47 protein-coding genes, 3 rRNA genes and 1 riboswitch (2 of these 51 running past the window's edge) are annotated in these 57,671 nt (G+C 32.6%); of the genes, 45 read left to right on the top strand and 5 right to left on the bottom strand.

Going from position 1 to position 57,671, the window contains the following annotated elements; genetic code table 11:
• The 5 genes from ACK2WO_RS01010 to ACK2WO_RS00990 form a co-directional block, all read left to right on the top strand.
• Positions 1–237, top strand: partial view of a helix-turn-helix domain-containing protein gene (locus tag ACK2WO_RS01010; RefSeq protein WP_414698144.1) — the 3' end only. Its footprint begins 348 nt before the window's first position; only the last 237 of its 585 coding nucleotides appear in the window; its start codon lies beyond the left edge, outside the window; it ends in the stop codon at positions 235–237.
• A 77-nt stretch (positions 238–314) separates the two neighbouring features.
• A complete protein-coding gene (locus ACK2WO_RS01005) occupies positions 315–863 on the top strand; it encodes a TetR/AcrR family transcriptional regulator (RefSeq protein ID WP_414698143.1) in 549 nt (182 codons plus the stop codon).
• Positions 864–990: 127 nt separating this feature from the next.
• Positions 991–1,263, top strand: coding sequence for an iron-containing alcohol dehydrogenase (locus ACK2WO_RS01000; protein ID WP_414698142.1), 273 nt, complete (start codon positions 991–993; stop codon positions 1,261–1,263).
• Between the two features lie 623 nt (positions 1,264–1,886).
• Positions 1,887–3,299, top strand: coding sequence for an RNA-guided endonuclease TnpB family protein (locus ACK2WO_RS00995; protein WP_414698141.1), 1,413 nt, complete (start codon positions 1,887–1,889; stop codon positions 3,297–3,299).
• 272 nt (positions 3,300–3,571) lie between these two features.
• Positions 3,572–4,480 carry an iron-containing alcohol dehydrogenase gene (locus ACK2WO_RS00990; RefSeq protein WP_414698140.1) on the top strand — a complete coding sequence of 303 codons (909 nt, stop codon included), beginning with the start codon at positions 3,572–3,574 and terminating at the stop codon, positions 4,478–4,480.
• Between the two features lie 145 nt (positions 4,481–4,625).
• Here ACK2WO_RS00990 and ACK2WO_RS00985 read toward each other — a convergent pair whose 3' ends face one another.
• Together ACK2WO_RS00985 and ACK2WO_RS00980 are read right to left on the bottom strand one after the other, a co-directional pair.
• On the bottom strand, positions 4,626–5,291 hold the full coding sequence (locus ACK2WO_RS00985) for a DUF4318 domain-containing protein (protein WP_414698139.1): 666 nt from the start codon (positions 5,289–5,291) through the stop codon (positions 4,626–4,628).
• A gap of 1 nt (position 5,292) precedes the next feature.
• Entirely contained in the window at positions 5,293–5,742 is a 450-nt protein-coding gene (locus tag ACK2WO_RS00980; protein ID WP_330000004.1) for a LytTR family DNA-binding domain-containing protein, read from the bottom strand.
• Positions 5,743–5,974: 232 nt separating this feature from the next.
• Between ACK2WO_RS00980 and ACK2WO_RS00975 the strand changes: the two genes are divergently transcribed.
• The 18 genes from ACK2WO_RS00975 to ACK2WO_RS00890 all read left to right on the top strand — a co-directional run bounded on the left by ACK2WO_RS00975 (position 5,975) and on the right by ACK2WO_RS00890 (position 25,807).
• Entirely contained in the window at positions 5,975–6,904 is a 930-nt protein-coding gene (locus tag ACK2WO_RS00975) for a CobW family GTP-binding protein (RefSeq protein WP_414698138.1), read from the top strand.
• 225 nt (positions 6,905–7,129) lie between these two features.
• Positions 7,130–8,614: a bifunctional metallophosphatase/5'-nucleotidase gene (locus ACK2WO_RS00970; RefSeq protein ID WP_414698137.1), complete on the top strand. Its 1,485-nt coding sequence runs from the start codon at positions 7,130–7,132 to the stop codon at positions 8,612–8,614.
• A 135-nt stretch (positions 8,615–8,749) separates the two neighbouring features.
• On the top strand, positions 8,750–9,511 hold the full coding sequence (locus tag ACK2WO_RS00965) for a pentapeptide repeat-containing protein (RefSeq protein WP_414698136.1): 762 nt from the start codon (positions 8,750–8,752) through the stop codon (positions 9,509–9,511).
• 99 nt (positions 9,512–9,610) lie between these two features.
• Positions 9,611–9,784 (top strand): hypothetical protein, encoded by a 174-nt coding sequence (locus ACK2WO_RS00960; RefSeq protein WP_178412078.1) that lies wholly within the window; start codon positions 9,611–9,613, stop codon positions 9,782–9,784.
• 522 nt (positions 9,785–10,306) lie between these two features.
• On the top strand, positions 10,307–10,780 hold the full coding sequence (purE, locus tag ACK2WO_RS00955; RefSeq protein WP_006441089.1) for a 5-(carboxyamino)imidazole ribonucleotide mutase: 474 nt from the start codon (positions 10,307–10,309) through the stop codon (positions 10,778–10,780).
• Between the two features lie 137 nt (positions 10,781–10,917).
• Complete coding sequence (purF, locus tag ACK2WO_RS00950; protein WP_414698134.1) at positions 10,918–12,273, top strand: amidophosphoribosyltransferase; 1,356 nt, start codon at positions 10,918–10,920, stop codon at positions 12,271–12,273.
• A 101-nt stretch (positions 12,274–12,374) separates the two neighbouring features.
• Positions 12,375–13,451 (top strand): phosphoribosylformylglycinamidine cyclo-ligase, encoded by a 1,077-nt coding sequence (gene purM / locus ACK2WO_RS00945; protein WP_006441091.1) that lies wholly within the window; start codon positions 12,375–12,377, stop codon positions 13,449–13,451.
• Positions 13,445–14,041 carry a phosphoribosylglycinamide formyltransferase gene (gene purN / locus ACK2WO_RS00940; RefSeq protein ID WP_414698133.1) on the top strand — a complete coding sequence of 199 codons (597 nt, stop codon included), beginning with the start codon at positions 13,445–13,447 and terminating at the stop codon, positions 14,039–14,041. The genes purM and purN overlap by 7 nt, the downstream gene beginning before the upstream one ends.
• Complete coding sequence (purH, locus tag ACK2WO_RS00935; RefSeq protein WP_006441093.1) at positions 14,034–15,569, top strand: bifunctional phosphoribosylaminoimidazolecarboxamide formyltransferase/IMP cyclohydrolase; 1,536 nt, start codon at positions 14,034–14,036, stop codon at positions 15,567–15,569. The genes purN and purH overlap by 8 nt, the downstream gene beginning before the upstream one ends.
• 20 nt (positions 15,570–15,589) lie before the next feature.
• Positions 15,590–16,840 carry a phosphoribosylamine--glycine ligase gene (gene purD, locus ACK2WO_RS00930; RefSeq protein ID WP_414698132.1) on the top strand — a complete coding sequence of 417 codons (1,251 nt, stop codon included), beginning with the start codon at positions 15,590–15,592 and terminating at the stop codon, positions 16,838–16,840.
• A 32-nt stretch (positions 16,841–16,872) separates the two neighbouring features.
• On the top strand, positions 16,873–20,658 hold the full coding sequence (locus ACK2WO_RS00925) for a phosphoribosylformylglycinamidine synthase (protein ID WP_178411649.1): 3,786 nt from the start codon (positions 16,873–16,875) through the stop codon (positions 20,656–20,658).
• A 378-nt stretch (positions 20,659–21,036) separates the two neighbouring features.
• Entirely contained in the window at positions 21,037–21,789 is a 753-nt protein-coding gene (locus ACK2WO_RS00920; RefSeq protein WP_414698131.1) for a hypothetical protein, read from the top strand.
• A gap of 277 nt (positions 21,790–22,066) precedes the next feature.
• Complete coding sequence (locus ACK2WO_RS00915) at positions 22,067–23,200, top strand: iron-containing alcohol dehydrogenase (protein WP_414698130.1); 1,134 nt, start codon at positions 22,067–22,069, stop codon at positions 23,198–23,200.
• A gap of 32 nt (positions 23,201–23,232) precedes the next feature.
• Positions 23,233–24,090, top strand: a complete 858-nt coding sequence (locus ACK2WO_RS00910) for a DUF5685 family protein (RefSeq protein ID WP_414698129.1) — start codon at positions 23,233–23,235, stop codon at positions 24,088–24,090.
• Positions 24,091–24,142: 52 nt separating this feature from the next.
• Positions 24,143–24,580, top strand: a complete 438-nt coding sequence (locus tag ACK2WO_RS00905) for a tetratricopeptide repeat protein (protein WP_178411857.1) — start codon at positions 24,143–24,145, stop codon at positions 24,578–24,580.
• A gap of 36 nt (positions 24,581–24,616) precedes the next feature.
• The gene (locus tag ACK2WO_RS00900; RefSeq protein WP_414698128.1) at positions 24,617–25,126 is read left to right on the top strand and encodes a hypothetical protein; all 510 of its coding nucleotides are present in this window, start codon (positions 24,617–24,619) and stop codon (positions 25,124–25,126) included.
• A 182-nt stretch (positions 25,127–25,308) separates the two neighbouring features.
• A complete protein-coding gene (gene relB / locus ACK2WO_RS00895; protein WP_414698127.1) occupies positions 25,309–25,548 on the top strand; it encodes a type II toxin-antitoxin system RelB family antitoxin in 240 nt (79 codons plus the stop codon).
• Complete coding sequence (locus tag ACK2WO_RS00890; RefSeq protein ID WP_414698126.1) at positions 25,538–25,807, top strand: type II toxin-antitoxin system RelE family toxin; 270 nt, start codon at positions 25,538–25,540, stop codon at positions 25,805–25,807. Before relB ends, ACK2WO_RS00890 begins: the two co-directional genes overlap by 11 nt.
• 75 nt (positions 25,808–25,882) lie before the next feature.
• Here the strand turns inward: ACK2WO_RS00890 and ACK2WO_RS00885 are convergent, their stop codons facing one another.
• The gene (locus ACK2WO_RS00885) at positions 25,883–26,626 is read right to left on the bottom strand and encodes an HAD family hydrolase (protein ID WP_414698125.1); all 744 of its coding nucleotides are present in this window, start codon (positions 26,624–26,626) and stop codon (positions 25,883–25,885) included.
• A 129-nt stretch (positions 26,627–26,755) separates the two neighbouring features.
• On the opposite strand from ACK2WO_RS00885, the gene ACK2WO_RS00880 reads away from it, so the two are divergent.
• The 10 genes from ACK2WO_RS00880 to ACK2WO_RS00835 all read left to right on the top strand — a co-directional run bounded on the left by ACK2WO_RS00880 (position 26,756) and on the right by ACK2WO_RS00835 (position 38,898).
• Entirely contained in the window at positions 26,756–27,853 is a 1,098-nt protein-coding gene (locus tag ACK2WO_RS00880) for a hypothetical protein (protein ID WP_414698124.1), read from the top strand.
• 201 nt (positions 27,854–28,054) lie between these two features.
• Positions 28,055–29,245, top strand: coding sequence for a MalY/PatB family protein (locus ACK2WO_RS00875; protein ID WP_414698123.1), 1,191 nt, complete (start codon positions 28,055–28,057; stop codon positions 29,243–29,245).
• A 435-nt stretch (positions 29,246–29,680) separates the two neighbouring features.
• Positions 29,681–30,517, top strand: coding sequence for a DUF169 domain-containing protein (locus ACK2WO_RS00870; protein ID WP_414698122.1), 837 nt, complete (start codon positions 29,681–29,683; stop codon positions 30,515–30,517).
• The gene (locus ACK2WO_RS00865) at positions 30,510–31,178 is read left to right on the top strand and encodes a DUF169 domain-containing protein (protein ID WP_414698121.1); all 669 of its coding nucleotides are present in this window, start codon (positions 30,510–30,512) and stop codon (positions 31,176–31,178) included. Before ACK2WO_RS00870 ends, ACK2WO_RS00865 begins: the two co-directional genes overlap by 8 nt.
• A 24-nt stretch (positions 31,179–31,202) precedes the next feature.
• Positions 31,203–32,009: a transporter substrate-binding domain-containing protein gene (locus tag ACK2WO_RS00860; protein WP_414698120.1), complete on the top strand. Its 807-nt coding sequence runs from the start codon at positions 31,203–31,205 to the stop codon at positions 32,007–32,009.
• 14 nt (positions 32,010–32,023) lie between these two features.
• Complete coding sequence (locus ACK2WO_RS00855; RefSeq protein WP_414698119.1) at positions 32,024–32,689, top strand: amino acid ABC transporter permease; 666 nt, start codon at positions 32,024–32,026, stop codon at positions 32,687–32,689.
• A gap of 15 nt (positions 32,690–32,704) precedes the next feature.
• Complete coding sequence (locus ACK2WO_RS00850; protein ID WP_414698118.1) at positions 32,705–33,445, top strand: amino acid ABC transporter ATP-binding protein; 741 nt, start codon at positions 32,705–32,707, stop codon at positions 33,443–33,445.
• 218 nt (positions 33,446–33,663) lie between these two features.
• Positions 33,664–34,035, top strand: coding sequence for a metalloregulator ArsR/SmtB family transcription factor (locus tag ACK2WO_RS00845; protein ID WP_178411926.1), 372 nt, complete (start codon positions 33,664–33,666; stop codon positions 34,033–34,035).
• Positions 34,036–34,123: 88 nt separating this feature from the next.
• The gene (locus tag ACK2WO_RS00840; protein WP_414698117.1) at positions 34,124–37,015 is read left to right on the top strand and encodes a heavy metal translocating P-type ATPase; all 2,892 of its coding nucleotides are present in this window, start codon (positions 34,124–34,126) and stop codon (positions 37,013–37,015) included.
• Positions 37,016–37,299: 284 nt separating this feature from the next.
• A riboswitch (glycine riboswitch) is annotated at positions 37,300–37,394 on the top strand.
• A 109-nt stretch (positions 37,395–37,503) separates the two neighbouring features.
• A complete protein-coding gene (locus ACK2WO_RS00835) occupies positions 37,504–38,898 on the top strand; it encodes an alanine/glycine:cation symporter family protein (protein ID WP_414698116.1) in 1,395 nt (464 codons plus the stop codon).
• 219 nt (positions 38,899–39,117) lie between these two features.
• Here ACK2WO_RS00835 and ACK2WO_RS00830 read toward each other — a convergent pair whose 3' ends face one another.
• Both ACK2WO_RS00830 and trhA read right to left on the bottom strand, forming a co-directional pair.
• Complete coding sequence (locus tag ACK2WO_RS00830) at positions 39,118–39,585, bottom strand: DUF1097 family protein (RefSeq protein ID WP_178411923.1); 468 nt, start codon at positions 39,583–39,585, stop codon at positions 39,118–39,120.
• Positions 39,586–39,677: 92 nt separating this feature from the next.
• A complete protein-coding gene (gene trhA, locus ACK2WO_RS00825) occupies positions 39,678–40,328 on the bottom strand; it encodes a PAQR family membrane homeostasis protein TrhA (protein WP_178411922.1) in 651 nt (216 codons plus the stop codon).
• 388 nt (positions 40,329–40,716) lie between these two features.
• Here trhA and ACK2WO_RS00820 point away from each other — a divergent pair, with 388 nt between their 5' ends.
• From ACK2WO_RS00820 to ACK2WO_RS00765, 12 genes are all read left to right on the top strand, one after another.
• Positions 40,717–41,748, top strand: coding sequence for a radical SAM protein (locus ACK2WO_RS00820; RefSeq protein WP_414698115.1), 1,032 nt, complete (start codon positions 40,717–40,719; stop codon positions 41,746–41,748).
• Positions 41,749–41,801: 53 nt separating this feature from the next.
• The gene (locus ACK2WO_RS00815) at positions 41,802–42,767 is read left to right on the top strand and encodes an aliphatic sulfonate ABC transporter substrate-binding protein (protein ID WP_178411445.1); all 966 of its coding nucleotides are present in this window, start codon (positions 41,802–41,804) and stop codon (positions 42,765–42,767) included.
• A 95-nt stretch (positions 42,768–42,862) separates the two neighbouring features.
• Positions 42,863–43,642: an ABC transporter permease gene (locus ACK2WO_RS00810; protein ID WP_414698114.1), complete on the top strand. Its 780-nt coding sequence runs from the start codon at positions 42,863–42,865 to the stop codon at positions 43,640–43,642.
• Between the two features lie 23 nt (positions 43,643–43,665).
• Positions 43,666–44,436 (top strand): ABC transporter ATP-binding protein, encoded by a 771-nt coding sequence (locus ACK2WO_RS00805; RefSeq protein WP_414698113.1) that lies wholly within the window; start codon positions 43,666–43,668, stop codon positions 44,434–44,436.
• A 208-nt stretch (positions 44,437–44,644) separates the two neighbouring features.
• Positions 44,645–46,147: ribosomal RNA gene (locus ACK2WO_RS00800) — 16S ribosomal RNA — on the top strand.
• A 151-nt stretch (positions 46,148–46,298) separates the two neighbouring features.
• A 23S ribosomal RNA gene (locus tag ACK2WO_RS00795) occupies positions 46,299–49,200 on the top strand.
• A gap of 68 nt (positions 49,201–49,268) precedes the next feature.
• Positions 49,269–49,385: ribosomal RNA gene (gene rrf / locus ACK2WO_RS00790) — 5S ribosomal RNA — on the top strand.
• The 16S, 23S and 5S rRNA genes sit together here, the layout of an rRNA operon.
• A 274-nt stretch (positions 49,386–49,659) precedes the next feature.
• A complete protein-coding gene (locus tag ACK2WO_RS00785) occupies positions 49,660–50,955 on the top strand; it encodes a cytochrome c biogenesis protein CcdA (protein WP_414698112.1) in 1,296 nt (431 codons plus the stop codon).
• 221 nt (positions 50,956–51,176) lie between these two features.
• A complete protein-coding gene (gene uvrB, locus ACK2WO_RS00780) occupies positions 51,177–53,159 on the top strand; it encodes an excinuclease ABC subunit UvrB (protein WP_414698111.1) in 1,983 nt (660 codons plus the stop codon).
• Between the two features lie 133 nt (positions 53,160–53,292).
• Entirely contained in the window at positions 53,293–56,133 is a 2,841-nt protein-coding gene (uvrA, locus tag ACK2WO_RS00775) for an excinuclease ABC subunit UvrA (RefSeq protein ID WP_414698110.1), read from the top strand.
• 170 nt (positions 56,134–56,303) lie between these two features.
• Positions 56,304–56,999, top strand: coding sequence for a response regulator transcription factor (locus tag ACK2WO_RS00770; RefSeq protein ID WP_414698109.1), 696 nt, complete (start codon positions 56,304–56,306; stop codon positions 56,997–56,999).
• Positions 56,992–57,671, top strand: the 5' portion of a protein-coding gene (locus ACK2WO_RS00765; protein WP_414698108.1) for a sensor histidine kinase. The gene runs 220 nt beyond the window's last position; 680 of the gene's 900 nt are visible here — the first part of the coding sequence; it begins with the start codon at positions 56,992–56,994; the stop codon falls past the right edge of the window. Before ACK2WO_RS00770 ends, ACK2WO_RS00765 begins: the two co-directional genes overlap by 8 nt.

The following is a 57,671-nucleotide window of genomic DNA, read 5'->3' as shown; positions in this document are numbered from 1 at the left end:
GCTGATGAAGCGGAAAAATTAAATGTAGAACAGATTGAAAATGATTGGTATATTTCTAGTGAACATCCAATGACAAAGGAACACTATATATCATTTATCGCATTTGCAAAAGGAGATAAGATAGAGCTAATCAAACAGTATCCAGAATGGAATCTTCAGACTAGAATTCAGAGAAGAGGTCATGGAAAACTAATGTGGTACTGTACACAACATGGATTCTATTATCAGTATTTATAATCTTTAAATAATTGTTTATAATAGGGATATAAATATCCTATTATAAAATTAAAGATAAAAAGGCAAGGTGGAATCTAGTGAAATATGTGAAAGAAGATCTTTCTGACGGTTTAAAGAGATGTTTAAAAAAGAAAAAAATAAGCGACATAAGTGTGAGCGATATATGTAATGAAACAGGAGTATCGAGACAGACATTCTATCGTCACTTTAGGGATAAAGAAGATTTAATAAATTGGTCAATAGATGTAATACTAGAAAATTCGTTTAAGCATATGGGAAAAGGTCTTAGTTTAAATGATGCATTAAATAGAAAGCTAGATTATATAAAAGAAGAGCGTGTATTATTTAACAAGGCTTTTAAGATGGACAATCAAAATAATATGCGTGAACATGATTTTGAGTTAATATATGCTTTCTATAAGAATATGATTGAATCTAAAAATGGCGAAAAAATAAGCGATGAAATGGACTTTTTATTGAAGATGTACTGCCAAGGTTCTGTGTATATGACAGCGGAATGGGTGTTAGGCGGTTGTAAATCTGAAGTTAGCACAGTTGTAGATAATTTAATAGCTGCTATGCCATATAAATTATCACTGTTATTTGAGGAATTAAATTTAATTTAGTGACAGATTGTTATTTTTGTAACTTCCTTTTGTGTGATTTATATTGTTATAATATAGACAAAGATAAATATGTAAATAAAGATTTACAAAATATAAGTAAATTATAAATAAAAAGGAGATATGAAAAATGGCAAATCGTATAGTATTAAATGAAACTTCTTATCATGGAAAAGGAGCAATAAAAGAAATCGTAACAGAAACAAAAGCAAGAGGATTCAAAAAAGCTTTTGTATGTACTGACCCTGATTTATTAAAATTCAATGTGTCTACAAAGGTTATAGATTTATTAGATGAAGCTAACTTAGCATATGAAGTTTATTCAGATATAAAAGCAAACCCTACAATAGCTAATGTTAAAGCTGGTGTTGAAGCTTATAAAAATAGTGGAGCAACTATATAGTTGTTAAAAATATAGTCAAAAATATACATATATAGACAAATATATTTTTACAAAAAAGCTCCCTACATTCATAAAGAGTGTAGAGAGGCGAGAAATCGCCCAAAACTCCTTTAATTGCTGGAAGTTCCTAAAGCTAGTTAAACTACAACGTAGAATTGAAAAATATTCAAGTGTGAATGTGGCGAAAGCAGAAAAAATTAACTAGATGGCATAAGGTTAAATCCTAAGTGCTTTAATAATGGATAATCAGCATCCAAGATCCGAATAGGATAAGGTTCAACGACTAGGCAACTGCCGTACATCACAAGCTATTGGTGGTGGAAATGGGGGGCATCTAAAAAAATTAGATGGTGATATAGTCTGTGCTTAATGGAAACATTAAGAAGTTCGTGAATAAAATTAAAAATCGTATTTTAATTTATAAATTCTGAGAACTGATTGGAAAGTAGCGATTCCGATTGAACACTCTAAAAATATATACGGATGTATTTTAGATATAACGACCGTATTTTTTATTTATTTAAAAACTAAAAAAATATTTATATCATTTGTATAATATAACTTCGATTTGTACATAATATAATTAGAAAGATAAAATTTGTTATAGAATCGAGGTGAGGTAAATGGGAAAGACAATAATTAAAACTGTGAAACAATATTCCTATAAACTTGATGACTGTGAAATTGAAGAGTTATTAAAAATAGGAAGAGAATACAAAAATGTTAAAAACTATGTATATTCAAGGTATAGTGGAATAAAAAGTCTTTTAATCATTGAAAAACCTCGAAAAATTAGGGATGAATGGGTAAAGACAAAGTTTTATGGACAGTGGGATTTACCAGCTAGATATTGGAAATTAGCACTACAAGATGCAATTGGAAGTATAAAGTCTGGTTGGTCTAATGTAAAAAACAAAATTAGGACTGCTGCTTATAATAATGAACATTTATCTACTGATGACAGATATTATATAAATTATATACTATCAGCAAATAAGCTTTATTATAACGTGTTAAACAACATAAACTTTGATATTCCTAAAAAATTTGAAGGAAAAAGCTTAAATATTAAATATTTGAATAACTTAATAAAAAGATACACAAGAAGATATAAAGGAAAAGTTCCTTATACAAATAAAATAAATTCTTTTTCGATAGATACAGGTTTGTATAGATATTCAAAAAATAACACAAATGAAAATTATATTTATATAACTTCACTGGAAACAGGAAAAAGAATACCAATAAAATTAAGGGATTCAAATAAATACAACAAAACACTTCAAATCAAAATCATAGATAATGTAGTGAAAATACATATTCCATTAAAAGTGGAATCAAAGGAAAATACTAACGAAAATATTATAGGAATAGATAAAGGATATAGATATTTACTTGCAACATCGAATGGAAATCTGTATGGAGAAAAATTGAATTATTATTTAAGTAAAGAAACCGAAAGGTTAAGTGATAAAAACAAAAATAGAAATAGATTTTTTGCACTTAGAAGAAAATACCTTGAAGAAGGTAATACTAAGAAAGCGGAGAATATACTTAAAAATAATTTAGGAAAGAAAAAATACAGAAACAACAAAAATAAACACGATGAAACAGTTAAATCTTACATCAATAAAAATATCAATGAATTTATAAAATCAGAAAAACCTAAGGAAGTTGTAATGGAAAATTTAGATTTTGTAAATTGGGATGACAGATATCCAAAATCTGTAAAAAGAAAATTATCGAGATGGATAAAGGGCTACATAAGAGATAGACTTGAGTACAAATTCAAATTAAGTAGTATTGAATTCACATATATAAATCCAGCGTATACAAGCCAGATTTGTAGCAAATGTGGAAGATTTGGTGTAAGAGATGGAGATTTGTTCACGTGTGATAATTGTGGAGAAATTCATGCAGATATAAATGCAAGTATGAATATTTTAGAGAGAAAGTATGATAAAGAAATAAAGATGTTTACAAGTTATAAGAAAGTTAAGGAAATACTAGAAAGTAGAATTGCTGATACAAAGTAAATAATATTTAATAAAATTTATACTAATTAAGAAAAGAAAATAGGTTAAAAGTATATTTTATTTAATCACAAATATATTTTGTATTTATCCAACAGTTGATAAATAGATGGTATATTTTATCGGTAACGGGGGTTAGATAAAATGCTTTAAATAAATAAAAAATACGGTTGTGGGATAATCGAGATAAAAATTTTTATTGAGATAACTGGCTCAACCAAGACTTAAAACTATCAAAAGATAGAATAAGAGCGAAATATCTAAAATGAGTACATTTGTATATATTTTTAGAACCAGCTGACTACATAATAGCTATAGGTGGAGGAAGTAGTATAGATACTGCCAAAGCTGTAGGTATAATAATAGCAAACCCTGATTTTGAAGATGTTGTATCATTAGAAGGTGTTGCAGGAACTACTAACAAAGCTGTTCCAATATTCGCAGTTCCAACTACTGCAGGTACAGCAGCAGAAGTAACAATAAACTATGTAATAACTGATGAAAACAAAGACCGTAAAATGGTTTGTGTAGATCCTAAAGATATTCCAGTAGTTGCATTTGTAGATCCAGATATGATGTCTAGTATGCCAAAAGGACTTACAGCAGCAACTGGTATGGATGCTTTAACTCATGCAATAGAAGGATATATAACTCCAGGTGCTTGGGAAATGAGTGATATGTTCCACATAAAAGCTATAGAAATAATAGCAAATTCATTAGAATCAGCTTGCAATAATGAAGAAGCTGGTCGTGAAGGTATGGCTTTAGGTCAGTATATAGCAGGTATGGGATTCTCTAATGTTGGTTTAGGAATAGTTCACTCAATGGCTCATCCTTTAGGAGCTTTATACGATACTCCTCATGGTGTAGCTAATGCAATAATACTTCCAACAGTAATGGAATACAATGCAGAATACACAGGAGAAAAATATCGTGATATAGCAAAAGCTATGGGTGTTGAAGGAACTGAAAATATGACTCCTGAAGAATACCGTAAAGCAGCTGTTGATGCAGTTAAAGGTTTAAGTGAAAGAGTTGGAATACCAGCAGATTTAAAAGATATAGTTAAAGAAGAGGACTTAGATTTCTTAAGTGAAAGTGCATTTGCAGATGCTTGCTGTCCAGGAAACCCAAGACCAACATCAGTAGCAGAAATAAAAGAACTATACAAATCATTAATATAATTAATTTGATTATAATATAGAGCTAAATTTCATATAAAATATAGGGGATAAGAGTAGTAGCGAAAAAATGGCTATTAATCTTATCCCTTTACTTTTATTTATCAAGATATAATAAATTATAAAATAATATAATTTTATTAAATTATTATACGGTTTTTATTGATATTGCTGTTATTGGAGTTCCAACTACACTGTAGTATTCTACTATGTTTGCTTCGTATAGGACACCGTCTATTCTTATTAAAGCTGGTAAATCCATAGATATATACTCAACATTTTCAAAATGAGAGCAGTATTTATTTACTTCCTCGAAAAATTCTTCCATTGTTTCAATTCTCTTATCCATTTCAATATACAATGTTTTATTTTTCTTAGCAGAAATTGATGAGTTTAAGCTATTTGATATATTTTTTAGATATATATACTCTAAAAGCCACATAGCTAGAATCGTTAAAACCGCTGAATTTATAAATAGCTTAAATATAAAAGGTATTAAAGCAGATACAACAGATATTATTACGCATAGCATCATAATCCAATAAACTCCAGTTATACCATTTAGTACATGATAAGTGGATCTTAAATCTTGATTTAATTCTCTAAAAAATATAGTTAAAAAGCCCAACACAATAGAAGATATTAAGATAATAGGAGCTAGATTTTGTGAAGCTAGAATGTTTTCATTGTGTGTTAAAAAAACAGACACCATATAAACTGAGAATATAGCAAATCCTAAAAATGAGCCTTGCATTATCGAATTTTTAAAGTATTCTTTGTAATTTTGTTTTATTAAATTTATACTACTTGTCATATTATTTCCCTCCAGTTAAAACTTCTTTTAATTTTTTTACATAATTTCTAGAGATATACACTTCTTGTCCGTTGATTAGCTCAGCTTTCATAAGTCCGCTCGCAGCAGGTTTATATACTGAAACACATCTCAAGTTTAAAATACTAGACTTAGATATTCTTAAAAAATATGTTGGAAGTATTTTTTCAAGCTCGTAAAGTCTTTTACTGCATTTGTAAGAATTATTTTGAGTGTGTAAAATCTGTATATTTGACGAACTTTCGATAAAGATTATCTCAAAGAAAGGAACATAGTGAAGTTTACCGTCTACAGTGCAGGCTATATTTTCTGTTCTAAAATTTTCCTTTTCCAAGTAAGATATAATTTCATCTGAGTGTCGATTAGATTTATGTAAATTTAATATTGCATTTTCTTGTTTTTCTTCTTCAATATGATTTAATGTAACTTTCAATTTATTCACCTCGATGTTAATAGCTATTATCAGATTAAAGATGTATCTTTGAGTCAATAAAGATTATTTATCTTTAAGTTAATGATAAACGAAAGAGTTTTTAACGTCTATAGAAATACGCTTAGAGGTATTAAATGTATATGTAAGAGGAAAATTGTTTTACATATTGACGAATATCGATATAAAATGTATAATTTAAATATCGATAATTATCAATATATGAGGTGAGATTATGAAAACTAAGTTATATTTACTTACAGGATTTTTAGGTTCAGGAAAAACAACTCTTCTTCTTGAAATGCTGAAGAGATTAGATAATAAAAAAATTGGCGTTATACAGAATGAAATTGGAAAGATAAGTATAGACGGCGAAATTTTAAGAAATGACGATATACAAATGGTTGAATTAAATAGAGGCTCTATATTCTGCTCTTGTCTTAAATTAAACTTTGTTCAGGCACTTGCAGATATGGCAGAAAAAGATTTTGAGTATCTATTTGTTGAGAGTTCTGGGATAGGAGATCCGTCTAATTTAGACGAGATACTAAAGGCTGTTACAGTTATAGCTGGAGATAAGTACGAGTTTAAGGGAGCTATTTGTTTAGCGGATGCAATAAACTTTGAAAATCAGTTAGAAGAAGATGAGGCAGTTGAAAGACAGATAAAACATTGTAATATGGCGATAATAACAAAGAGCGATGTTACAGGAGATGAAGGATTTGAAAAAGTACTTAATAAGATAAAAGAGATAAATCCTATCTGTAGAGTAGAAAAAAGCGTAAATGGTGTAATGGACTATTCATTCTTAGATGAGGATTTAGTTCAGTACAAATGGGCAGAGTCTGAGGAATCAACAAACTCTGTAGAAACTAAACCAAAGACACTATTTTTAAACTTTGAAGGTGAAGTAGAGCAGGAAAAATTAACAGCATTTCTTGAAGATATGACAGACGATGTTTATAGAATGAAGGGATTTTTCAATCTTAAAGGAGAAGGTTGGAATCAGGTAGATGTTGTAGGGAAGAAGATAGATTATAAACCTTGCAACGATAAAGGAAATTCGCAGCTTGTGTTTATTTCTAAAAAAGGACCAGCTATAATCAAGAAGATATTCTCTAGTTGGGAAGATAGAGTTGGATTAGAGATGAAATTAAAAAACTAAAAATAGGAATACAAAAATGGCTACTGTGTATATTTATGCAGTAGCCATTTTTTATTAAATATTAAAAATAATATTTACTTATATGTCTTTTTATTTTGGGAGTTGTAAAACTAGTGATAACAGTATTTTTTTATATATTTTTAAAGTATTTATAATATAGATTTAATATTCTCTTATTGTAGTTTTGTTAATATAAAAAGACGGATAAAAATAGGAGAGATAAAAATGGGAAAAAAGAAAGATAAAACAAAGGAAAGATATAAGAATTTAACACTACTACATTCAAATGATTTGCATGGAGATTTTTTGGCTGAAAAGATAAATAAAGATCTTGTCGGTGGAGTTTCGATGCTTTCTGGATATATAAACAAGGTAAGAAATGAAGAGCAGAACGTAATATACGCAATATCAGGTGATATGTTTAGAGGCTCTGTTATAGATAGCGAATATAAAGGGATTTCAACGATAGAGATAATGAATCTACTTGGACCAGATGTGGCTACTATAGGTAACCACGAGGTTGACTACGGAATTGCACATCTTTTATTTATTGAAAAATGTGCGACATTCCCAATTATAAATGCAAATATGTATATTGCAACAAATGGAAATAGATTATTTAAACCATATAAGATAATAAAGATAAACGGAATGAAGATAATGTTTATCGGATTGATAACAGAGATGGTTCTTGCAAGGACAAAGCTGGAAAGTATGATAGGTCCATTTATAGATATAAACGATGCTGTAGATGAAGTTGGAAAGGTTTGTAATGCATATAAGCCAGACGATGTTGATTTAACAGTTCTTTTAACTCATATAGGTTTTGAAGAGGATAGAGTATTAGCATCTAAATTAAAACCTGAATGGGGAATAAATATGATTATCGGAGGTCATACACATACATTTTTAGACGAGCCTGAAGTGGTAAATGGAATTCCGATAGTTCAGGCAGGGATAGGAACTTCTCAGATTGGTAGATTTGATTTAATTATAGATACGAAAAAAAATAAAATAGCTTCCTATAAATGGAATACAATTCCAATAAAGGATGAATACTGTCCGAGGGATAAGGAACTAGAAGAATTAATAATGACATATAAACGAGAAGTAGATAAAAAATATGGAAAAATAATAACTAGATTAAATAGACAACTGACTCATCCTGAAAGAAGAAGAGAAACAGAGGCAGGAAATTTAATGGCAGATATACACAAAGAGGTATCAGGTGTTGACATTATGTTTTTAGGAAGTGGAAGCTTGAGAAAACAGAGATTAGGCCCAGTTGTTACTCTTGGGGATTTGACAGAATTCTATCCTTATGATGATGAGATTTTTGTGGCAAAGGCAAGTGGAAAACTTATCAAAAGATTCGTATCAAAAATGATTAAGCTAGCTTTAGATGATGATATTGTAAGTGAATTTTATCAAGTTTCATACGGAAGTGAGTTTGTTTGGTCAAAATCTGAAAATAAGTTGATAAAAGCAGAACTAGACGGAGAAAAGATAAAGGATGATAAAAAGTATACTATAGGTATTCAAATGTACCATCTTGAAAATCTTGAGAAGAATCTTGGAATTAAGAAGAAAGATTTTGAAAGTGAATTTAGATGTACTGCGACATCAGGGTTCCAGGTTGTAGAAGAGTATTTAGCTAGTCATACGCATTTAGATTCTGTAGTTGAGGGAAGGATAAAAATAAAAGAGTAGATATAGTACAAAGAAGAGTTTAGAATTAATGTTTAATCTCTTCTTTTTTTACTTAGATGGTATAATAAAAGTAAGTAAAAAAGTAAGAAATATTGAATTGTAAAGGCTTTTATTCAAAAGGAGGAAGTTATATATATGAAAAAAATAATAGAAAAAGAACAACTTTTGGATATATTAAAAAATAGAAATGAAAACGAAAGACTAGATTTAAAAAATTGTGCATTTAAAGATATGGATCTTACAGGACTAGATTTAAAAAATGTAGATTTAGATTGGTCTGATTTTGAAAATGTAAAACTTGTGAATGTAGATTTTGAAAACTCAAATCTAAGCAATGTATTTCTTGAACATGCTGATTTATCTAATGCTAGCTTTAAAAACTGCACATTACATGCTACTAATTTAAGATATACAGATTTAACTAATGTAGATTTGAGTGGGGCAAATATTTTTGGAGCTAATTTAGAAGAAGCAAAAATGGATGGGATAAAAACTGATGAAAATACAAAACACTACAAAATGGTGTGTCCAGAAACAGGTGCTTTTTTAGCATGGAAAACTTGTTTTAATACTAGACTAGTCAGGCTTTTAATTCCTGCAGATGCTAGAAGAACAAGCTCTACATTAAATACTTGTAGATGTGATAAAGCAAAAGTACTTGCAGTTACAGACCCAACAGAAACTATTAAATTTGATGAAGCTGTATCTTATGTAGATGGAGACTTTGTCTACAAGGTTGGAGAAATGGCTTATGCTAAAGGGTTTAATCCTGATAGATGGAGAGATTCTACAGGTGGAATACACTTTTTCATGACTAAGGAGGAAGCTTTAGGATACCTTATGAGTATAAGTGGAGAACAAAGTGAATCAGCTACAGATTGGACTGAGAGTAAATAGTATATAAAGCTTAAATTATCTTTAAAAATATTGTAGAATACCTGTTTTCTATGTTAATATATACTTTAATTGACTTCGAAAGGTGGGTATAAAATAAAAATGGGTACTATACTAATACTAAAAAGATTTTTTGCTATATGTATATTATGCTTAGGTGCGAATATACTTGTAGATAAATTTGATAAAGACTTAAAACTTTCAAAGAATGTAAGAAGAGTAATTTTATTTGTACTTTATATTCTTGTAGCAATTATTGTAACGTGGGCATTCTAGTCCTAAATATGTATTATAATTTTTTTATATATAAATAGAATAAAACTATTTAAAAAATTTATATTTAGGTATACAATAATCATTGTGAATTTAAAATAATATAAATTAAAGAATAACTAAGACGACAAAGCGTTGAATGCTGCTTCATTTAAATGACGGTATTTGATGCTTTATTTTTTTGTGCAAAAAACATAAATTAAGAAGGAATTATTGACATGAAAATGGAAATATATAAACGTATACTATACTTAAAATATAGTAATAAAAATCTAAACCCTATAAAAATATAAAAATTTTTGAAAGCTGAGTAAAACACGAATAAAAACTGCAAAAAAATCTAATAAATAACAAAAATACGAACAATATAGCTAAAAACCCTAAAAAAATTTAATATTTTCAAAAAAAAACAAAAAATATATTGATAATATATGGATATTAATATAATATTTATATATAATAGTTCGTATAATAATACGAATTTTTGACTAAAAACAAAAGATTTAAGAAGGAGAGGGGAAAATAATGAAAGTTGCAGTAATTATGGGATCTAAATCAGATTTTCCAAAAGTAGAAGAAGGAATAAAAGTATTAAAAGAATTCGGTGTAGAGGTTGTAGTTAGAGCGTTATCAGCTCATAGAACTCCAGTACAGTTAACAGAATGTTTAGCTGAGCTTGAAGATAACACTGATGTAATAATAGGAGCAGCAGGGAAAGCAGCACATCTTCCAGGTGTTATAGCAGCTCAGACTTTAATTCCAGTAATAGGTCTTCCAATAAAATCATCAACAATGGACGGACTAGATTCATTATTATCTATAGTTCAGATGCCAAAAGGTATACCAGTAGCAACAGTTGCAATAGACGGTGGTCTAAACTCTGCTTTACTAGCTATACAGATGATGTCATTAAAATATCCTCAGTTAAAAGAACAGTTAAAAGCATATAGAGATGAAATGGCTAAAAAAGTTCTTGAAGACGACGAAAGCTTTAGATAATTTTAGTTAAATAGAATTTTAAAATGTTTTGACTCTCTGCCTATTTTATGTAGAGAGTTAAAAACATATTTAAATATAATTAGTGATAGACAATTTAAAAATTTTTAAAATATTATTTTATAAAAAGGAGCGAGTGTATGAGCGGTATATTAGGGGTTTACTCAGACAAACAGGTATCAAAAGAACTGTATTACGGAATATATTCTATGCAGCATAGAGGTCAGGAAAGTTGCGGTATAGCTATATATGACGAAGAAGCAAAAGAAGTTATATACAAAAAAGAAAAAGGTCTTGTAGGAGACGCTTTCAAAGAAGACGAATTAAAAAATTATAAAGGCAACCTTGGTATAGCACATGTTAGATCATCTTCTGTTGGTCACAACCATGTAGCTAATACTCAGCCATTTGTTGGAAGTTGCAGAAATAGAAACCTTGCAATAGTTGACAATGGTAGCCTAGTTAATGCTAATTATTTAAGAGAAACATTAGAAGAAGAAGGATTCATGTTCCAGACTAACTCTGATGCAGAAGTTATACTTCATATATTAGCTAGATACTACAAAGGAGATATAGTAGAAGCTGTTAAAGTTACTATGGACTATATAAAAGGTTCTTATACTTTAGCTATAATATGTGATGATTCTTTAGTTGCAGTTAGAGACCCACACGGATTCAGATCACTTCTATTAGGTAAAAAAGGTAATGAATACCTTATAGCATCTGAAAATAGTGCTATAGAAATACTTGGTGGAGAAGTTATAAGAGATGTTGAGCCAGGTGAAATAATAGTTATAAAAGATGGAGAATTAAAATCTTACAACTATTCAGATACTTACAAACCAGTTAAGAAAAGCTGTATATTTGAACATGTTTATATAGCAAGAAATGATGCAACACTTGATGATTTAAATGCATACGAATTCAGAATAAACTGTGGTGCTTACCTAGCTAAAAATGAAGATGTAAAAGCAGATTGTGTTGTTCCAGTTCCAGACTCAGGATGGGCAAGTGCAATAGGTTACGCTAATGAAAGTGGATTACAGTTAAGTGAAGGACTTGTTAAAAACAGATACGTTGGTAGAACATTTATAAAACCAACTCAGGAAGAAAGAGAAATAGCTGTTAGAATAAAATTAAATCCATTAGTTCCAGCAATAAAAGGTAAATCAATAATATTAGTTGATGACTCTATAGTAAGAGGAACTACTTCAAAACAGTTAATCAAATCTTTAAAAGAAGCAGGAGCTAAAGAAGTTCATTTAAGAATAACTTCACCACCAGTAAAATATCCTTGCTACTACGGAATAGACACTCCTACAAGAGAAAGTCTACTTGCATCAAGCCACAGTGTTGAAGAAATGAGAGAATATATAGGCTGTGACACATTAAAATTCATAAGTATAGAAGGAATGAAAGAAGCAGCTAAAGGAATGAATACATTCTGTACTTCTTGTTTCGATGGAGATTATCCAGTTAGAAAAATAGATAAATAAAGAAAAAGATAGATAAATAATTAATTTACTATAATAATATAGAATTTTGGTTTATAATTTAGTAAGAGGAAAAACAATTAAAATCTAGGAGGAAAGTAGAAATGCTAACATACAAAGCTTCGGGAGTAAATATAGACGAAGGTAACAGAGCTGTAGACCTTATAAAAGGAAAAATAAAAGAAACATATGATGACAATGTAATAGGTGATTTAGGTAACTTCAGTGGACTTTACAGTATAGCTGAATTCTCAGGAATGAAAGATCCAGTTATAATGGGAGCTACTGACGGTGTTGGAACAAAATTAAAAATAGCTCAGATGATGGATATACATCATACTGTAGGTATAGACTTAGTTGCAATGAGTGTTAATGACCTTATATGCCAGGGAGCAAGACCATTATTCTTCCTTGACTATATAGCACTTGGAAAATTAGTTCCAGAACATATAGAAAAAATAGTTGATGGTGTAGCTAACGGATGTAAAATGTCAGGATGTGCATTAATAGGTGGGGAAACTGCTGAAATGCCAGGTATGTACGGAGAAGATGACTACGATTTAGCTGGATTTGCTGTAGGTATAGCAGATAAATCAAAAGTTGTAACTGGTAAAGATGTTAAAGCAGGAGACGTTTTAGTAGGTATAACTTCAAGTGGTATACATTCAAACGGATTCTCATTCATAAGAAAAATATTCTTAGAAGAATTCAAATACGATATGAATCAGTATGTTGAAGAATTAGGAATGACTGTAGGTGAAGCACTTCTAACTCCTACAAAAATATATGTTAAATTAGCATTAGATTTAATAGAAAAACACAATATAAAAGCAATAGCTCATATAACTGGTGGTGGTGTTATAGAAAACATAACTAGAGTTATACCAAAAGGATTAGGATTAAACATAGATACTAAATCTTGGGAAAAACCACCAATATTCAAAATGATAGAAGGATTCAACGCAGTTGAACAGAGAGAATTACATAAGAGCTTCAACATGGGTATCGGTCTTGTTTTAATAGTAAACAAAGAAGATGCTCAGGCTGTTGTTGATTATGTAAATGGTAGACCAAGCGACAACAAAAACTTTGTTGACGAAAAATACGCTGACCTTATGGAAGATAACGCATATATAATAGGTGAAGTTGTTGATACTCATGAAGGAGTAGAATTATGCTAAAGAATATAGCTGTTTTAGTATCTGGAGGAGGAACAAATCTTCAGTCTATAATAGATGCAACAGAAGCAGGAGAGATAAACGGTCAGATAAAAGTAGTAATCTCTAACAAAGAAAATGCATATGGTCTTGAAAGAGCAAGAAAACACAATATAGAAGCAGTATTTGAAAATGATGAAAAGAAAGTAATCGAAATATTAAAAGAAAAAGAAATAGATATAGTTGTTATGGCTGGATATTTAAAAATAATCAGTGCAGATTTTGTAAATGAATTTAAAAATAAAATGATTAATATCCATCCATCACTAATACCTTCTTTCTGTGGTAAAGGATTCTATGGAAAGAAAGTTCATCAGGGAGTTCTTGATTACGGTGCAAAAGTAACTGGAGCTACAGTTCACTTTGTAACAGAGGGAGCTGATGAAGGCCCAATTATAATGCAGGAAGCTGTAAAAGTAGAACAGAATGATGATGCGGATACTCTAGCTGCTAGAGTTCTTAAAGTAGAACATCAGATACTTAAAAAGAGTGTTGCACTTTTATGTGATGACAAAATAAAAGTTGATGGAAGGAGAGTATATATCAATGAGTAAGAGAGCTTTAATAAGCGTAACAGATAAAACAGGAGTAGTTGAATTTGCAAAAGCATTAAACGAACTTGATTTTGAAATAATATCAACAGGTAATACATTTAAAATACTAAAAGAAAATGGTGTAAATGTAATGCAGGTTGAAGATGTTACTAAATTCCCAGAAATATTAGATGGTAGAGTAAAAACTTTAAACCCATTTATACATGGAGGAATACTTTACAGAAGAGATTTAGAATCTCATGTAGAAACAGTTAAAGAACATGGTATACATTCAATAGACCTTGTTTGTGTTAACCTTTATGACTTCGAAGGTACTTTAAAAGCTGGAAAAAGCCATGCAGAAATGATAGAAAACATAGATATCGGTGGACCTTCAATGATAAGATCTGCTGCTAAAAACTACAAGGATGTTATAGTAGTTACAGATATAAAAGACTATGATTTAGTAATAGAAGGATTAAGAAAAGGTGATTTAACAGAAGAAGAAAGAAGAAACTTAGCATACAAAGCCTTCTCAACAACAGGAAGATATGATGCTATGATATCTACTTACTTTGCTGAACAGGTTGGAGAAGATTATCCAGAATTCTTAAATCTTACTTTCCAGAAAGAACAGACTTTAAGATACGGTGAAAACCCTCATCAGAATGGTATATTATACGCTCAGCCAAATGCTAAAAATCCTATATTAAACTATGAACAGTTAAATGGTAAAGAATTATCTTTCAATAACTTAAACGATTTACACGGATGCTTAGAAGTTATGAGAGAGTTCAAAGATAGTGATAAAGTAGCTGCAGTAGCTATAAAACATACTAACCCATGTGGTGTTGCTTTAGGAGATACAGCTTTAGAAGCTTACACTAAATGCTATGAAGCAGATAAAACTTCTATATTCGGTGGAATAGTTGGTATAACTTCTACAGTAGATAAGGCTACAGCTGAAGAATTACACAAAATATTCCTTGAAATAGTTGTTGCTTACGATTTCACTGATGAAGCTTTAGAAGTATTAAGAACTAAGAAAAACCTTAGAGTATTAAAACTTGCTAAAATAGAAGACAGTAAACAGAAATATGAAATGAAATACCTTGATGGAAAACTTCTAATCCAGGATAAAGATACTAAATTAGCTGACAAATATGAAACAGTTACTAAATTAGAACCAACTGAAGAAGAATTAGAAGATATGAAATTCGGTATGAAAATAGTTAAAAATATGAAATCAAATGCAATAGCAGTTGTTAAAGATGGTCAGACTCTTGCTTTAGGTTGTGGTCAGACTTCAAGAATATGGGCTCTTAAAAATGCATTAGAAAACAACAAAGATGAAAAAGACTTCACTGGAGCTACTTTAGCATCAGATGCATTCTTCCCATTCGACGACTGTGTAACTTTAGCTAATGAATTTGGTATAAAATCAATAGTACAGCCAGGTGGATCAATAAGAGATAACGACTCTATAGAAGCTTGCGATAAATTCAATATGTCTATGGTATTCACAGGAGTAAGACACTTCAAACACTAAACTTTAAGGAGAGTATGATTATGAAAATACTTGTTGTCGGCGGTGGCGGAAGAGAACACGCTATATGCTGGAAGTTAAAAAATGAAAAAGATGTCGAAAAAGTATATTGCGCACCAGGAAATGCAGGTATAGCAGACTCTGCTGAATGTGTAGATATAAAAGACAGTGATATAGAAAATCTAGTAAAATTCGCAAAAGACAACGCTATAGACCTTACAGTAGTGGGACCTGAGGTTCCACTTGTAATGGGTATAGTTGATGCCTTTGAAAAAGAAGGTCTAAGAATATTTGGACCAAACAAACAGTGTGCTACTTTTGAAGGAAGTAAAGCATTCTCTAAAGATTTCATGATAAGAAATGATATCCCAACTGCAAAATACAAAGAATATACTGATTTAGATGAAGCTATAGCAGAAATAGATAGCTTTGGATACCCAGTAGTTATAAAAGCAGATGGTCTTGCAGCTGGTAAAGGTGTTGTAATACCTGAAAACAGAGAAGATGCTATAACAACTTTAAAAGAAATGATGGCAGACAAAAAATTTGGAGATGCAGGTAACAAAGTTGTAATAGAAGAATTTTTAACAGGAATAGAAACTTCTATACTAGCATTTGTTGATAATAATACTATAGTTCCAATGGAAAGTGCTAAAGACCATAAAAAAGTAAATAATGGGGAAAAAGGACTTAACACTGGTGGTATGGGAACATTCTCTCCAAGTGAATTATGGACTGAAGAACTAGCAAATGAAATAAAAGTAAATGTACTTGATAAAACTTTAAAAGGATTCCAGAATGATGGATTAGACTACAGAGGTATATTATTCGTAGGAGTAATGATAACTAAAAAAGGTGTAAAAGTATTAGAATACAACGTTAGATTTGGAGATCCAGAAACTCAGTCAGTATTATTTAGATTAGAAACTGATTTAAGTGAAATAATGAATGCTGTAATAGATAACAGACTTTCTGAAATAGAAATAAAATATACAGATGAACAGGCTATATGTGTTATGCTAACTTCAGGAGGATATCCAGAAGCCTATGAAAAAGGTAAAGAAATAACAGGTCTTGACAAATTAGATGATGAAATAGTAGTATTCCACAGTGGAACTAAGATGTCAGATGGTAAATTAGTTACAAACGGCGGAAGAGTTATAGGTATAACTGCTAAAGCAGGAACTGTAGCAGAAGCTGCCGATAAAGTTTATGAAAATATAAAAAGAATAAACTTTGAAGGAATGCACTACAGAACTGATATAGGTCTGTAAAAATTTCCGAAAAAAAATTTGGAGGAAGAGAAATGGATAAAAACGTCAAAAGAGTATTAGTCGAAAAAAGAAACGGCTTTGATCTTGAAGCAAGAGCTCTTAAAAAAGACATTGAAGAAAGTCTTCATATCACTTCTGTTGACTCATTAAGAGTTTTAAACAGATACGACGTAGAAGGTATATCTGATGAAGTTTTCCAGAATGCGGCAAACTCAATATTCTCAGAACCAAACCTTGATGTTGTTTACTTTGAAGAAGTTCCTTGCAATGAAAATGAAAGAGTATTCGCAGTTGAATATCTTCCAGGACAGTACGATCAGAGAGCTGATTGGGCTGCTCAGTGTATACGGATATTAAATCAGGGTATGAGACCTGAATTAAAATCTGCTAAAGAGTATATACTATCTGGAAACATAACAGATGAAGAATTCAACAAAATCAAAGGGTACATAATAAACCCTGTTGATAGTAGAGAAGCTGGGTTAGAAAAATCAGAATCATTAGCTCTAGTAACTGAAAAACCAACAGAAGTAGAAATATTAGACGGATTCATCGAATTAGATGAAGAAGGTCTTAATGACTTCGTAAAATCTCAGGGTCTAGCAATGACTTTAGAAGATTTAAAACATGTTCAGGTTTACTTCAGAGATGATGAACACAGAAACCCAACTATAACAGAAATAAAAGTACTAGATACTTACTGGTCAGATCACTGTAGACACACTACATTCATGACTGAATTAGAAAATGTTGAAATAGCTGAAGGTAAATACACTGATGCTATAAAAGAAACTTTCGATGACTACATGAACACTAGAAAAGAAATATATGTAGACAGAAAGAAAGATGTTTGCTTAATGGATATAGCTACTTTAGCTATGAAAAAACTTAAAAAAGAAGGAAAATTAGCAGACCTTGACGAAAGTGAAGAAATCAATGCTTGTTCTATAAACGTAGACGTAGAAATTGATGGAAAACCAGAAAAATACTTAGTAATGTTCAAAAATGAAACACACAACCATCCAACAGAAATAGAACCATTTGGTGGTGCTGCAACTTGTCTTGGTGGAGCAATAAGAGACCCATTATCAGGAAGATCTTATGTTTACCAGGCAATGCGTGTAACTGGTGCTGCAGACCCTAGAACTCCTCTAGAAGAAACATTACCAGGAAAATTAATGCAGAAAAAAATAGTTACAGAAGCTGCAAATGGATACAGTTCTTACGGAAACCAGATAGGTTTAACTACAGGACAGGTAGCAGAAGTTTATGATCCAGACTTCGTAGCTAAGAGAATGGAAATAGGTGCTGTTATAGCAGCTGCTCCAAAGGAAAACGTAGTTAGAGAAAGACCACAGGCAGGAGACATAATAGTTCTTCTTGGTGGTAAAACTGGTAGAGATGGTTGCGGTGGTGCAACAGGATCTTCTAAAGAACATAGTGAAGAATCTATAAATACTTGTTCAGCAGAAGTTCAGAAAGGTGATGCACCTAACGAAAGAAAAATCCAGAGATTCTTTAGAAATAAAGAAGCTGCTCAGATGATAAAAAGATGTAATGACTTCGGTGCAGGTGGGGTTTGTGTTGCTATAGGTGAAATAGCTGAAAGTTTAGACATAAACTTAGACCTAGTTCCTAAGAAATACGACGGACTTGATGGTACTGAACTTGCAATATCAGAATCTCAGGAACGTATGGCAGTTGCAATAGCTGCAGAAAATAAAGATAGATTCATAGAATTAGCAAAAGAAGAAAACTTAACTGCTACTCACGTTGCTACAGTTACTGATACAGGATACATGAGATTATTCTGGAATGGTAAAGCTATAGTAGACTTAAAGAGAGCTTTCTTAGATACTAATGGTGCTAAACAGAAAACTAATGTAGTAGTTGAAAAAGTTGACGAAGAAAACACATTCTTCGATAACGTAGAAATAGTTAAAGGTGCTAATACTATAGAAGAAAAATTCCACAAAGCATTATCTGATTTAAATACTTGTTCTCAGAAAGGACTTGTTGAAAAATTCGATACTAGTATAGGTGGAAATACAGTAGTAATGCCATTTGGTGGTAAATATCAGGCTACTCCAGAACAGGGTATGGTTGCTAAAATACCAGTACTTGGTGGAGAAACTGATACTTCTACAATAATGACTTACGGATACAACCCTAAAATAGGTAAATGGTCTCCATACCACGGTGCATTATATGCGGTAGTTGAATCTGTTGCTAAATTAGTTGCACTTGGAGGAAACTATGCTACTACAAGACTTACTTTCCAGGAATACTTCGAAAGACTTGGAAAATCTCCAGAAAGATGGGGTAAACCATTCGCAGCTTTACTTGGTGCATACTATGCTCAGGAACAGTTCGAAATACCTGCAATAGGTGGTAAAGACTCTATGTCAGGAACATTCAAAGATATAGACGTACCTCCAACACTAGTATCATTCGCAGTAGATACTGTAGATGCTAAAAATGTAGTTACTTCAGAATTCAAAAAAGCTGGATCAAAAGTAGTTAAAATATCAGCAGCTACTTTAGACAATGGTGTAGTAGACTTTGATGAATTAAAGAAAAACCTTACAAAAGTAAGAGAATTAATATTAGATGGTAAAGTGCTTTCAAGTTATGCTCTTGGATTTGCAGGAGTTGGTGAAGCAGTTGCTAAGATGGGATTCGGTAACCACATAGGATTCAAATTCAGTGAAGAAGCTGTTGAAGCTTATGAAAATACTGATGATTTATTTGCAGCTGATTACGGAACAATACTTCTTGAACTTGCAGAAGATGATTTATCAGTTCTAAAAGGATACAGATGTATAGTTCTTGGGGAAACTACAGCAGAACCGGCTATAGAATTCAACGGTGAAAAAGTATGCTTATGTGGATTATACAAATCTCACTGCAATACTTTAGAATCTATATACCCAACAAAAGCAGCTGAAATAACTTCAAAAATAGAAAATGTAAGCTATGTAAGAACTGGTGCTCCAGCTAAATCTTCATTAAGCATAGTAAAACCTAAAGTATTAATACCAGCATTCCCTGGAACAAACTGTGAATACGATGCAGCAAGAGCTTTTGATAGAGCTGGTGCAGAATCAACTATAAAAGTATTTAGAAACTTATCTTACCAGGATATAGAAGAATCTATAGATGCAATGGTTGAAGAAATCAAAAAATCACAGATAATAATGATACCAGGTGGATTCAGTGCTGGTGATGAACCAGACGGTTCAGCTAAATTCATAGCAACAGTATTCAGAAATCCTAAGATGAAAGAAGCTGTTCATGAATTCTTAAATGAAAGAGATGGTTTAATGTTAGGTATCTGTAATGGATTCCAGGCTCTTATAAAACTTGGATTAGTTCCATACGGAGAAATAATAGAACCTTGTGCAGAAGCTCCTACATTAACTTACAATAATATAGGACGTCATCAGGCTAAGATAGTTAACACTAGAATAGCTTCTAACAAATCTCCATGGTTAGCTCAGACAGAAGTTGGAGATATACATAGTATACCAATATCACATGGTGAAGGTAGATTCGTTGCAAGCGAAGAAGTAATGAAAGAGCTTATAGAAAACGGACAGATAGCTACTCAGTACGTAGACTTCGACGGAAATGCTACATATGATATAGACCACAATCCAAACGGATCATTCTACGCAGTTGAAGGTATAACAAGCAAAGACGGTAGAGTATTTGGTAAAATGGGTCACTCAGAAAGATTAAGTGCAAACATAACTAAGAATATACTTGGTGAAAAAGACCAGAAAATATTCGAATCAGGAGTATTATACTTCAAATAAGATGTAATAAATTTCAATTACCCGCTCAAAATTTGAAATTTAAAACATTAAAAACAAAAGTTTATTCGAAGGTTAAAAAATTCTACATCATTCCGAGCGTATGGATTGATGAAGTAAAAATCATATTGTTAATTAAATAGAACGTAAAAATAGGGACTGAATTCTCAAAAGACCAACCCGCTCACAGGTCTAGAGGATTCAGTCCTCTTTTTTTATTTAGATAAAATATTTAATTGAAATTATAAAAAATAAAATAATATAAATTTAGAGTTAAATATTTAAAATTATTGAAACAATTCGATATAAATTGTAGTATAATATATTATAGATTTCGATAGAATAAATCTATAGATATAGTAAAAAATAAGGAGGGCAATTATGAATATAGAACAATTTACCAAAGAGACTCTAAACAGCCTTCAATCAGAATTAAGCAGTGTAATAGAAAGTGTAAGAAAGATAAAATTTAGTGGAAACACTCTATACATAATATCAGATATAGCAAAAATAAATGAACAGATAAGTCCTGAAATTATAGAAATGATAAAGACTTATATAATAGCTAAGTCTGGAATAAGTTATGGAATTAATATCGTATTTTTAAGTGAAGACGATATAATAGAATTAGGTCTTAGAAAAATAGCAGAAATACAGTTATCAAAGGGCTATCAGAAAGAAGAAAAAGAAGAAGATGATAGTACTATAGAGGTAAAAAGACCAGAAGAGGAAGAAAAACCTGAAGAAAAAGAAGAATACAAAGAAGAAGCCGATATAAATAGAATAGATGCAATGGATGTATGGAAGGTTATGTTAGGAAGAATACAAGAACTAATCAGTCCAGCAGTATACAAGGCTTTATTTAAAGATAGCAAGCAGATAGACTACAAGATGGGAACAGTTGTTGTACGTGTTGGCGATGTAAGAGTTGTTCAGATAATGGAAACTCAGTATCTAAGATTCTTACGGGATGTTTCTGAAGAATTATTTGGAGTAAGATTAGGATTTAAATTTGTTGTAGACGACAAAAAAGAAGAAGAAACTCCTAAAAAAGATGATGAAGAGGTATATCCAGCTAGTATGAATGATTTAAATGATTTTTTCAGCTTTTTAAATAGTCTTTATAATAAATAAATTTTGCAAAATATAAAAAGTTTTCCAAAATGTAAAAAAGATAAAAATCTAAATACAGTTTACATAAAATTTAAGGTTAAGAAGAGAAAAAGAGAGTACCGAATTTATCAGCAGAAAGTAGGGACTCTCTTTTTCAAGGTAAGAATTAAATTTGAATTAATGTTCAAATAATCTTCATTGATTAAAAACAATTAACTGATATAATTAGTATAAGTAGTAAAAAATAAAGTAAGTAATGAATATGAAATATATTTTTTAGGAAATGAGGAGATTTATAATGGAATTTAACTACAACTTACCAGTAAATATAATATTTGGATGCGGAAAAGTAAACGAATTAGGAAAAGAAACCGCAAAATATGGGAAAAAAGCACTTATAGTAACAGGAAGAACTAGTTCTAGAAAATCAGGACTTTTAGATAGGGCAGTCGAACTTTTAGCTAAAGAAGGAATAGAAGGTGCTATATTTAATGAAGTAACACGGAATCCTTTAATATCGACAGTTGAAGAAGGAGCTAGAATAGCAAATGTAGAAAACTGTGATGTCGTAGTTGCACTTGGTGGTGGAAGTATAATGGATGCGGCTAAAGCAATAGCGTTAATGGCTGTAAATGAAGGTGATGTAAGAGAGTATATGTACGGAGAAAGAACATCAGAAAAAGCACTTCCATTAATATTAGTACCTACAACATCTGGAACTGGTAGTGAAGGAAACTGTTATTCTGTTTTAACAGATGATAAAAATAATGATAAGAAATCTCTTAGAACACCTGCTATATATGGAAAAGTATCAATAGTAGACCCAGAGCTTATGGTAACTATGCCTAAAAGAGTAAAAGCTTCTGTAATATTTGACGCTGCTGCACATGCAATGGAATCGGCTGTAAGTAAAAAACGTACTCCATTATCAGATGCATATGCACTTTATGCTATGAAATTAATAGCAGATAACGCAGAAAATGCTGTAAACGATGAAGAAGTAAATTATGAAGTATGGGAAAAAGTAACTCTAGGAAGTATGCTAGCAGGTATGGCTATAGGTTGTTCAAGTTGTGCACTTCCACATGCATTAGAACATCCAGCGAGTGGGCTTAAAAATATAGTTCATGGAGAGGGATTAGCAGCTCTTACACCTGCAATAGTTGAAGCATCTTGGGAAAGTGATCCAGAAAGATATGCAGCTATATCAGCTCTTTTAGGTGGAAATAGTGCTTTAGACTGTGCTGACAGCATAAGAGGATTCTTAAAGAGAATAGGACTAGATGTTACTCTTAAAGATTTAGGAATAGAAGAAAGTGATGTAGATTGGATGGTAGAAAATGCATTTAAAGTATCTATAGGAAATATAAACAATCATCCAAAAGAATTTACAAAAGAAGAAGTAAGAGAAATATATATAAAATCTTTATAAAAATAAATGATTTATAAAAAAGAGGACAATGAATGTTTGGATATGTAAAAATAAATAAAATGGATTTAACTTTTAGAGAGTATGAACACTATAAAAGTTATTACTGTGGACTTTGTAAAACTTTAAAAAAGAATCATGGTCAAATATCTAGATTTTCTCTAAACTACGATGTAACCTTTTTAATTGTACTTTTATCTGCGGTTTATAATCCAGAATCAAAGATAACAGAGGAAGTTTGTATAGCAAACCCTATAAAAAAGAAAAAGGTTCAAGTAAATGAAATAACAGAATATGCAGCTGCTATGAATGTCCTTTTAACACATTTCAAATTAGAAGATAATGTAAAGGACGATGGTGGAATTAAAGATAAGTTGGCGTATAATGTATATAAAGGAAGTTTGAAAGAGGCTTACAATAAATACAGTGAAAAAGCAGAGTATATAAAAAAATGTCTTTCAGAGCTTGAAGAATTAGAAAAAGAAGAATCTACAAACCTAGATGATGTTTCAAACACATTTGGAAATTTAATGGGAGAAATATTCGCATACAAGAAAGATGAGTTTGAGGACAGATTAAGGGAAATAGGATTTAATATAGGTAAGTATATATATGTATTAGATGCATACGAAGATTTAGAAGAGGATTTACAGAAGGGTAGATATAACCCATTTAAAGAATTTGAGCCAAAGAGTGAAGAATTAAAGAAAAAAGTAGAGAGAATTATTTCTATGAGCTTAGGGATGCTTGGAAGAAATATAGATATGTTAAATATTAAAAGAAATCTTGGTATAATAGAAAATATAATCTATTCTGGTGTATACTTGAGATATAAGAATATATTATACGGGGATGGAAAAGATAAAAATGGCGATGTAAGTCATATAAATTAAATGATAAGATTTATTAAAATATACAAAATTTAGTGAAAGGAAGGAGAAAGTCATGTACGGAGAAGCAATGAATAGAAATGTTTATATCGAAGCTAGAAATTTAATAGCAAATAGAAGATTTGCAGATGCATACAGAATGCTTAAAGAAGTAGTTTCAAGTGATAGAAATGCTGAGTGGTTCTTCCTGACTGGAACTGCTGCAATGAAAATGGGTAGATATGAAGAAGGCGAAGATTATATAAAAAGAGCAAGATTTATGGATCCTGAAAATCAAGAATATAATGCAGCATATAATCAGTTTAGCTCATATAGAAATGACTACGATGACAGAGCTAGATACTACAACGAGAGAAGAAGATATGACTCAGGTGGTTGCTGCCCATGTTGTTGCTGTTGCTGTGGCGACGATTGTACGGACACTTGCTGTCAGTTATGGTGCTTAGACTCATGCTGTGAATGTATGGGTGGAGACTTTATAAGCTGTTGTTAATTTATTGAAATTTAAAATTGAAATGGAAGTCTTAATATGGAAAATGTAAGTAAAAAAATGGCTTTCGGGGGAATTTTACTAGCACTTGAAGCAATATTCTTTATGCTTATAAACTTTGTTCCGATGAATACAATTTTCTTTATGGTGCTTGCATCATTTATCTCTTCAATTGTTATTATTGAATTTGGAGAAAAAACAGGTACTATTTTTACGCTTGCGTCTATTATACTATCGTTCATGATAATAGGAAATAAAGTACAATGGTTTGTATATGCAATATCTTTTGCACTTTATGGATTAGTAAAATCTCTTATTGAAAGAGGTAGGTCTATGGGTGCAGAGTATGGTATGAAAATTGTATTTGCAAATATAGTATTTGTTATAATGTATTTTGTACTAAAGAGTTTTTTAACAGAGATAAAATACATGTTTGTGCTATTTATAGGATTGAACATAACGTTTTTAATTTACGATTTGTTCTATAGCCAGTTTATAAGAATGTACGAAAATAAATTGAGAAAAAATATAAGTAAATACTTAGACTAAAATAAAACTAAAATAAAAAGGTTACTGAGTTAATAAATAATTTATAAAATGGTTATTATTAACTTAGTAACCTATTTTTTTATATTTGGCACTTTTTAAATATTAATTGATAACGTGTTAATATTGAAATTGGAAAAGTAATACAAATGTGTTACAATAAAATTATCAAGGAGGGGATTTTTATGAGCAAAAGTGAAAGTACTATGACTATAAGATTATCTAGTAAGGATAAAAAAATAATAAAAGAATTTGCTGATTTCTATAACGTATCTAGTTCTCAATTTATTAGAGATGCTGTTATGGAAAAAATAGAAGATTCCTACGACTTAGCGGCATATGAAACAGCTATGAAAGAATTTGAAGAAGATAAAACAACATATTCATTCGATGAAGCTATGGAGGAATTAGGAATTGAAATATAAAGTTGAATTCACTAAGAGTGCCATAAAAGATTTGAAAAAAATAGATAAAAAAGACTCTACTAAAATAGCAGCTTGGATAAAGAAAAATCTTGTAGACTGTGAAAATCCAAGACAGTACGGAAAAGCATTAAAAGGAAATTTATCTGATTCGTGGCGTTATAGGGTTGGAAATTATCGTATATTAGCACATATAGAGGATGATAGAGTAGTAATTAATGTTGTTAATATAGGACATAGAAAAGATATATATAAAAACTGATAATCACATGTAAAAAGTATATGAAAAAAGTGCTGTCATTATGGCAGCACTTTTTATATGTAAAATATTAGCTTGTTAATCTGATAAATCGTCATAAGATAACACCTGAACATCAGGTTTTAGTTTATAAAGTATATCTTTTCTTTCTACGATTATATCTGCCTTTTCTTTTAGTACAGAATCTTCTCTTAGTTTAGTTAAAAGCTCATTTGTAGGGTTTATCGCAACAGGATGCCCAACTCTTCTAAGCATATTTATATCGCCGTTTGTATCACCATATGCGAAAGACTCATCTAAATTTATATAGTATTTTTCAATTAGCTCATTTATTGCTTTATTTTTACTCTCAGAATCCCACATAGGAACTAATTTACCAGAAAATTTACCGTCTTCTATGATATACTGACTTCCTAAATAATCTGTGACGTTATACTTTTCAGCCATTTTTTTAACTAAGAAATCAGGGCTTCCAGATATAAATATGACTATATCTCCATTTTTTAAATGTCTTTCAATCTGAGAGCGTGTGTACTTATACACCCTGTCAGCCTTAGTCTTTATAACCTGGTCTGCTGCAAAATCAATACTTCTCCAATCTACTCCAGTCAGCGAATCTACATATAAATTACAAACTTCTAAAAGATAATCATCGTAATTTCCCTGTCTTTTGTCCCAGTTTAAAAAAGTTCCTCTAGCATGGTCAATCCAAGTTTTTTCATCTATAATTTCATATTTTATTAGCTTTTTAAAATGTTCTACCATAAGTGAATCTCTGTATAGAGTTCCGTCAATATCGAAAAATGCTGCTCTTTTCTTCATAAGCATTACCCCCAATCTTCTGATATATATTTCTAACTAGTATACAGCAAATAATTCAAATAGTACAGAAAAATTTGTGTTAATATATAAATATGTAAATAAGAGAAATAATTTGAGAGGAGAAGAAACATGGAATTAAAGTTTAATTTTGCAAAGATAACACAATCTAGACTTATGGGAAGCATGGGAATGATAATAGATAACACAGATGAAAAAGGAAATAACGTAAAGCAATATTTCCTTTTAGATTCTGAGGGATTAGGACTTTGCGACTATGTAAAACTAATAAACCCATCAGAGAAAAAAGCATATATGGAAGAGGAAAGACTTATGGGAGGTCTTGGATCAGATAGAATAGAAATTTCTGAGGAAGAGGCTAAGTTTTTAATACAGCACTTTGGAAGTAGAAATATAAGATACGGAAAAGAGCTTGCAGGAGAAGTTGAAGATTATATAGATATAATTAACGATTTTAAAAGTGATTTAAGTATATACGACTTATATCCTAAGATATGCAAAGAGGTAAAGGAAGAGGTAGAATTTGTAAACTATATGGTTATGAGATTAGTTGCTTGGGATAGAGAAGCACTTACATACTATTCTGAGAGCGAAGAAATAGGAAGTATGCACATAACAAATATAAATGGAGCACTTTTAAAAACAGATGTAACATCAAGAGGAAATGGAAAATACGTTGTTGAGACTATTTATGAAGATAATGACGGATATTATTTCTGTAAAGTTGCACTTAGTATAGAAAAAAATGAAAAAGGATTTAAGTTAAATTCGATGGTTGTTTCTGAGTCTGAGCCTATGTATGATTTTGAGGTGTTTGACGAGATTTCCAAGGAAGAGTTTGTTGATATTTATACTGTTGAAGATGGAGATGAGTTTGTAGAAAAGTTCTATGAAGATAATCCATTTGTTCTTAGAAGTGATATGGATGAGGATGCAGTGTTCTTTACTAGATTTAATTTTAATAACGACCATGTTAAGAGGATGTCTTATGTTATAAACAATGATATTAAGGCTATTTATTATTATTTAGATGGGATGTTCTTTGTTGGGACTTATTCTGAGAGAGATAGAGATTATATTAATGGTCTGTTGAAGGTGAATTATAAGGGGTTAGAGTATCAGGATTCGATGTTCTTTGAGCAAAATGCTCTTTATGATTTTGTTGAGTCTGGGAATGATGATTTTTATGATTTTTTAGATGAGGAATAGATGAGATTATTGCAAATATAAAAGATAGAATAAAACTATAGTATATGAAAAATTATAAAAAATTCTGATAACAGATAATTTCAGAGTAGATATAAATAATAAATTAAAATATAATAATAATTAGGGATTGTTACATAAAATTTTATAATTAATGTAGTAATCCCTTTTATTAATAAAATCAAAAATTGGGGAGATGAAAAAATGGGCAAATATAATTTTGATGCTTATGTAGAAAGAAGAAACACAAACTGTATAAAATGGGATAACTTAGACAAATCATTCCCTAGAGCAAAAGAAGGCGCTCTACCAATGTGGGTAGCTGACATGGATTTTGAAGTAGCAGCACCTATATTAGAAGCAGCACACAAAGTTGTAGACAGAAAAGTATTTGGATATAGTACTAGAGAAGTAGATAGATTCTACGATGCAATATTAGGATGGTACAAAAGAAGATTTGACTGGGAATTAGACAGAGAATCAATAATGTTTAGTGGTGGTGTAGTTCCTGCAATATCTATATTATTAAGATTATTAACAGAAGAAAATAACGGTGTAATAATACAGAGACCAGTTTACTATCCATTCACAAATAAAATAAAAGAAAATAACAGAAAAGTAGTAAACAATCCATTAATATATAAAGATGGAAAATATACAATGGATTTTGCTGATTTAGAAGAAAAAGCAGCAGACCCTAATAATAAAGTTATGATACTTTGTTCGCCTCATAACCCAATAGGTAGAGTATGGACTGAAGAAGAACTTAAAAAAGTTGTTGAAATATGTAAAAAACACGATGTATTCATAATAGCTGATGAAATACACAATGACTTAATAAGAAAAGGACATAAACATATAAATCTACAGAAATTATGCCCAGAATATAAAGAACATATAGTTACTTGTTTAGCTCCAAGTAAGACATTCAACTTAGCAGGAATGCAGATGTCTAATATAATAATAAACACTCAAGAACTTAGAAATGCTTGGAATGTAGAAGTTTCAAGATGTGGAGCTCAGAGTGGACCAAATCCTTTCGCTATAGAAGCTATAATAGCTGCATACAATGAAAGTGAAGATTGGCTAGATGAATTAAACGAATACTTAGATGGAACAGTTGAATACATAAAGAACTTTGTAGAAGAAAATCTTCCAAAAGTTAAGATGATACCAATAGAAGGAACTTATCTAGTATGGCTTGATTTCAATGAATATGGATTAACTGCAGAAGAATTAGAAACAATAATGCTTGAAGAAGCTGGCTTAATATTCGACGAAGGAACTATGTTTGGAGAAGAAGGAAGCGGATTTGAAAGAATAAATATAGCTTGTCCAAGATCAATAGTAGAAGAATGTATGAATAGAATAAAAGTAGCTTTTGAAAATAGATAATTAAAAAGTATATAAATTAAGGTGCTATAACAATAAAGTATTCGTGCTTTGTTATAGCACCTTTTTGTTAAAAAATGAATATAAGTAAAATACGTGTTATAGAAAAAAATAATATTACTTAATGTATTCATAGTTTTTATATATAAAAGAATATGTTAATATTATAATTTATTCTGAAAAAAATATATATAAAAAAGCAAAATTATACTTTAAATTAATATATATAAGATAAGAAATATTTACAAATTAATAAAAATATTAAATATACATTTTTCCTAAATTATAAATAAAAACTAACTTTTTTAAAACAATAATAAAAAAATATAAATAAAAAACAGTATTAAAAAAATCTATTTATAAAGATAGTCTAATAGTTTCTATCTATTGGAATAAAAAAAGTTTACAATCTATAATAAAATTGAAGGGAGGTTTTTTATGGATAATTTACAAATTACAAGAGTTTCAAAAGCTTTAGGGCTTGAGAATAAAATTCTAGGGTTAAGATTTTTAGTTCTTGAAAAAGAGTATAATGATTCTTCAGCAGAAGAACATGAAGGTCTTAGTTTATGTTCACTTGTAAAGCTTGCATGCAATGGTAAATCAGTAAAATGCAATGCTTCTACAATAGAGTGTGATGATGCAGCATATGCAATAGGTTTAAAAGAGGTTCCAGAGTACGTATATTCTGGTCGTAAAGAATTTGAAGACAGAAAATATCTTAGTAAGTCAATAGCTTTTCAGGTTCAAAATGAAAAAAAATATATTCCTCATGAAATATATGGAGCAATAATTTCTCCGCTTGAAGAAATAGAAAATCCTGATCTTGTTATAGTTATTGCAACTGCTAAAGATATGATGAGATTAACTCAGGGATATAGTAGATACTATGGAGTAAATAAAAATTTACTTTCAATAGGTGTTCAGGGAATATGTAGTGAGTTAGTTTCAAAACCATTTATGAATAATGATTTAAATGTTAGTCTGTTAAGTAATTGTTGTAGAAAATTAACTGATTTTTCAGCAGGATGCATGGGAGCGTCATTCCCAATTCACCTTGCAGAAAATATTTTTAAAGGTATATTAGAAACAGTCAATCTAACAGAAAATAATATTCCTAAAAAGAAAATATTAGAAAGACTTGATTCGCCAGATGAATTAGGCTTTGAAATAGTAATGAATTATGATTACGCAATTCAGGCAAGTAAATATGAAGAATACTGCGAAGAATGTATAAAAGCATGTTCTAATGATAAGGAGGGTTCTAATGAATAAAGAGACAATTTTAAAAGTTCAGGACTGCCTTGGGTTAGAAAGACAAATAGTAGGTGTTAGATTCCTTGTTTATGAAAAAGATTTTGAAAATTCACCAGCAGAAGAATTTAACGGTAAAATAAGACTTTGTGGTTTTATAAGTAAAGCTGGTAAAGGTAGAAAATTTAAAGTTACAAAAGAAAACTTTGGGTGTTCTGGAGGACCTACTCAGACAGGGATGTCAGTTGCATCAGAGGGATTCAAATCAGGGCAAATTCACAAATATTCAGGGTTATATTCTGATTTAGCAATAGCTAGAAATATATCAGATAGCCTTATGCGTATTCCACAGAAGATATACGGATTAGAAATAATGCCATTATCTGAAATGGATGATGCTGATGTGGTAGTTGTAATAGGATTTGCAGAAAGTATAATGAAGTTAGTTCAGGGATATACATATAGCTATGGAGTACCACAGAATTATATAAGTGTAGGTAATGCAGCAGCTTGTAGTGATATGGTATCAAAACCATTTATGAAAAATGATATAAACCTATCATTTATGTGCTGTGGAGCAAGAACATCTACATTAAGTGATCATGGTGAACTAGGTATGGGTATACCTATGAATAAATTTTACGGGATAGCTGATGGGGTATTGGCTATACACTCAAAATAATTAAAAGAAAAGGAGAACAGTATTATGAAATTTGGGAAAAAACTATTATCTTGCATACTAGTTGGTGCCGTTGTAATGGGATCATTAGTAGGATGTGGAAACAAAGAAGCTAGTGGAGGAGATGAAAAAGCACCGATAAAAGTTGCTACAGCACCAGTATTCCCTCCATGCAGTTACAAAGATGATGAAGGAAACTTAGCTGGATTCGAGCATGATGTATTTGAAGAGATAGGAAAAAGATGTGGACGTAAAATAGAATGGATAGAAGGAGATAGCCAGGATGCATTATTTGGTGCAGTTGACTCTGGAAAAGCAGATACAATAGCATTCCAGATATCTATAACTGATGAACGTAAAGAAACTTATGACTTCTCAGAAGTGTATGGATATAATAAAATATTCTTTGCGGTAAGAGATGATTTTGATTACAAAAATTTAGATGACTTACAGGGGAAAAAAGCTAATGTTCCACCTGTGCATTCATTCTACCCAACATTAGAAAAATACAATGAATCATTACCAGAAGATAAAAAAATAATAATAATACCTTCAGATTCAGGAAGTATGTATGAAGCTTTAGAACAGGGAAGATATGATGCTTGCCCTATAACAGAAGCTGCTTTCAAAGAAGCTATGTCTAAAAAACCTTACAAAGTAAAAATAGCTGGGGATCCAATAGTATTAGAAGAAAATGCTTATCCATTCTCTAAAGATGCAGATCCAGAATTAGTTAAAGATGTAAATGATGCAATAAAATCTATGTTAGAAGATGGAACAATGAAAAAATTATCAGAACAGCATTATAAAATAGATGTAACTTCTAAAAATTAATAGGTGATGTATAGATGAGATTTGATTTTGAATTTTTCTTTTCGTGCTTTCCAGCACTAATTGCAAAGATACCATTTACCTTATATCTTGGTGTTATTTCATTTGTAGCATCTATGGCACTTGCAATAGTTCTGCTTATAATGAGAAATTCTAAGGTGAGTATATTTAAAGGGTTTGCGACTTTATTTATATCTTTCTTTAGATCTACACCATATATTACACAGCTATTTATTTTTTACTATGGTTTACCACAGTTAATACCATCACTTGTAAATTTATCAGCTGAGGTTTCTTTTGTAATTTCTGTTGCACTAAATTCTTCAGCATTTATAGTTGAGATATTAAGAGGTGGACTTTTAGCTGTAGATAAAGGACAGAGAGAGGCTGCTCTTTCAATAGGTTTAAATAAATTCCAGGTTATGACACAGGTTGTAATTCCTCAGGCATTTGTTAGTATACTTCCATCGCTTGGAAATACATTTGTAGGGGCTGTAAAAAATACCGCAATTGCATTTACAATAGGTGTTGTTGAGATTCTTTCTGAATCTAAAATACTTGCAGCTAGAGGATTTAACTACATGGAAGCATATATTGCAGCAGGTATAGTTTATTGGATACTTATCTTAGCAATAGATTTAGTTCAGAATAGACTAGAAAAAAGAGTATGTAAATTCTTATAACATTAGGAGAGTATTATGTTAAAACTTAAAAATATAAAGAAACAATTTGGAGATTTAACAGTCCTAGATGGTATAGATTTAGAACTTAAAAAAGGTGAAGTTGCTGCTATAATAGGACCTTCTGGAACGGGTAAATCTACTCTTTTGAGATGTATAAATTTACTTGAAGCTCCAACTGAAGGAACTATAGAAATAGATGGCTTTTCTGTAGATTCTAAGAACTTGTCTCCAAAGGATTGTATAGAGCTTAGAAAGAAAACGGCAATGGTATTTCAGAACTATTCTTTATTCAAAAATAAGACTGTTTTGGAAAATATTATGATGCCGATGACTTTAGTTCAGAAAAAAGATAAAAAAGTAGCTGAAGAAGAGGCTATGGCGCTTCTAAAAAAAGTAGGATTAGCGGATAAAAGAGATTATTATCCATCGAGATTATCTGGTGGACAGCAGCAGAGAATAGGTATAGCAAGAGCTCTAGCTGTTCATCCAGAGATAATATTGTTTGATGAACCTACATCTTCTCTTGACCCAGAACTTGTAAATGAAGTGCTAGAGTTAATAAGAGAATTATCAAATGAACATGAATGTACAATGCTTATTGTAACTCATGAGATGAGATTTGCACTTGAAATAGCAGATAAAATTATATTCATGGAAAAAGGTAGAGTTGTAGAGGAAGGTTCTCCAAATGAGTTATTATATAATTCTAAAAATGAGAGAACAAGAAGCTACTTTAAACAATTTATAGATAATTAAAATTGTAATCAGAGGATCAGTATAAAACTACTGGTCCTTTTTTATTGCTCTAAATTAAATAAAATGAATGTATATCAATGAAATGACTGATTCTAAAAAAATATGAATAATTGTTCATATATTTTTATAAAAAGTATTGCAAAAAAATAGTAAGCAGATTATAATGAATATATGAACAGTTATTCATATATTAAAACGTTAAGAAAGGAGAAATACCTATGAAAAACAAAGAAATAGATTGTTGTACAGAAAAAAAGGTGCATGAAGAAATAGTAGATAAAACCAAAAAAGAAATGCCAAATGATGAAGTACTAGCGGACTTATCAGATTTATTCAGAGTATTTGGAGATACAACCAGGGTGAAGATAATATTTGCACTATTCTCTAATGAAATGTGTGTATGCGATATAGCAGAACTTCTTGGAATGACTCAGTCAGCTATATCTCATCAGTTAAGAGTATTAAAAAATGCTAGACTAGTAAAATTTAGAAAAGAAGGAAAAACAGTGTTCTATTCACTAGACGATGAGCATATAAGTGAAATATTAAAATGCGGATTGGAACATGTAAACGAAACTTATAGAAGATAAATGCTAGAAATAATAGATATAATATATCAACAAATAGTTATTAATGTGGATAAAAATAAGCGAATTTTAAAAAAGGAAGTGAATTAAATTGAGTACTAGAGTAGATTTTCTATTAGAAGGTTTGAATTGTGCACACTGTGCGGAAAAAATAAATGACAAAGTCTCAAAATTAGATTATGTAGAAAGCAGCAATATGAATTTTGTAGCTAAAAAATTATCTGTGTTCATGGAAAATGAAAATATAACAGAAGATAATGTGTCTAAAATAGCAAAAATAATTCATGATACAGAAAGTGGCTTAACTGTAAGTCTATTAAAGAATAAAGTGCTTGGAGAAGTAAGTTTTGATAATAAGGGAAATATAATCAAGTCAGCTAAAAAAGAAGAAATAGATAAAAATAAAGTTATAAGAGTTGATTTTCTATTAAATAATTTAAACTGTGCACACTGTGCAGAAAAGATAAATGATAAAGTTGCAAAATTAAGCTATGTAGAAAATAGCAATATGAACTTTGTAGCTAAAAAATTATCTGTATTTGCTAAAGCTGGAGATATTACAAAACAGCATATGTCTGAAATAGCTAAAATAATCCACGAAACAGAAAGTGGCTTAACAGTAAGTTTATTAAAGAATAAAGTTGTAGGAGCTTTAGAATTTGATAATAAAGGAAATATCATAGAATCTGGAACAATAAAAGGAAGTAAAGATTTAAACGTATTATACGCAAATAGAAAAAATAATTCAAAAGAACATCATCACGACCATGGGGAAGATTGTGGCTGTGGAGGCCATCATCATGACCACGAGCACGGAGAAGAGTGTGGCTGCGGAGACCATCATCACGATCACGAGCATGGAGAAGAATGCGGCTGCGGAGACCATCATCACCACGAGCATGGAGAAGAATGTGGATGTGGTGACCATCATCACCACGATCATGACCATGGAGAAGAATGCGGATGTGGAGGTCATCATCACGACCACGAGCACGGAGAAGAATGCGGATGTGGAGGTCATCATCACGACCACGAACACGGAGAAGAATGCGGATGTGGAGACCATCATCACGACCACGAGCATGAAGAAAGTAAGCCTAAAAAGGTGGAAAAAAGAAAAGAAAAGAAAGAAATAAACAAAGACCTAATAAAAATAATAATTGGAGTAATCGTATACGCATTTGGAATATATGAAATGGCAGTTGGTAATACAGGTACATTTGGTGTGGTTGTATTTTTAGCAGCATATATTTTAATAGGTGGAGATGTACTTTTAAAAGCAATAAAGAATTTATTTAGAGGACAGGTATTAGATGAAAACTTCCTAATGTCTATAGCTACAATCGGTGCAGTTGCAATCGGTGAATATTCAGAAGCAGTTGGAGTTATGTTATTCTACAAAATAGGTGAATATTTACAGCAGAAAGCAGTTGGACAGTCTAGAAAATCAATATCTGCACTTATGGAAATAAAAGCAGAATTTGCAAACTTAGTTCAGGGTGGAAAAATGATACAGGTAGACCCTGAAGAAGTTGAAGTAGGCGATGTAATAGTAGTTAAACCTGGAGAAAAAGTACCTCTAGATGGAATTGTAACAGAAGGTGAAGCAATGCTTGATACTTCTGCAATAACTGGTGAATCTGTACTTAGAAGTGTAAAACCAGGAGAAGAAGTTGTATCAGGAACAATAAATACAAACGCATTAATTTATGTAAGAGTAACTAAAGAATACGGAGAATCTACAGTTGCTAAAATACTTGATATGGTTGAAAATGCAGGAAGTAGAAAATCTCAGACAGAAAACTTTATATCAAAATTCTGTAGATATTACACTCCAATAGTTGTTGGATTGGCATTAGCTGTAGCATTTATACCACCACTAGTTATTGAAGGTGCTGTATTTAGAGATTGGTTATACAGAGGATTAATATTCCTAGTAGTTTCATGTCCTTGTGCATTAGTATTATCAATACCTCTAAGTTTCTTTGGTGGAATAGGATCTGCATCTAAAAACGGTATACTTATAAAAGGAAGTAACTATTTAGAAACTTTAAGAAAAGCAAACACAGTAGTTCTTGATAAGACAGGTACTATAACTAAAGGTGTATTCAAGGTTACAGAAATAAATCCTGTTGGAATGTCAGAAGATGAGTTATTAAAATATGCAGCTATTGCAGAAGCAAACTCAAATCATCCAATAGCAAAATCTATAATGGAAAGCTATAATGAAAAATTTGAAGAAGAAGTAAAATTAAGTGAAATAGACAAGTACGAAGAAATAGCAGCACATGGTATAAAAGTTTTATACAATGGTAAAACAATACTTGCAGGAAGCTCTAAACTTTTAGATAGTGAAAATATAGAATACAAAAAAATAGAAGAAAGCGGAACAACTGTATATGTTGCAGTAGATGGAAAATTTGCAGGATGTATAGTAATATCTGATGAAGTTAAAGAAGATAGTAAAAGAGCAATAGAAGAAATGAGAAAAGTTGGAATAACAAATGTAGTTATGCTAACTGGTGATAATGAAGCTGCTGCAGCTAAAATAGCTAAAGAAGTTGGAGTAAACAAACATTATTCAGGACTTCTACCTAATCAGAAGGTTGAAATACTTGAAGAAATCGCAAATGAAAATAGTACAGGAAATACAATATTCATAGGTGATGGTATAAATGATGCCCCAGTTTTAGCTAGAGCAGATGTAGGTATAGCAATGGGTGGTGTTGGATCTGATGCTGCTATAGAAGCAAGTGATATAGTATTTATGACAGATGAATTATCAAAACTACCTATAGCTAAGAGAATATCTGAAAAAACAAATAAAATTGTTTGGCAGAATATAGTATTTGCAATGGGTGTAAAAGTAATAGTAATGCTTATGAGTACTGGTGGAGTTGCAAATATGTGGGAAGCAATATTTGCAGATGTAGGAGTTGCTCTTATAGCAGTATTAAATGCAATGAGAACACTTAAAGAATAGTTTTAAGCTAATATAATTTAGTAGCTTAATAAACAAAAGTATAGAAAAATAGAAACTCTTTATATAGATACAATTATTTTTTAGTACTGTAAAAAAAATAATTGTATACATCTAAAAATAAATAAATTAACAATAAAACACACATATTTTATAAAAATAAAAATAAAATATGTGTGTTTTTTGAAAATTATAATTAATTTAAAAAATATATTGTAATTGAATAAAATAGATGATATTATAAAAAGCAGATGGATAAGTTGTATTTATAAATATTAATAAAATCTATTAGGAACTCTGGAGAGTCTCCAAAAAAGGGGCGCCGAAGGTGTACGCAAACTTGGTTTGCAAATCTCTCAGGCAAAAGGACAGAGCAGTAAGGCAGATTAAATTTTAAAAGTCTGTTTGCAAATGTTCTACTCTTATTTTTTGGAGCTGATATATCAGCTCTATTTTTATTTCCAAAAATAAAAGAAAAGGAGAGTAAACGCATGGAATTATTTTTAGACAATCTATTAGACATAGTAGTAGCCGTAAATGGATTTTTATGGAATTTCTTACTACTATTCATCTTATGTGGAGTTGGAATATACTACACATTCAAATTAAAATTTATACAGGTTAGAAAATTTGGAGAGGGCTTCAGATTAGTGTTCGGAAACCTAAAGTTAAATGGTGAAAAGAAAGAACACGGTGAAATGACACCTTTCCAGTCATTAGCAACAGCTATAGCAGCTCAGGTTGGTACAGGCAACTTAACTGGTGCAGCTACAGCACTTCTTTCTGGTGGACCAGGGGCTATATTCTGGATGTGGCTTAGTGCATTCTTTGGAATGGCTACAATTTATTCAGAAGCAACTCTTGCTCAGAAATATAAAACAGTTGTAGATGGCGAGGTAACAGGAGGACCTGTATACTACATCAGAGCTGCATTTAAAGGGAAATTTGGTAAAGTCTTAGCAGCGACATTCTCAGTATTAATAATATTTGCACTTGGATTTATGGGTAATATGGTTCAGTCAAACTCAATTGGTGCAGCATTCTCAGAAGTTTTTGCAAGTAGAAATATAAACATACCTCCAATAACAGTTGGTTTATTAATAGCTGTAGTAGCGGGATTTGTGTTTATAGGTGGAACACAGAGATTGGCATCAGTTGTTGAAAAAATAGTACCTATAATGGCATTCGTATATATAATAGGAAGTTTAGCTTTAATAGGAATGAATATATCAGAAGTTCCTGAAGCTTTTAAAATGATAATAGTTGGAGCATTTAATCCAAAAGCAGTACTTGGTGGTGCAGTTGGTATATCTATAAAAGAAGCTATACGTTACGGTGTAGCAAGAGGATTATTCTCTAATGAAGCTGGTATGGGTTCTACACCTCATGCACACGCAAGAGCAGCAGCTAAAAACCCTCATGAACAGGGATTAACAGCTATGGTCAGTGTATTTATAGATACTTTCATAATATTAAACTTAACAGCATTCTCTATATTAACTAGTGGTGTTTTAGATTCAGGAAAAGAAGGTATAGCACTTACTCAGACAGCTTTCGTAAATACTTTTGGTAGTGGAGGAGATTTATTTATAGCAATATGCTTATTATTCTTCGCATTCTCTACTATACTTGGATGGCATTTCTTTGGACGGATAAACGTAAAATATTTATTCGGACAGAAGGCAGTAAAAATATATTCACTAATAGTTATACTATTTATAATAGTTGGATCTACATTAAAAGTTGAATTAGTTTGGCAGTTAGCTGACTGTTTCAATGGTTTAATGGTTATACCAAATGCTATAGCACTATTTGCACTTAGTGGAGTAGTAATGGGGATATACAAGAAATATGTAAATGGAGATTCAGATAAGGATCAAAAATAAACTATAAAATTTCATATTAAAAGTATAAAATTATAAGTATAAGATTAATTGATTTAAATAATAGTAAAATCGGGAGATATTAAGTGAGTTTATAGTATTGATTTTGGTGGTGCGAAATCAATATTAAATATAAAGTTAAGATTTAAGATTCAAAAGACAAAACAATGAAAAAGAGATGTAATAGAAAACTGTTACATCTCTTTTTGTTTTTTAAAGTATTTATTCCTCTGAGCCAAACATAGCACATAATTTTTTGCCTAATGTATCACAGCAAAGTCCTAATATTATACCTGCTGCAATAGAAGGTATTATCATAAAGTCCCCACCAGCAGCAAATGTAGAGAATGAACCCATGAACGCCCCTGGAACGAATGAGATTATACCTATTTTTCCACCTGCACACATAAGGAATGTAGTTACAAATGTAAATACAAGGCCTATCTGGGCAAAGTCTATCTGATTTCCTAAATGAACTGATATTAATGCATAAGCCACACCACTTCCAACACAAGCAAAAGTAAGTGGAAGAGCAGACACACCTTTTTTAGGTCCAGCAAAATAAGCTGTACATCCTGCAAAACCAGCCCAACCTAAAAGACCTGTCGCATTTGCAATAACCATCCAAACTGTACAAAGAAGAGCTGTTGCAAAAGCTGATAGAGTATTATTAGATAATTTTTTTGACATATATTTCTCCTTATAAAAAAATAGTTGATATATCTATATAGACATATCAACTAATTATATCAATGTATAGAGTAAAATATCAATACAATAATTTATAAAACATAGAAGAATACACAGAAGAAGTGGCATAGACTTCCAAGGATTATAAATATATGGAAAATTTCGTGGAAACCGAAATGTTTAAACTCTAAAAATTTTGGTTTAGTAGCATATATTACAGCGCCTATTGTGTAGAATAATCCTCCTACAACAAGAAGCATAAGTCCACTAAGTGAAAGTGCATGATAAAGTGGAACTATAAGGGCTACAGAAACCCAACCCATTGCGATATATATTATTGTAGAAATCCAACGAGGACAATTAAACCAAATTAGTTTAAAGCAGACACCCGCAATAGCTGCAATGCTGACTATTGCAAATAAAGCATATCCGCCTTTGCCATTTAGTGAAATCATACAAAATGGTGCATATGAACCAGCTATCAACACAAATATCATAGAGTGATCTATTTTTCTCAGCCAAGCGATAACTTTATCTGAAGAAATAACCAAATGATATACAGTAGAAGCTGTATATAAAAGAATCATACTTATTCCAAAAATTATCACAGAAGTTATAGCTAATGGAGTAGGCATTACTATAGAAGTTTTAATAACTAGTGCTAAAAGTCCAACAAAAGATAAAATAGCACCAAATAAATGAGTAAATCCATTGCCAGGTTCTCTTACATAATTGAAACTCAAAACAATTCCTCCTTTTCAAACGGTTAAATTTAGTCCGTTAATTTAAAAATATATTACTTACATTTGTTAATATCTTTAAATATATTTTAATGATATTATCCCAAAATAATCAAACGTATAGATATTATTATACTACATATTATATACTTAATGCTTTAAATTTACATTTAATTATTCTAAAAACAACTTTAGTTATATTTTGGAATAATACTCATATTTAAAGAATAAATGTTCATAAGTAAAATTTATAATAGTTATAATAAATAATATCATAGAAAATTTGAATATAAATTTAAAAAGTATAGTAAAATTATATAAGTATGGAAATTATTATCATTTAGATGATAATATGAAAATAAGTTAAGAGATATAAATTTGGAAGTGGTAGGTGAAAGTTTTGAATGAAAATATTATTTTAAGTAAAGAATTTAATTTAAATACAGAAATAGAAAAGTCTTTAGAAAAGATAAAAAATAAACTTGATATAGATAAAAATGATGTAATAAATTTATTGAGCATACCTCGGGAATCTCCAATAGTTGAAGATATTTTAAATAGGGCAGATGAGGTTTGTAGAGAAGTAACAGGAAATAGAGGAAAGGTTTGGGCTGCTATAGGAATAGATTATTCAAGTTGTAAGATGAATTGTAAGTTTTGTTCATTAGGAGATAAATGGAATAATAATAAAAAATCTTATGAGCTAAGCGAAGAACAGATTTTAAGTCTTGCTGATAAATTTGTAAAACAGGGAATAGATTGGTTAGTTTTAAGAACTACTGAATTTTTTGATATAGAAAAACTTGTTAAATATGGAAAGATTTTAAATAATAGGTATGGAAAAGATAAGGATTTTATATTAACTGCAAATACAGGAACAGATGCTACAATTGAAGCAGAAAAACTAAAGGATGCTGGATTTGAAATGGTGTATGAAGCTATGAGATTTAGAGAAGGCGATGATACTAACTTTGATGTGGCTGAAAGAGAAAAGGCTATGAAAAATGTAATATCTTCAGGAATGATTTTATCTCAGTATTTAGAGCCTATTGGTCCAGAACATACAAATGAAGAAATTGCTGATAGAATGGAAGAAATTTTGGGTATAGGAACAAAGGTATCAGGAATTATGCCGAGAGTTGCAGTTGAGGGTACGCCTAAATATAAACTTGGAGAAATTGACAAGAATAGAATAGCTCAGATTACAGCTATTTTTAGAATTTTTTCAAAGGATAAGATAGAGGATATGATTATACACCCTCTTACAGAAAAATCTCTTAGATGTGGAGCAAATTCTTTAGTTGTCGACATTGGAGCAATTCCTAGAGATAATACTATGTATTTGGATGCTTGGAATGGGCAGGATATAGAAAAATCAAAAGAGACTCTTTTAAAAAATGGATTTGATGTAAAAGTAAAATAATCAATTAATAAAATTGGTAATAAATAAAAAAATATATATTTTAGGAGGAAAATATGAACAAAAAATTATTAAGCGTGATACTTTCTGCGACGATATTAGCGGGAAGTATGGTAGGATGTGGCAAAAAAACTGAGTCGTCGGATGCTAAGAACATGACAGTTGGAACTTGGAAGACTGCTCAGACAATACAGCCTTTCTTCTATGAAGATTTTTCTGATGAAAGTGAAAATCTAGAAGTTAAACCATTTACAAATCCAGGAGATATGAAAACAGCACTTCTTTCTGGAGACCTAGACTTTACAGGAACTACTTGGGTAACTGCAATAATGGCAGCATCTAAAGGAGAACCAATAAAAGTAGTAGCAAGTATGACTGAAAAATGCTCAGCATTAGTTGTAGGAAAAGATAGCGGTATAAACACAACAAAAGATTTAAAAGGAAAAACTATAGCTTATGTACCAGGTACAATGCACCATATACTATTATTAGAAGTGTTAAATAGAGCTGGGTTAGATCCAGATAAAGATGTTACTCTTAAAAAGATAGACTTCTTTGATATGGGACAGGCTCTTGCATCTGGTTCAATAGATGCGTTCTGTAGTGGTGAGCCATATCCATCAATAGCTGTTGAAGAAGGATACGGAAAAATATTAGAATACCCATATTATGATGATAGTATAGGATATATAAATGCAGCTATGATAACAACTGAGGACGAAATAAAGGAAAATCCAGAAAAGATACAGGAATTAGTTGATAAACACGTTAAAGCTAGTAAACACCTTATGGCAAGCAAAGAAGAATGGATAAATAAAGCAGCTGAATTTGGTACAGAAAAGAAATACCTTGAAAAATCTACTGAAAATATAGAGCTTTCTTGGGATATAACTCCAGAAACAGTTGAACAGGTTAAAAAATTAGCTGAAAGAATGAAAGAACTTGGTATGATAGAAAAAGTTCCAGACATAGATGCTATGTTTGATTTAAGTTTCTTAGAAAATACTAAGATGAAAAGATAGTAAAAAATATAGATAAAGCTAGAAAATATTAAAAAAGACAGTTAAATTTGGAAATATTAAAAAGGATTTTATTTAAGTGAAGGGAGTAAATTTTAATGACTAAAGAAAAAAAGATAGATTTTGTTAATTTCATAGTGCCGGGGTTGTTTATTATTTCTTGGATTGTGCTTCCAAAGATATTGAACACTCCTGAATATTTACTTCCTTCTCTTAGTAGAGTTTGGGATTGTTTTGTTGACTTTGTAACTGGCAATCGGGAACTAACTGCATATTCAGGCAAGTTCTTTGAAAATGCAATTGCTAGTCTTTACAGAGTTGTATGGGGATTTGGAATTGCCTCAGTTTTAGGTGTGATTTTTGGAATTTTATCAGGGCATTTTTTAATGGTTAAGAGATTATTTGATCCATTTATCCATATTATAAGAATGATTCCTGGTGTAGGATGGTTTCCAATTGCTATGGTTTGGTTTGGTGTAGGAAATAAGACTACTATATTCTTAATTTCATTGGCAGCATTTTTCCCAGTTTATGTTAATACATTGAGAGCGGTTTTAGATGTGGATCCGATGGTTATAAATGCAGGAAGAGTATTGGGTGCAAATTCGAGAGAGTTATTGTGGAGCATAATTTTACCTTCATCACTTCCAGGGATTTTTTCTGGACTTAGACTTTCTATGGGAGTTTGTTGGGCGTATTTAGTTTTAGGAGAGCTTACAGGTGTTAATGAAGGACTTGGGGCTGTTATGATGGATTCGAGGATGCTGGGAAATGTAGATATGATTATAGTATGTATGATTGCAATTGCTATACTTGGTAGAATTTGTGATTTACTTTTAGTTTCTATATTTAAATTAATTAGACCATACGATAATTAAAACTTGGATTTGAGGTGATGATTTTGAATAATTTAAAAAAAGATGTTATTTTATCTGTCAAAAATCTTGGGATTTCATTTAAAAATGGAAAAGAAAAAAAGATTGTTTTAGATGATATTAATTTAGATGTAAGAGAAGGGGAAATTGTAAGTATAATTGGGCCTAGTGGATGTGGTAAATCAACTTTACTAAGTGCGATAGGTGGTATAAATAATTGCTTTGACGGAGATATTTTATTTAAGGATGAAAAAGTGAGTTCACCATCTTCTGATAGAGGATATATTTTCCAAAGACCAGCGTTATTTGATTGGATGACTGTAGAAGATAATATTGGATATGGATTGAAGCTAAAAAAATTTACTAAGGAAGAGATTTCTTCTAAAGTTGATGAGTTTGTAAAAGAAATAGGATTGGATGGATATAAAAAGTATTATCCAAAGCACTTATCTGGGGGGATGCAGCAGAGAGTTGCACTTGCCAGAGTTCTTATAATGAAGCCGGACATGCTTTTAATGGATGAACCTTTTTCTGCTCTTGATTATCAGACAAGGATAGAAATGCAAAATTTAACGCTAAAACTATGGGAGCTTTATAAGCCATCTATAATATTTGTAACTCATGATATAGAGGAAGCTATACTTATGGCAGACAGAGTAATTGTGTTAAGCAAAAATCCTGGTAAAATCGTGGAGACAATAGATATAGACTTTGAAAGACCAAGAAATATAGATATATTAAGCAATCCAAAATTCATGGAAATTAAGAAAGAACTTTTAAAGAAATTGATATTATAAAAAGTTTTTTGAAAAAAGTTTTAAAAAAGTGTTGACGATATAAATCAAAGGTGATATTATAATACTTGTCCTTGAGAGAGAGGGCAGAGAAATAGAAAATGAACTTTGAAAACTGAACAGCAGATATATTTAGTTCGAATAAATAATTCGAACGCCATACAAACCATGCCAGATATTTTGAGATAACATCTGAGCGGATTCAACATTTTATTTTGAGAGTTTGATCCTGGCTCAGGATGAACGCTGGCGGCGTGCCTAACACATGCAAGTCGAGCGATTCTCTTCGGAGAAGAGCGGCGGACGGGTGAGTAACGCGTGGGTAACCTGCCCTGTACACACGGATAACATACCGAAAGGTATGCTAATACGGGATAACATATAAGAGTCGCATGACTTTTATATCAAAGATTTTTCGGTACAGGATGGACCCGCGTCTGATTAGCTTGTTGGCGGGGTAACGGCTCACCAAGGCGACGATCAGTAGCCGACCTGAGAGGGTGATCGGCCACATTGGAACTGAGACACGGTCCAAACTCCTACGGGAGGCAGCAGTGGGGAATATTGCACAATGGGCGCAAGCCTGATGCAGCAACGCCGCGTGAGCGATGAAGGCCTTCGGGTCGTAAAGCTCTGTCCTCAAGGAAGATAATGACGGTACTTGAGGAGGAAGCCCCGGCTAACTACGTGCCAGCAGCCGCGGTAATACGTAGGGGGCTAGCGTTATCCGGATTTACTGGGCGTAAAGGGTGCGTAGGCGGTCTTTCAAGTCAGGAGTTAAAGGCTACGGCTCAACCGTAGTAAGCTCCTGATACTGTCTGACTTGAGTGCAGGAGAGGAAAGCGGAATTCCCAGTGTAGCGGTGAAATGCGTAGATATTGGGAGGAACACCAGTAGCGAAGGCGGCTTTCTGGACTGTAACTGACGCTGAGGCACGAAAGCGTGGGGAGCAAACAGGATTAGATACCCTGGTAGTCCACGCTGTAAACGATGAGTACTAGGTGTCAGAGGTTACCCCCTTCGGTGCCGCAGCTAACGCATTAAGTACTCCGCCTGGGGAGTACGCACGCAAGTGTGAAACTCAAAGGAATTGACGGGGACCCGCACAAGTAGCGGAGCATGTGGTTTAATTCGAAGCAACGCGAAGAACCTTACCTAGGCTTGACATCCTTCTGACCGAGGACTAATCTCCTCTTTCCCTCCGGGGACAGAAGTGACAGGTGGTGCATGGTTGTCGTCAGCTCGTGTCGTGAGATGTTGGGTTAAGTCCCGCAACGAGCGCAACCCTTGTCTTTAGTTGCCATCATTTAGTTGGGCACTCTAGAGAGACTGCCAGGGATAACCTGGAGGAAGGTGGGGATGACGTCAAATCATCATGCCCCTTATGCCTAGGGCTACACACGTGCTACAATGGGTGGTACAGAGGGCAGCCAAGCCGTGAGGTGGAGCAAATCCCTTAAAGCCATTCTCAGTTCGGATTGTAGGCTGAAACTCGCCTACATGAAGCTGGAGTTACTAGTAATCGCAGATCAGAATGCTGCGGTGAATGCGTTCCCGGGTCTTGTACACACCGCCCGTCACACCATGGGAGTTGGAGACACCCGAAGCCGACTATCTAACCTTTTGGGAGAAGTCGTCGAAGGTGGAATCAATAACTGGGGTGAAGTCGTAACAAGGTAGCCGTATCGGAAGGTGCGGCTGGATCACCTCCTTTCTAGGGAGAATTATCTGTTGTTCGGTTTTGAAGGTTCATTCCTTCAAAACTGTACTTTGAAAACTACATATATATTATGATATGACATCATTTATTTCCTTAATGTGATAAATAAGGAGGATAACCTTATAAAAAAATATCAACTGTAACTGGTCAAGTTATTAAGGGTGCAGGGCGGATGCCTTGGCACCGGGAGCCGATGAAGGACGTGATAAGCTGCGATAAGCTATGGGGAGTTGCACGTAAACTTTGATCCATAGATTTCCGAATGAGGAAACTCACCATGAGTAATGTCATGGTATCTTCGAGTGAATACATAGCTCGTTGAGGGGAACTCGGGGAACTGAAACATCTAAGTACCCGAAGGAAGAGAAAGAAATTCGATTCCGCTAGTAGCGGCGAGCGAACGCGGAACAGCCCAAACCTAAGAAGTTCGCTTCTTAGGGGTTGCGGACATATCATCAGGAAGAGGTTATTACAGACGAAGAGTTTTGGAAAGCTCCGCCACAGAAGGTAACAGCCCTGTAGTCAAAGTGAGAAGACTTCCGATATGATCCAGAGTACCACGGGACACGTGAAACCCCGTGGGAAGCAGGAGGGACCACCCTCCAAGGCTAAATACTACCCGGTGACCGATAGCGCATAGTACCGTGAGGGAAAGGTGAAAAGAACCCCGGGAGGGGAGTGAAATAGAACCTGAAACCCTGTACTTACAAACTGTGGAAGCACATTTCTTGTGTGACCGCGTACTTTTTGTAGAACGGGCCAACGAGTTACGTTATGCAGCAAGGTTAAGTACTTCATGTATGCAGCCGCAGCGAAAGCGAGTTTTAACTGAGCGTTTAGTTGCATGACGTAGACCCGAAACCGGGTGACCTATCCATGAGCAGGTTGAAGCGAAAGTAAAATTTCGTGGAGGACCGAACCCACGAGCGTTGAAAAGCTCGGGGATGACTTGTGGATAGCGGTGAAATTCCAATCGAACCCGGAGATAGCTGGTTCTCCCCGAAATAGCTTTAGGGCTAGCCTCAGATTCAGAGATACGGAGGTAGAGCACTGAATGTCCTAGGGGGTATTGCACCTACCGAAGACTATCAAACTCCGAATGCCGTCATCTTTTATCTGGGAGTCAGACCGTGGGTGATAAGATTCACGGTCGAGAGGGCAACAGCCCAGACCGTCGGCTAAGGTCCCAAAATGTAGGTTAAGTGGTAAAGGATGTGGGATTGCACAGACAACCAGGATGTTGGCTTAGAAGCAGCCACTCATTCAAAGAGTGCGTAATAGCTCACTGGTCGAGTGATCCTGCGCCGAAGATTTCCGGGGCTAAAACCTACTACCGAAGCCACGGCATCATTTATGATGGGTAGGGGAGCTTTCTTTACTGGGCAGAAGCATGACCGTAAGGACATGTGGACTGTAAAGAAGTGAGAATGTTGGCATGAGTAGCGAGATGTGGGTGAGAATCCCACAGGCCGTAAACCCAAGGTTTCCAGGGGAAGGTTCGTCCTCCCTGGGTTAGTCGGGACCTAAGCCGAGGCCGAAAGGCGTAGGTGATGGACAACAGGTTGAAATTCCTGTACCGCCAATAAGCGTTTGAGAAATGGGATGACACAGTAGGACAGGATGAGCGTGCTGTTGGTTATGCACGTCCAAGCACTGAGGCAGTATCCGGAGGCAAATCCACGGATACAATGCTGGGGTGTGACGGGGAGCGAAATTTAGTAGCGAAGCATCTGCATTCACACTGTCGAGAAAAGTCTCTATCGAGTTTAAAGGCGCCCGTACCGCAAACCGACACAGGTGGGTGAGGAGAGTATCCTAAGGCCAGCGAGAGAACTGTTGTTAAGGAACTCGGCAAAATGACCCCGTAACTTAGGGATAAGGGGTGCCATCGAAAGATGGCCGCAGAGAATAGGCCCAAGCGACTGTTTACCAAAAACATAGGTTTCTGCTAAGTCGCAAGACGATGTATAGGAGCTGACGCCTGCCCGGTGCTGGAAGGTTAAGGGGATCTGTTAGAGCAATCGAAGCAGTGAACTTAAGCCCCAGTAAACGGCGGCCGTAACTATAACGGTCCTAAGGTAGCGAAATTCCTTGTCGGGTAAGTTCCGACCCGCACGAAAGGCGTAACGATTTGGGCACTGTCTCAACAACAGACTCGGTGAAATTGTAATTCCGGTGAAGATGCCGGATACCTGCGACAGGACGGAAAGACCCCATGGAGCTTTACTGTAGCTTGGCATTGGGTCTTGGTACTACATGTACAGCATAGGTGGGAGGCTTTGATTCCAGGACGCCAGTTTTGGATGAGCCACCGTTGGGATACCACCCCTGTAGTACTGGGACTCTAACCAGAGGCCTTGAATCAGGTCTTGGGACACTGTCAGGCGGGCAGTTTGACTGGGGCGGTCGCCTCCCAAAAGGTAACGGAGGCGCTCAAAGGTTCTCTCAGCACGGTCGGAAATCGTGCACAGAGTGTAAAGGCATAAGAGAGCTTGATTGCAAGACATACAGGTCGAGCAAGGACGAAAGTCGGACTTAGTGATCCGGTGGTTCTGAGTGGAAGGGCCATCGCTCAACGGATAAAAGCTACCCTGGGGATAACAGGCTTATCTCCCCCAAGAGTCCACATCGACGGGGAGGTTTGGCACCTCGATGTCGGCTCATCACATCCTGGGGCTGTAGTAGGTCCCAAGGGTTGGGCTGTTCGCCCATTAAAGTGGTACGCGAGCTGGGTTCAGAACGTCGTGAGACAGTTCGGTCCCTATCCGTCGCAGGCGTAGGAAATTTGAGAGGATCTGCCCTTAGTACGAGAGGACCGGGGTGGACGTACCGCTGGTGTACCAGTTGTCTCGCCAGAGGCATGGCTGGGTAGCTATGTACGGAACGGATAAGCGCTGAAAGCATCTAAGCGCGAAGCCAGCCTCAAGATAAGATTTCCCATTCCTCGGAAGTAAGACCCCATGAAGACTACGTGGTTGATAGGTCGGAGGTGGAAGTGCAGTAATGTATGTAGCTTACCGATACTAATAGGTCGAGGACTTGACCAAAAAAATATTTGGTAATTTGATTAATATGTATGTAGTTTTCAGAGTACAATCTCTGAAAATAAAGATTATGTGGTTATTATAGAAGAGAGGATACACCTGTTCCCATTCCGAACACAGAAGTTAAGCTCTCTATCGCTGATGGTACTTGGGGCGAAGGCCCCTGGGAGAGTAGGACGTAGCCACGTAATCTTTTTTTATTTTGATTTTACAATATAAACGAGATAAAGACGGTATACTGAAATAAAAATTGGTAACCGTCTTTTTTTGTGTAAAAGAACCCGAAAATTTTATAAAATCTTAAAATAAAATCATATAACTATTATTAAATTGGTATTTTGTATGAAAAGATGGGTATAAGTAAAACGATTGTAATATACTTAGTTGTATTTAATTCAAGAAAATAATCAAATAAAAATAGAAAAAATAGAAAATATATTTATTTAAAAGGAGTGAAAAATTATGCAGTTTAACTTAGATATGAGTATACCGATGTTGACGGTGTTTTTACAGGGAATACTTAGCTTTACATCACCATGTATTTTGCCGCTAATTCCTCTTTACTTAGGGTATTTATCAGGTGGAATTAATAAAGAAGATGGAAGTTATAATAAAAAGAAACTAATTATAAACACAATATTCTTTACTTTGGGGATAAGTTTATCATTTTTCATAATGGGATTAGGTGTATCTGCACTTAAAGAGTTCTTTGCTGAATACGGTGGAATAATATCAAAAATTGGTGGAGTAATTATGATATTATTTGGACTTTACCAGTTAGGAATATTTAAAAGGTCTAATTTATTAGAAAGTGAGCATAAATTACCATTTAAAATGGATAAAATAGCGATGTCTCCAATAACGGCAATTGTATTTGGATTTACATTTAGTTTTGCTTGGACACCATGTATAGGTCCTGTACTTACAAGTGTATTGATAATGGCTGGAAGTGCTGAAACGCGGATGAAGGGATTTATGTTAATAGGTGTTTATAGTGCCGGATTCATAATACCATTTTTATTATTGGGGATTTTTACAACTCAACTTATGAACTTAATAAAAAAATACAAAAATATAGTAAAATATACTGTTAAAATAGGAGCTTTTCTTATGATAGTAATGGGGTTATTTGTTTTTTCAGGAAAATTATCATATATGCCAGGAAATACAAATAATTCTAATACTTCTCCAGAATATTCAACAGGAAAAGATGCTACTAATTCTGGGGATAAAGAAAATGATGAAACTAATAACTCAGTGTCAAATAATGGAAGTAGTGAAGAATCAAATAAAGCAGAATCAAATAAAACTCCTGCTATAGACTTTGAACTAAAGGATCAATATGGAAAAACACATAAATTATCAGATTATAAGGGAAAAGTTGTATTTTTAAACTTCTGGGCAACTTGGTGTCCTCCTTGTAAAATGGAAATGCCTGATATACAGAAGATTTATGAAAAATACGAAAAACAGGGAGAAGAATCAGAAGTAGTGGTACTATCTCTTGCTGCTCCTAACACTCAGGATGAAAAAGACATAGACGGAATAGAAGCATTCTTAGAAGAAAATGGATATACATATCCTGTTCTTATGGACGACGGTGGCTATACATTTGGAGCGTACAGAATTTCATCACTTCCAACTACATTCATGATAGATAAAGAAGGAAACGTATTTGGATATGTTCAAGGTGGACTTACTCAAGAAGCAATGGAGAGTATAATAGAACAGACTATTACAGGAAAAAGAAAACAATAAAAAAATAAGTATATATTAAGAATAAAACTATAGCTAATTGGAAATAATCTAATTAGCTTTAGTTTTAACGAACGTATATTCGTAAAATTCTATGAAATAAATTTTATTTATGTTATACTAGATTTTGACAAAGGCGGAAATATCTGAAATGAACAGATGAAAAATAAAAGAAAAGATAAAAAGAAATATTAGAAAAAATCACAAATTTAGGTGGTGAAAATATGGATAAATTTAAAATACATTCAAAATTCAAGCCTACAGGTGATCAGCCTGAAGCTATAAAGACGATATCAGATGCCATAAAAAGAAACGAAAAATTCTCGACACTACTTGGAGTAACTGGTTCGGGAAAAACATTCACTATGGCAAATATCATAGAAAATGTAAACAAACCTACGCTAATACTAGCTCACAACAAAACACTTGCTGCACAGCTTTACGGAGAATTTAAAGAATTCTTTCCAGAAAATGCAGTAGAATATTTCGTATCATACTACGACTACTACCAGCCAGAAGCGTATGTAGCGAGCAGTGATACATACATAGAAAAAGATGCAAGTATAAACGACGAAATAGACAAACTTAGACACTCTGCAACTGCTGCACTTTTAGAAAGAAGAGATGTAATAATAATTTCATCTGTATCTTGCATATACGGTTTAGGGGATCCAAAAGACTACAAAGAAATGATGCTTTCACTTAGACCAGGAGATGAAAAAGACAGAGATGATGTAATAAAAAGACTAATAGAAATACAGTACGAAAGAAATGACATCAACTTCACTCGAGGAACATTCAGAGTTAGAGGGGATGTACTAGAAATATTCCCAGCAGGAGACGATGAAAAAGCGATAAGAGTAGAATTCTTTGGAGATGAAATAGATAGAATAACTGAAATAGACTATATAACTGGTAAAATAGTTGGGACAAGAAGCCATGTTGCAATATTCCCGGCATCTCATTATGTAACAACTCCAGAAAGAATTGAAGAAGCGATAAAAAGAATAGAGGCGGAATTAGAAGAAAGAATTCAATATTTCAAGGAAAGGGATATGTTGCTTGAAGCACAGAGAATTGAGCAGAGAACAAACTACGATATAGAAATGCTAAAAGAAATAGGATTCTGTCAGGGGATAGAAAACTACTCAAGACACTTAACAGGAAGAGCAGAAGGAGAAAAACCGTACACACTTATGGACTTCTTCCCAGATGATTTCCTAATGATAGTAGACGAATCGCATGTTACAATTCCTCAGGTAAGGGGGATGTATGCAGGTGACCGCTCAAGAAAAGGATCGCTAATAGACAATGGATTTAGACTTCCATCAGCTTACGACAACAGACCTTTAAACTTTGAAGAATTTGAAGAAAACATAAATCAGATAGTATTTACAACAGCTACACCAGGACCTTACGAAATCCAGCATAGTACAACATTTGCTGAACAGATAATAAGACCTACAGGTCTACTAGACCCTGAAATAGATGTAAGACCTATCGAAAATCAGATAGATAACTTAGTACATGAAATCCATTCTGTAATCGAAAAAGGAGAAAGAGTACTAGTAACTACACTAACTAAAAAAATGAGTGAGGACTTAACAGACTACCTAAAAGAAATCGGAATAAAAGTAAAATACCTACACTCAGACATAGCAACACTTGAAAGAACTGAAATAATCAGGGATTTAAGAATGGGTAAATTTGACGTACTTATAGGAATCAACCTTCTGAGAGAAGGATTGGACATCCCAGAAGTGTCTCTAATAGCAATATTAGATGCGGATAAAGAAGGATTCCTGCGTTCTGAAACTTCTCTAATACAGACAATAGGTCGTGCTGCAAGAAATGAACATGGACGAGTAATAATGTATGCAGACAAGATAACGGATTCTATGAGAAATGCAATAGATGAAACTAAAAGAAGAAGAGAAATTCAGGATGCATATAACAAAGAGCATGGAATTATTCCAAAAACAGTTAAAAAAGATATACGAGCTGCAATCGAAGCTACTCAGGCTGCTGAAGAAGAGGTTGTATACGGAATTAAAGAAACTGATGACATTGATGAATTAAAAGCAAATGTTGCTAAGCTTACAGAAGAAATGATGGAAGCTGCTAAAAATCTTCAGTTTGAAAGAGCTGCGGAATTAAGAGATAAAGTAAAAGAATTAGAAGAAAAAATTGCTAAAAAAGAAAAATAAAGTTGGTAAATAATTTAGCAAATAATAGTAAAAATTGATAAATAAAATTAAATAGAAAATTAGAATTATAAAAATGAATATTAAATAAACAGAAGTAAATTCGAATAAATAAAAGTGAAAGAAAGGAGTAGCTATGCAAGAGAGAAACATTGTAATAAGAGGAGCAAGGGAAAACAACCTAAAAGGTGTAGACCTGACTCTTCCTAGAAATAAATTCATAGTATTTACAGGACTTTCTGGTTCTGGGAAATCATCTCTAGCATTCGACACAATTTATGCAGAAGGTCAGAGAAGATATGTAGAAAGTCTTTCATCATATGCAAGACAATTCTTAGGACAGATGGAAAAACCTAACGTTGAGTATATAGAGGGACTATCTCCAGCTATATCAATAGACCAGAAAACAACATCAAAAAACCCTCGTTCAACTGTGGGAACTGTAACAGAAATATACGACTACCTAAGACTATTATTCGCAAATGCAGGTGAAGCTCACTGTGCAGTTTGTGGAAAGAAAATAAGCCGGATGACAGTTCAGGAAATAACAGATAAAATATTAGAATTTCCAGAAAGAACAAAAATCCAGATACTATCACCTATAGTTAGAGGGAAAAAAGGAACTCACAAAAAACTAATCGACAATGTAAGAAAAGAAGGATTTGTAAGAATAAGGGTAGATGGAGAAAATTACGATATAAACGATGAAATAGAAATCGAAAAAAATAAAAAGCATGATATAGAAGTTGTAGTAGACAGAATAATAGTCAAACCAGGGCTAGAAAGCAGACTTGGAGACTCTCTTGAAACTGCACTAAAACTATCTGACGGACTTGTAATTGCCCAGGTAATAGGTGGAGAAGAAGTAATGTTCTCTACAAAATTTGCCTGCCCAGACCATGGAATAGGGATAGAAGAATTATCTCCTAGAATGTTCTCATTCAATGCTCCATTTGGTGCATGTGAAGCTTGTAAAGGACTTGGAGAAAGTAAAGAAGTAGATCCAGACTTAGTAGTTCCAAATAAGGACTTAACTATAAAACAGGGTGCTATTGCAGCTTGGGGAGCAGCGGCTACAAATGATGAAACATACTACAGCATGATGATGAAAAGCTTGGCTGATAAATATGGTGTAGACATAGATGTTCCATTTAAAGAACTACCTGAAGATTTTGTACAGGAGCTACTATATGGAAATGGAGTAGACAGCACAATAGTTGAATTTGAATTTGACTCAAAATTTAGCGGAAGAAAAAAATACAGAGCACATTTTGAAGGTGTTGTAACAAACATATCAAGAAGATACCAAGAAACAAAATCAGAATACATGAGAGATAAACTAGAAGAGTTTATGGCAGAAAGTCCTTGCCCTGTATGTAAAGGAAGAAGACTTAAAAACGAGGTTTTATCTGTACTTGTAGGTGGAAAAAACATAATAGAAGTAACAGACTTATCTATAAATGAATTAATAGAATTTATAGATGGACTAAACGACACATTCTCAGAAAAACAGAAAATGATAGCTGCCGAGATAATAAAAGAAATAAAAGCTAGAGCATCATTCCTTAGAGATGTAGGTCTTGATTATCTAAATCTATCGAGAAAAGCAGGAACACTTTCTGGTGGAGAGGCACAGCGTATAAGACTTGCAACTCAGATAGGTTCTGCACTTGTAGGAGTACTTTATGTACTAGATGAACCTAGTATAGGACTTCATCAGAGAGATAATGACAAGCTAATTGGAACTTTAAGAAACCTAACAGACTTAGGAAACACACTTATAGTTGTTGAACACGATGAAGATACAATGAGAGCTGCGGACTACATAGTAGACATTGGTCCTGGAGCTGGAATCCATGGTGGAGAAATAGTAGCTGAGGGAACTGCAGAAGAGATAATAAACAATCCAAACTCTATTACAGGAAAATATCTAAGTGGAGAAAAACAGATAGCAATTCCAGAAACTTTAAGAGAAGGAAATGGAAACTTCATCGAAATCAAAAAAGCATCTGAAAACAACTTAAAAAATATTAACGTAAAATTCCCACTTGGTAAATTTGTATGTGTAACTGGAGTATCTGGATCAGGAAAAAGTACACTAGTAAACGAAATACTTTACAAAGGTGTTGCAAGTAAAGTAAATAGAGCTAGAATAAGACCGGGTAAACATAAAGAAATAACTGGAATTGAAAACATAGACAAAATAATAAACATAGACCAGAGTCCAATAGGAAGAACACCTCGTTCAAATCCTGCGACTTACACAGGTGTATTTGACCATATAAGAGACTTATTTGCATCTACTAATGAAGCAAAAGCAAGAGGATACCAGAAAGGTAGATTTAGTTTCAATGTAAAAGGCGGAAGATGTGAGGCATGTAAGGGAGATGGAATTATCAAAATAGAAATGCACTTCCTTCCAGATGTATATGTTCCTTGTGAAGTATGTAAAGGGGAAAGATACAACAGAGAAACTCTACAGGTAAAATACAAAGACAAAACAATATCTGATGTACTTGATATGAACGTAGAAGAAGCACTGGAATTCTTTGAAAACATACCAAACATAAGAAGAAAACTAGAAACTCTAATGGATGTAGGTCTATCATACATTAAATTAGGACAGCCATCTACACAGCTTTCTGGTGGGGAGGCTCAGAGAATTAAACTAGCAGCTGAACTTAGCAAACGTCCAACAGGAAAAACATTGTACATATTAGATGAGCCGACAACTGGACTTCACATGGCAGATGTAGACAAACTAATCGACGTACTTCAAAGACTTGCGGACACAGGAAATACAATAGTTGTAATAGAGCACAACCTTGATGTAATAAAAACTTGTGACCATATAATCGACTTAGGTCCAGAAGGCGGAGACGGTGGAGGAACAATAGTTGCCACAGGAACGCCAGAAGAAGTATCTAAAGTAGAAGAAAGTTACACAGGACAATTCCTAAAAAGATATTTTAAATAAATATAAGAAAAAGAATTCAACTTTTTTAGTTAGAAAATTTATAAAAGATTAAACATAAAAGGGACTGCTGCAAGATACGCAATAGTTCCTTTTTCTTTACAACAAATTTGTCTGAGGTATAATTATAATATAAAAATATAAGAAAAATACTACTAAAAATGGAGAATAAAATGGAACAAATTTTAATTGTAGAAGATGACCTAAGGCTCAATCAAGGATTGTGCAAAGCCTTAAAATCGGAAAATAGAAAAATTATATCTTGTATGGATTTAAAAAGTGCAAGAGAACAATTAGAGATTGACGACGTATCATTGATATTATTGGATATAAACTTACCAGATGGAAATGGATTAGATTTTCTAAAAGAATTAAAAGAAGAGGATGCAATTAGACCTGTGATTTTACTCACTGCAAATGACACAGATATGGATATTGTTGAAGGTCTTGAACAAGGAGCGGATGATTATATAACAAAGCCATTTTCTTTAGCAGTTTTAAGAGCAAGGGTAAACACACAACTTAGAAAAAATGCTATTAATCTAAAAAATGAAAATGGTAAAAATAAAAAGATTTTAAAGATAGATTGTTTTGTATTTGACTTTGACAATATGATATTTTTAGCTAATGAAGAAAATATAGAACTAAGCAAAACAGAGCAAAAGTTATTAAAAATATTAGTAGAGCATCAAGGTGTAACAGTGAGTCGTAATATGCTGATAGACTATATTTGGACGGATGGAGCAAAATATGTAGATGAAAATGCACTTTCTGTCAGTATAAAAAGACTTCGTGACAAACTTGGGGCACAGGATTATATAAAGACAGTTTATGGAATAGGGTACAGTTGGGTGAAAAAAGATGAGTAAATTGATTATATTATTTGCGTTAATTAGCATAATTGCAGCTTTTACAGTTGTTTTAATAAATCATATACGCACTAAAAAAACTATGGATACACTTGAAAAAATGATAGACTCTGCAGCTGATGGGGAATACTCAGAAACAAAATTTGACGAGAGTAGATTATCCGCATTAGAAACAAAGTTCTCTAATTATCTCGCATTATCAAATACTTCATCTAAAAATATTATGAAGGAAAAAGAGAAAATAAAAACTTTGATTTCTGATATATCACATCAGACTAAGACTCCGATTTCAAATCTTATTTTGTACAGCGAACTAATAGAAGAGGAAGATTTATCTGAAGATATGCGTTCTAATGTAGAGGCGATTAAACAACAAGCTGAAAAACTAGAATTCTTAATAAAATCTCTTGTAAAACTTTCAAGATTGGAAAATGGAATTTTAAACTTATCGCCAAGAAAAGAAGAAATTCAACCTATGCTACAAGATATATATGAACAGTATATCTCTAAAGCAATGGGTAAAAATTTAGAATTAAACATTGAAAAGACAACATCAAAAGCTACTTTTGACAGAAAGTGGACTACAGAAGCACTGGGAAATATTGTAGATAATGCAATAAAATACACAAATACTGGGGAAATAAATATTAAAGTACATGAGTATGAAATATT

The sequence above is a fragment of the Peptacetobacter sp. AB845 genome (assembly GCF_047528295.1).
In the GTDB taxonomy this organism is placed as follows: domain Bacteria; phylum Bacillota; class Clostridia; order Peptostreptococcales; family Peptostreptococcaceae; genus Peptacetobacter.
The sequence above is the reverse complement of the archived record's forward strand: the minus strand, read 5'-3'. Positions and strand labels throughout refer to the sequence as shown.

Coding starts and splice junctions, on each gene's coding strand:
- ACK2WO_RS00985 (WP_414698139.1), bottom strand. CDS start 5,291: ATGACAAGTAGTATAAATTTAATAAAACAAAATTACAAAGAATACTTT.
- ACK2WO_RS00785 (WP_414698112.1), top strand. CDS start 49,660: ATGCAGTTTAACTTAGATATGAGTATACCGATGTTGACGGTGTTTTTA.
- ACK2WO_RS00815 (WP_178411445.1), top strand. CDS start 41,802: ATGAACAAAAAATTATTAAGCGTGATACTTTCTGCGACGATATTAGCG.
- ACK2WO_RS00870 (WP_414698122.1), top strand. CDS start 29,681: ATGGATAATTTACAAATTACAAGAGTTTCAAAAGCTTTAGGGCTTGAG.
- ACK2WO_RS00875 (WP_414698123.1), top strand. CDS start 28,055: ATGGGCAAATATAATTTTGATGCTTATGTAGAAAGAAGAAACACAAAC.
- ACK2WO_RS00915 (WP_414698130.1), top strand. CDS start 22,067: ATGGAATTTAACTACAACTTACCAGTAAATATAATATTTGGATGCGGA.
- ACK2WO_RS00770 (WP_414698109.1), top strand. CDS start 56,304: ATGGAACAAATTTTAATTGTAGAAGATGACCTAAGGCTCAATCAAGGA.
- purN (WP_414698133.1), top strand. CDS start 13,445: ATGCTAAAGAATATAGCTGTTTTAGTATCTGGAGGAGGAACAAATCTT.
- ACK2WO_RS00830 (WP_178411923.1), bottom strand. CDS start 39,585: ATGTCAAAAAAATTATCTAATAATACTCTATCAGCTTTTGCAACAGCT.
- ACK2WO_RS00810 (WP_414698114.1), top strand. CDS start 42,863: ATGACTAAAGAAAAAAAGATAGATTTTGTTAATTTCATAGTGCCGGGG.
- ACK2WO_RS01000 (WP_414698142.1), top strand. CDS start 991: ATGGCAAATCGTATAGTATTAAATGAAACTTCTTATCATGGAAAAGGA.
- ACK2WO_RS00900 (WP_414698128.1), top strand. CDS start 24,617: ATGGAAAATGTAAGTAAAAAAATGGCTTTCGGGGGAATTTTACTAGCA.
- ACK2WO_RS00960 (WP_178412078.1), top strand. CDS start 9,611: ATGGGTACTATACTAATACTAAAAAGATTTTTTGCTATATGTATATTA.
- purF (WP_414698134.1), top strand. CDS start 10,918: ATGAGCGGTATATTAGGGGTTTACTCAGACAAACAGGTATCAAAAGAA.
- purE (WP_006441089.1), top strand. CDS start 10,307: ATGAAAGTTGCAGTAATTATGGGATCTAAATCAGATTTTCCAAAAGTA.
- ACK2WO_RS00880 (WP_414698124.1), top strand. CDS start 26,756: ATGGAATTAAAGTTTAATTTTGCAAAGATAACACAATCTAGACTTATG.
- ACK2WO_RS00835 (WP_414698116.1), top strand. CDS start 37,504: ATGGAATTATTTTTAGACAATCTATTAGACATAGTAGTAGCCGTAAAT.
- ACK2WO_RS00995 (WP_414698141.1), top strand. CDS start 1,887: ATGGGAAAGACAATAATTAAAACTGTGAAACAATATTCCTATAAACTT.
- ACK2WO_RS00905 (WP_178411857.1), top strand. CDS start 24,143: ATGTACGGAGAAGCAATGAATAGAAATGTTTATATCGAAGCTAGAAAT.
- ACK2WO_RS00855 (WP_414698119.1), top strand. CDS start 32,024: ATGAGATTTGATTTTGAATTTTTCTTTTCGTGCTTTCCAGCACTAATT.
- ACK2WO_RS00865 (WP_414698121.1), top strand. CDS start 30,510: ATGAATAAAGAGACAATTTTAAAAGTTCAGGACTGCCTTGGGTTAGAA.
- purD (WP_414698132.1), top strand. CDS start 15,590: ATGAAAATACTTGTTGTCGGCGGTGGCGGAAGAGAACACGCTATATGC.
- purM (WP_006441091.1), top strand. CDS start 12,375: ATGCTAACATACAAAGCTTCGGGAGTAAATATAGACGAAGGTAACAGA.
- ACK2WO_RS00970 (WP_414698137.1), top strand. CDS start 7,130: ATGGGAAAAAAGAAAGATAAAACAAAGGAAAGATATAAGAATTTAACA.
- ACK2WO_RS00850 (WP_414698118.1), top strand. CDS start 32,705: ATGTTAAAACTTAAAAATATAAAGAAACAATTTGGAGATTTAACAGTC.
- ACK2WO_RS00885 (WP_414698125.1), bottom strand. CDS start 26,626: ATGAAGAAAAGAGCAGCATTTTTCGATATTGACGGAACTCTATACAGA.
- relB (WP_414698127.1), top strand. CDS start 25,309: ATGAGCAAAAGTGAAAGTACTATGACTATAAGATTATCTAGTAAGGAT.
- ACK2WO_RS00920 (WP_414698131.1), top strand. CDS start 21,037: ATGAATATAGAACAATTTACCAAAGAGACTCTAAACAGCCTTCAATCA.
- ACK2WO_RS00860 (WP_414698120.1), top strand. CDS start 31,203: ATGAAATTTGGGAAAAAACTATTATCTTGCATACTAGTTGGTGCCGTT.
- ACK2WO_RS00910 (WP_414698129.1), top strand. CDS start 23,233: ATGTTTGGATATGTAAAAATAAATAAAATGGATTTAACTTTTAGAGAG.
- purH (WP_006441093.1), top strand. CDS start 14,034: ATGAGTAAGAGAGCTTTAATAAGCGTAACAGATAAAACAGGAGTAGTT.
- ACK2WO_RS00975 (WP_414698138.1), top strand. CDS start 5,975: ATGAAAACTAAGTTATATTTACTTACAGGATTTTTAGGTTCAGGAAAA.
- uvrB (WP_414698111.1), top strand. CDS start 51,177: ATGGATAAATTTAAAATACATTCAAAATTCAAGCCTACAGGTGATCAG.
- ACK2WO_RS00925 (WP_178411649.1), top strand. CDS start 16,873: ATGGATAAAAACGTCAAAAGAGTATTAGTCGAAAAAAGAAACGGCTTT.
- ACK2WO_RS00845 (WP_178411926.1), top strand. CDS start 33,664: ATGAAAAACAAAGAAATAGATTGTTGTACAGAAAAAAAGGTGCATGAA.
- ACK2WO_RS00965 (WP_414698136.1), top strand. CDS start 8,750: ATGAAAAAAATAATAGAAAAAGAACAACTTTTGGATATATTAAAAAAT.
- uvrA (WP_414698110.1), top strand. CDS start 53,293: ATGCAAGAGAGAAACATTGTAATAAGAGGAGCAAGGGAAAACAACCTA.